This is a genomic window from Mucilaginibacter sp. P5_A4, from assembly GCF_056400605.1.
Window position 1 is genome coordinate 346,028 of sequence record NZ_JBFUKX010000001.1, and the last position, 57,671, is coordinate 403,698.

49 protein-coding genes (2 of these 49 running past the window's edge) are annotated in these 57,671 nt (G+C 42.6%); 32 read left to right on the plus strand and 17 right to left on the minus strand.

Features of this window, described 5'->3' with window-relative positions:
- Nucleotides 1–1,961, plus strand: partial view of a zinc-dependent metalloprotease gene (locus tag AC1DQW_RS01470; RefSeq protein WP_477452499.1) — the 3' portion only. It extends 685 nt beyond the left edge of the window; only the last 1,961 of its 2,646 coding nucleotides appear in the window; its start codon lies beyond the left edge, outside the window; its stop codon occupies nucleotides 1,959–1,961.
- 137 nt (nucleotides 1,962–2,098) lie between these two features.
- On the opposite strand, the gene AC1DQW_RS01475 is transcribed toward AC1DQW_RS01470, so the two are convergent.
- On the minus strand, nucleotides 2,099–2,371 hold the full coding sequence (locus AC1DQW_RS01475) for a hypothetical protein (protein ID WP_477417555.1): 273 nt from the start codon (nucleotides 2,369–2,371) through the stop codon (nucleotides 2,099–2,101).
- A gap of 205 nt (nucleotides 2,372–2,576) precedes the next feature.
- Here AC1DQW_RS01475 and AC1DQW_RS01480 point away from each other — a divergent pair, with 205 nt between their 5' ends.
- Complete coding sequence (locus AC1DQW_RS01480) at nucleotides 2,577–3,410, plus strand: hypothetical protein (RefSeq protein ID WP_477452500.1); 834 nt, start codon at nucleotides 2,577–2,579, stop codon at nucleotides 3,408–3,410.
- 215 nt (nucleotides 3,411–3,625) lie between these two features.
- Complete coding sequence (locus AC1DQW_RS01485; protein ID WP_477452501.1) at nucleotides 3,626–6,559, plus strand: outer membrane beta-barrel protein; 2,934 nt, start codon at nucleotides 3,626–3,628, stop codon at nucleotides 6,557–6,559.
- Nucleotides 6,560–6,621: 62 nt separating this feature from the next.
- On the opposite strand, the gene AC1DQW_RS01490 is transcribed toward AC1DQW_RS01485, so the two are convergent.
- Complete coding sequence (locus AC1DQW_RS01490; RefSeq protein ID WP_477402200.1) at nucleotides 6,622–6,996, minus strand: response regulator; 375 nt, start codon at nucleotides 6,994–6,996, stop codon at nucleotides 6,622–6,624.
- A gap of 238 nt (nucleotides 6,997–7,234) precedes the next feature.
- Here AC1DQW_RS01490 and AC1DQW_RS01495 point away from each other — a divergent pair, with 238 nt between their 5' ends.
- Together AC1DQW_RS01495 and AC1DQW_RS01500 are read left to right on the plus strand one after the other, a co-directional pair.
- Complete coding sequence (locus AC1DQW_RS01495) at nucleotides 7,235–8,644, plus strand: glycoside hydrolase family 30 protein (protein ID WP_477452502.1); 1,410 nt, start codon at nucleotides 7,235–7,237, stop codon at nucleotides 8,642–8,644.
- Nucleotides 8,645–8,676: 32 nt separating this feature from the next.
- Entirely contained in the window at nucleotides 8,677–10,452 is a 1,776-nt protein-coding gene (locus AC1DQW_RS01500; protein WP_477452503.1) for a cellulase family glycosylhydrolase, read from the plus strand.
- 622 nt (nucleotides 10,453–11,074) lie between these two features.
- Here AC1DQW_RS01500 and AC1DQW_RS01505 read toward each other — a convergent pair.
- The 8 genes from AC1DQW_RS01505 to AC1DQW_RS01540 form a co-directional block, all read right to left on the minus strand.
- Entirely contained in the window at nucleotides 11,075–12,613 is a 1,539-nt protein-coding gene (locus AC1DQW_RS01505) for a YifB family Mg chelatase-like AAA ATPase (RefSeq protein ID WP_477452504.1), read from the minus strand.
- 272 nt (nucleotides 12,614–12,885) lie between these two features.
- Nucleotides 12,886–13,278 (minus strand): hypothetical protein, encoded by a 393-nt coding sequence (locus AC1DQW_RS01510; protein WP_477452505.1) that lies wholly within the window; start codon nucleotides 13,276–13,278, stop codon nucleotides 12,886–12,888.
- Nucleotides 13,279–13,515: 237 nt separating this feature from the next.
- Nucleotides 13,516–15,141: a carboxylesterase/lipase family protein gene (locus AC1DQW_RS01515; protein WP_477452506.1), complete on the minus strand. Its 1,626-nt coding sequence runs from the start codon at nucleotides 15,139–15,141 to the stop codon at nucleotides 13,516–13,518.
- Nucleotides 15,142–15,330: 189 nt separating this feature from the next.
- Complete coding sequence (locus tag AC1DQW_RS01520; RefSeq protein WP_477452507.1) at nucleotides 15,331–16,914, minus strand: M1 family metallopeptidase; 1,584 nt, start codon at nucleotides 16,912–16,914, stop codon at nucleotides 15,331–15,333.
- A gap of 131 nt (nucleotides 16,915–17,045) precedes the next feature.
- Entirely contained in the window at nucleotides 17,046–17,960 is a 915-nt protein-coding gene (locus AC1DQW_RS01525) for a hypothetical protein (protein WP_477452508.1), read from the minus strand.
- Between the two features lie 96 nt (nucleotides 17,961–18,056).
- Nucleotides 18,057–18,830, minus strand: coding sequence for a hypothetical protein (locus tag AC1DQW_RS01530; RefSeq protein WP_477452509.1), 774 nt, complete (start codon nucleotides 18,828–18,830; stop codon nucleotides 18,057–18,059).
- 308 nt (nucleotides 18,831–19,138) lie between these two features.
- Nucleotides 19,139–20,467, minus strand: a complete 1,329-nt coding sequence (gene ffh / locus AC1DQW_RS01535) for a signal recognition particle protein (protein WP_477404720.1) — start codon at nucleotides 20,465–20,467, stop codon at nucleotides 19,139–19,141.
- Nucleotides 20,468–20,744: 277 nt separating this feature from the next.
- On the minus strand, nucleotides 20,745–21,767 hold the full coding sequence (locus tag AC1DQW_RS01540) for a DUF3078 domain-containing protein (protein ID WP_477452510.1): 1,023 nt from the start codon (nucleotides 21,765–21,767) through the stop codon (nucleotides 20,745–20,747).
- 454 nt (nucleotides 21,768–22,221) lie between these two features.
- Here AC1DQW_RS01540 and AC1DQW_RS01545 point away from each other — a divergent pair, with 454 nt between their 5' ends.
- The 4 genes from AC1DQW_RS01545 to AC1DQW_RS01560 all read left to right on the plus strand — a co-directional run bounded on the left by AC1DQW_RS01545 (nucleotide 22,222) and on the right by AC1DQW_RS01560 (nucleotide 25,895).
- Nucleotides 22,222–22,851 (plus strand): NADAR family protein, encoded by a 630-nt coding sequence (locus AC1DQW_RS01545; RefSeq protein ID WP_477452511.1) that lies wholly within the window; start codon nucleotides 22,222–22,224, stop codon nucleotides 22,849–22,851.
- A 178-nt stretch (nucleotides 22,852–23,029) separates the two neighbouring features.
- The gene (locus AC1DQW_RS01550; protein WP_477452512.1) at nucleotides 23,030–23,266 is read left to right on the plus strand and encodes a hypothetical protein; all 237 of its coding nucleotides are present in this window, start codon (nucleotides 23,030–23,032) and stop codon (nucleotides 23,264–23,266) included.
- A gap of 113 nt (nucleotides 23,267–23,379) precedes the next feature.
- Nucleotides 23,380–24,270 carry a helix-turn-helix domain-containing protein gene (locus AC1DQW_RS01555; protein ID WP_477452513.1) on the plus strand — a complete coding sequence of 297 codons (891 nt, stop codon included), beginning with the start codon at nucleotides 23,380–23,382 and terminating at the stop codon, nucleotides 24,268–24,270.
- A gap of 299 nt (nucleotides 24,271–24,569) precedes the next feature.
- Entirely contained in the window at nucleotides 24,570–25,895 is a 1,326-nt protein-coding gene (locus AC1DQW_RS01560; protein WP_477452514.1) for a sensor histidine kinase, read from the plus strand.
- 15 nt (nucleotides 25,896–25,910) lie between these two features.
- Here AC1DQW_RS01560 and AC1DQW_RS01565 read toward each other — a convergent pair whose 3' ends face one another.
- Genes AC1DQW_RS01565 through AC1DQW_RS01580 form a run of 4 tightly spaced genes read right to left on the minus strand, consistent with a single transcriptional unit; the run spans nucleotide 25,911 to nucleotide 34,156 of the window.
- Nucleotides 25,911–27,587, minus strand: coding sequence for a C45 family autoproteolytic acyltransferase/hydolase (locus tag AC1DQW_RS01565; RefSeq protein WP_477452515.1), 1,677 nt, complete (start codon nucleotides 27,585–27,587; stop codon nucleotides 25,911–25,913).
- Entirely contained in the window at nucleotides 27,580–29,088 is a 1,509-nt protein-coding gene (locus AC1DQW_RS01570; RefSeq protein ID WP_477452516.1) for a phytoene desaturase family protein, read from the minus strand. The genes AC1DQW_RS01565 and AC1DQW_RS01570 overlap by 8 nt, the downstream gene beginning before the upstream one ends.
- Nucleotides 29,075–32,953, minus strand: coding sequence for a 1-acyl-sn-glycerol-3-phosphate acyltransferase (locus tag AC1DQW_RS01575; RefSeq protein ID WP_477452517.1), 3,879 nt, complete (start codon nucleotides 32,951–32,953; stop codon nucleotides 29,075–29,077). The genes AC1DQW_RS01570 and AC1DQW_RS01575 overlap by 14 nt, the downstream gene beginning before the upstream one ends.
- 12 nt (nucleotides 32,954–32,965) lie before the next feature.
- Nucleotides 32,966–34,156: a DUF2062 domain-containing protein gene (locus AC1DQW_RS01580; RefSeq protein ID WP_477452518.1), complete on the minus strand. Its 1,191-nt coding sequence runs from the start codon at nucleotides 34,154–34,156 to the stop codon at nucleotides 32,966–32,968.
- 344 nt (nucleotides 34,157–34,500) lie between these two features.
- Here AC1DQW_RS01580 and flxA point away from each other — a divergent pair, with 344 nt between their 5' ends.
- From flxA to AC1DQW_RS01645, 13 genes are all read left to right on the plus strand, one after another.
- Nucleotides 34,501–36,069, plus strand: a complete 1,569-nt coding sequence (gene flxA, locus AC1DQW_RS01585; protein ID WP_477452519.1) for a flexirubin biosynthesis tyrosine ammonia-lyase FlxA — start codon at nucleotides 34,501–34,503, stop codon at nucleotides 36,067–36,069.
- A gap of 45 nt (nucleotides 36,070–36,114) precedes the next feature.
- Complete coding sequence (gene flxB, locus AC1DQW_RS01590) at nucleotides 36,115–36,843, plus strand: flexirubin biosynthesis SDR family reductase FlxB (RefSeq protein ID WP_477452520.1); 729 nt, start codon at nucleotides 36,115–36,117, stop codon at nucleotides 36,841–36,843.
- 102 nt (nucleotides 36,844–36,945) lie between these two features.
- Complete coding sequence (locus tag AC1DQW_RS01595) at nucleotides 36,946–38,163, plus strand: beta-ketoacyl-[acyl-carrier-protein] synthase family protein (protein ID WP_477452521.1); 1,218 nt, start codon at nucleotides 36,946–36,948, stop codon at nucleotides 38,161–38,163.
- Nucleotides 38,164–38,176: 13 nt separating this feature from the next.
- Nucleotides 38,177–38,434 carry a phosphopantetheine-binding protein gene (locus AC1DQW_RS01600; RefSeq protein ID WP_477401730.1) on the plus strand — a complete coding sequence of 86 codons (258 nt, stop codon included), beginning with the start codon at nucleotides 38,177–38,179 and terminating at the stop codon, nucleotides 38,432–38,434.
- A gap of 68 nt (nucleotides 38,435–38,502) precedes the next feature.
- Nucleotides 38,503–38,925, plus strand: coding sequence for a hotdog family protein (locus AC1DQW_RS01605; RefSeq protein WP_477452522.1), 423 nt, complete (start codon nucleotides 38,503–38,505; stop codon nucleotides 38,923–38,925).
- Nucleotides 38,926–38,943: 18 nt separating this feature from the next.
- Nucleotides 38,944–39,615: a hypothetical protein gene (locus AC1DQW_RS01610; RefSeq protein WP_477452523.1), complete on the plus strand. Its 672-nt coding sequence runs from the start codon at nucleotides 38,944–38,946 to the stop codon at nucleotides 39,613–39,615.
- 113 nt (nucleotides 39,616–39,728) lie between these two features.
- Entirely contained in the window at nucleotides 39,729–40,154 is a 426-nt protein-coding gene (locus tag AC1DQW_RS01615) for an acyl-CoA thioesterase (protein ID WP_477452524.1), read from the plus strand.
- Nucleotides 40,155–40,293: 139 nt separating this feature from the next.
- Complete coding sequence (locus tag AC1DQW_RS01620) at nucleotides 40,294–41,544, plus strand: NAD(P)/FAD-dependent oxidoreductase (RefSeq protein WP_477452525.1); 1,251 nt, start codon at nucleotides 40,294–40,296, stop codon at nucleotides 41,542–41,544.
- Nucleotides 41,545–41,549: 5 nt separating this feature from the next.
- On the plus strand, nucleotides 41,550–41,807 hold the full coding sequence (locus tag AC1DQW_RS01625; protein WP_477452526.1) for a phosphopantetheine-binding protein: 258 nt from the start codon (nucleotides 41,550–41,552) through the stop codon (nucleotides 41,805–41,807).
- A gap of 173 nt (nucleotides 41,808–41,980) precedes the next feature.
- Nucleotides 41,981–42,622, plus strand: a complete 642-nt coding sequence (lolA2, locus tag AC1DQW_RS01630) for a flexirubin biosynthesis/transport protein LolA2 (RefSeq protein WP_477452527.1) — start codon at nucleotides 41,981–41,983, stop codon at nucleotides 42,620–42,622.
- Nucleotides 42,585–43,217, plus strand: coding sequence for a flexirubin biosynthesis protein LolB2 (gene lolB2, locus AC1DQW_RS01635; protein WP_477452528.1), 633 nt, complete (start codon nucleotides 42,585–42,587; stop codon nucleotides 43,215–43,217). Before lolA2 ends, lolB2 begins: the two co-directional genes overlap by 38 nt.
- On the plus strand, nucleotides 43,218–43,583 hold the full coding sequence (locus AC1DQW_RS01640) for an ApeI family dehydratase (protein ID WP_477452529.1): 366 nt from the start codon (nucleotides 43,218–43,220) through the stop codon (nucleotides 43,581–43,583).
- Complete coding sequence (locus AC1DQW_RS01645) at nucleotides 43,580–45,025, plus strand: cation:proton antiporter domain-containing protein (RefSeq protein ID WP_477452530.1); 1,446 nt, start codon at nucleotides 43,580–43,582, stop codon at nucleotides 45,023–45,025. The genes AC1DQW_RS01640 and AC1DQW_RS01645 overlap by 4 nt, the downstream gene beginning before the upstream one ends.
- Here AC1DQW_RS01645 and flxY read toward each other — a convergent pair.
- Both flxY and acpS read right to left on the minus strand, forming a co-directional pair.
- Nucleotides 45,006–46,307, minus strand: a complete 1,302-nt coding sequence (flxY, locus tag AC1DQW_RS01650) for a flexirubin biosynthesis putative acyl-CoA ligase FlxY (RefSeq protein ID WP_477452531.1) — start codon at nucleotides 46,305–46,307, stop codon at nucleotides 45,006–45,008. The genes AC1DQW_RS01645 and flxY overlap by 20 nt on opposite strands.
- Entirely contained in the window at nucleotides 46,304–46,678 is a 375-nt protein-coding gene (gene acpS / locus AC1DQW_RS01655) for a holo-ACP synthase (RefSeq protein WP_477452532.1), read from the minus strand. The genes flxY and acpS overlap by 4 nt, the downstream gene beginning before the upstream one ends.
- A gap of 307 nt (nucleotides 46,679–46,985) precedes the next feature.
- Between acpS and AC1DQW_RS01660 the strand changes: the two genes are divergently transcribed.
- Nucleotides 46,986–47,141 carry a lmo0937 family membrane protein gene (locus tag AC1DQW_RS01660; RefSeq protein WP_477452533.1) on the plus strand — a complete coding sequence of 52 codons (156 nt, stop codon included), beginning with the start codon at nucleotides 46,986–46,988 and terminating at the stop codon, nucleotides 47,139–47,141.
- Nucleotides 47,142–47,349: 208 nt separating this feature from the next.
- Here AC1DQW_RS01660 and AC1DQW_RS01665 read toward each other — a convergent pair whose 3' ends face one another.
- A complete protein-coding gene (locus AC1DQW_RS01665) occupies nucleotides 47,350–48,396 on the minus strand; it encodes a hypothetical protein (RefSeq protein ID WP_477452534.1) in 1,047 nt (348 codons plus the stop codon).
- 365 nt (nucleotides 48,397–48,761) lie between these two features.
- Between AC1DQW_RS01665 and AC1DQW_RS01670 the strand changes: the two genes are divergently transcribed.
- The 9 genes from AC1DQW_RS01670 to AC1DQW_RS01710 form a co-directional block, all read left to right on the plus strand.
- The gene (locus AC1DQW_RS01670) at nucleotides 48,762–49,817 is read left to right on the plus strand and encodes an AAA family ATPase (RefSeq protein WP_477401711.1); all 1,056 of its coding nucleotides are present in this window, start codon (nucleotides 48,762–48,764) and stop codon (nucleotides 49,815–49,817) included.
- Between the two features lie 191 nt (nucleotides 49,818–50,008).
- Nucleotides 50,009–50,890 carry a DUF58 domain-containing protein gene (locus AC1DQW_RS01675; RefSeq protein WP_477417473.1) on the plus strand — a complete coding sequence of 294 codons (882 nt, stop codon included), beginning with the start codon at nucleotides 50,009–50,011 and terminating at the stop codon, nucleotides 50,888–50,890.
- A complete protein-coding gene (locus AC1DQW_RS01680) occupies nucleotides 50,887–51,849 on the plus strand; it encodes a hypothetical protein (protein ID WP_477452535.1) in 963 nt (320 codons plus the stop codon). The genes AC1DQW_RS01675 and AC1DQW_RS01680 overlap by 4 nt, the downstream gene beginning before the upstream one ends.
- The gene (locus tag AC1DQW_RS01685) at nucleotides 51,846–52,850 is read left to right on the plus strand and encodes a vWA domain-containing protein (protein ID WP_477417469.1); all 1,005 of its coding nucleotides are present in this window, start codon (nucleotides 51,846–51,848) and stop codon (nucleotides 52,848–52,850) included. The genes AC1DQW_RS01680 and AC1DQW_RS01685 overlap by 4 nt, the downstream gene beginning before the upstream one ends.
- 3 nt (nucleotides 52,851–52,853) lie before the next feature.
- Nucleotides 52,854–53,894, plus strand: coding sequence for a vWA domain-containing protein (locus AC1DQW_RS01690; RefSeq protein WP_477452536.1), 1,041 nt, complete (start codon nucleotides 52,854–52,856; stop codon nucleotides 53,892–53,894).
- Entirely contained in the window at nucleotides 53,891–54,652 is a 762-nt protein-coding gene (locus tag AC1DQW_RS01695; protein ID WP_477452537.1) for a tetratricopeptide repeat protein, read from the plus strand. Before AC1DQW_RS01690 ends, AC1DQW_RS01695 begins: the two co-directional genes overlap by 4 nt.
- Before the next feature lie 18 nt (nucleotides 54,653–54,670).
- Nucleotides 54,671–56,506, plus strand: coding sequence for a BatD family protein (locus AC1DQW_RS01700; protein WP_477452538.1), 1,836 nt, complete (start codon nucleotides 54,671–54,673; stop codon nucleotides 56,504–56,506).
- 1 nt (nucleotide 56,507) lies between these two features.
- Nucleotides 56,508–57,269, plus strand: a complete 762-nt coding sequence (locus AC1DQW_RS01705; protein ID WP_477452539.1) for a tetratricopeptide repeat protein — start codon at nucleotides 56,508–56,510, stop codon at nucleotides 57,267–57,269.
- A gap of 256 nt (nucleotides 57,270–57,525) precedes the next feature.
- On the plus strand, nucleotides 57,526–57,671 hold the beginning of the coding sequence (locus AC1DQW_RS01710) for an SIMPL domain-containing protein (RefSeq protein WP_477452540.1). It continues 541 nt past the right edge of the window; the window shows 146 of its 687 coding nt (coding positions 1–146); its start codon is at nucleotides 57,526–57,528; the stop codon falls past the right edge of the window.

Sequence of the window (57,671 nt, forward strand, 5' to 3'; positions counted from 1 at the left end):
TCCCGATAAATTTAGAAGCCCGCACTTTAAAAACGTATCGTTCTGGCGAGTCGCCTACCGATAACAGTAACGGAGCTGTAACTTTTGAGTTAAATACATCTATGTTATTATTGCCCAAAACACCTATGAAAGCCCGTATCAGCGATATAAGGGTTGGTTTTTTTGGCCAGCGCCAAACCGATTATGGTACCGATAAGCAAAAATCAGAAGTAACTTCCTATATCCACCGCTGGAAGCTGGAACCTAAAGATCCCGCGGCTTATGAACGTGGCGAACTTGTTGAACCTAAAAAACAAATTGTATATTATATTGATCCGGCTACGCCAAAAAAATGGGTGCCATACCTTATAGCAGGTATAAACGATTGGAACAAAGCTTTTGAAGCCGCCGGCTTTAAAAATGCCATTACAGGCAAAGAGGCCCCAACAAAAAAACAGGATCCCGAGTTTAGCACAGAAGATGCGCGCTACAGCGTTATCCGTTATTTTGCTTCTGACGTTGAAAATGCCTACGGCCCCCATGTATCCGATCCGCGCAGCGGCGAGATATTGGAAAGCCACGTAGGCTGGTATCATAACGTAATGAGTTTACTGCGCGATTGGTACCTGGTACAAACCGCGGCTGTTAACCCGGCCGCGCGCAAACCCCAGTTTACCGATGCACAAATGGGGGAGCTCATCCGCTTTGTATCATCGCATGAAATTGGTCACACGCTTGGTTTGCCACATAATTTTGGCTCAAGCTACGCTTACCCGGTTGATTCATTGCGTTCAAAGTCATTTACCGATAAGCACGGCACAGCCCCGTCTATTATGGACTATGCACGTTTTAATTATATAGCGCAACCTGGCGATGGTGTAACACATCTTTATCCTCAAATTGGCGAATATGATCTGTGGTCGATAAAATGGGGCTATAGCTGGTTCCCCGGCAGCAAAACTGCAAACCAGGAAAAAGAGATCTTAGCCGGCTGGACCACAAAAAAAGCAGGCGACCCCATTTATTATTTTGGCAGACAAGGAACCTCTATCGATCCGCGTTTACAAAACGAAGACCTGGGCGATAATGCGATGAAGGCAGGCAGCTATGGCATTGCCAACTTAAAACGCATTTTGCCCAACCTTGAAAAATGGACCTACCAAAAAGGCGAAGGATTTGATGATGTGAGCGAATTGTATAATGAGGTTTTAGGTCAGTATTACCGGTATATGGGCCATGTGACTACCAACATTGGCGGTATGAATGAAAATTTTAAAACTTATGATCAAAAAGGCCCTGTTTATGATTTTGTGCGCAAAAGCCTGCAACATGATGCGGTTGATTTTTTAAATAAGCAACTATTTACCACTCCATACTGGCTTATTAATAAAACCGAATTAAGCAAGTTTGATAATGGTATTATGTACAACCGCATTAAAGGTTTACAGATTGGCATGCTGGCAAACGTTCTTAACCCATCAAGACTTGCCCGGATGTATGATAACGAAGCAAAAAATGGTACTGCAGCTTACACTGTAGCCCAGTTACTGAGTGATCTCCGCCCGGGGATTTTTACGGCAGGCAGGCCCGATGCCTTTAAACGTAACCTGCAACGGGGTTATGTTGAAAACCTTAGAAGCTTGTTAACCGATGATTTCAGGGGCTTCCCTGGCTTTTCGCCGCAAGTACTGGCTTCTTTTGGGTTTACACCTATTAATATGGCGTTATCAGATATCAGACCTATGGTACGTGCCGAGTTAAAGAAAATTGATGCCGGTTTGCCAAAAGGAGGGGATGCTTTAACAGCTGCCCATTACGCCGATCTTAAACTCAGGATAAAAGAAGCATTAAATCCTACCAGGCCAATTGTTAACTTACCTGGCGTTGGCACTATCCGAACTATAAATGCTGATGAAATTACGAAGGAAATTACAGGTAACAGCTACATGAACTGCTGGCCAAAAACAAATGTGGATAACTAATTTGTTCTGATTAGTTAAAATCCTTCGCAAAAAAAGACCTGCTTAAAAGCTAAGCAGGCCTTTTTTAAATGGCGCATGATAACGCCGCATATAGAAATGTTTTACTTCTCTGAATAACATCCGCAATTAGGCCAATACTATTTAAGCTGGCTAATGTTCTCAAAAAAAGCAACCTGCAGATCAAGCAGCGACTTTACATTCATTTTTTCGCCATAAGCATCAAAACAAAGAAATTTTGTGCTCTCAGGATGGTTTCTTTTGGCCTTTTCAAAAAAATTGAAGGTTTCAAAAAAGTAATGGTTAGTTGTAATATTATTTTTACCATTTGTTTGTGAGGCATTTAGCCTAAACCCTATTGCATCCATCCAATGGTGCACCTTAGCGTGTAAATTGTTGCTGATATTATTCATGAGGTAAATGATTTTTAAAGTATAACGAAAGTTTTTGGTTTTTTGTTGTTGCAATATTCAAAAATTTTGTTTATTAAAATATTAGGTAACCCGGATATGAAAATACGGGCTAATAACAAAAAAACTATTTGTGTCAATATTTTGTGAAACTAATTATCCACATATCCGTAAAACGTATTTATATACTACTTAAAATCATATTTTTATGAGAAGACTTCGACTTTTATTTACTGTTTTATTGGTTTGCACTATAAGTATGAATTCGTGCAAGAAAGATAAAACACCCGGACCAATCGGGGCTACCGGTGCTGATGGGGCACAGGGGCCGCAAGGAGAAAAAGGGGATACAGGAGCGCAGGGACCGCAGGGTGCAACAACAGGCATACCCGGCCCTACAGGTGCAACCGGAGCAACCGGTGCCACAGGCGCTACCGGAGCCGCAGGGCCGCAAGGGGCTACAGGTGCAATCGGAGCAACTGGTGCCACAGGCCCGCAAGGAGCAACCGGCGCTACCGGACTACAAGGAGCCATCGGCGCAACAGGTCCTGCAGGGGCAACTGGTGCCACGGGCGCAGCAGGACCGGCTGGTCCGCAAGGCCCAAGGGGAGCAACCGGCGCTACAGGTGCAACTGGCGCTACGGGAGCTACCGGGCCACAGGGTCCCGCCGGAGCTGATGGGTCGACAAATATTAAAAGTTACATAATAACTAATCAAAGCGTTAGTTCGGCAAGTGCCACCCGGCTTAACGTTCCGGCTATAACCCAGGCAATTGTTAACAGCGGGCTTGTTTTGGTATATTTAAGAGTAACAGGCACTACCAGTTTTTATTCTTTGCCTTTCGTCAGAATTACCAACAGCATATACCAATCTGATATAGGCGTAGGATTTGTTAATATTATAGCTAATTTCAATTCACCGGGCTACGACTTTAAAGTAGTAGTGATACCTGGCGGATCGGTAACTACTTTACAGGTTACACATCCTGGCCTTAACTTTAAAAACTATAATGACGTAGCATCAATACTGCATTTAAATTAACCTTATACACTGATCTTATAATTTACCAAGCTGGGCATTGCCCGGCTTTTTTTATTTAATATATGTAACAATAATATGATTGATAGGTATTTAGCTGCTCAATATGTAACAATTATATGTTTATTAAACAATTAACACTTTATAAGTTGAACATTTGCATCTTAATTGTGTCTTTTTAATTACAAATAAAAACACTTGCAAGCTAAATATACACCATGAAACCCCTATTACTTTTTTTTAGCGTTATCCTTTTAAACATCACTGGCGCATATGCACAAACTACCCGCGATGTAAGCGGCGCCATTGCCGATACAACAAAGCAAACATTACCCGGTAGCAGTGTTAAACTGGTAAGCAATACCGGCGATAGCACCCTCACCATTGCCGATGCAAATGGCAAATTTAACTTCCCGGGTGTTAAAGGCAGTAAAATAACACTCACCATATCATCAATAGGTTTTACTGCTATTAAAAAACATTTTGCCCTTGATGATAATGTTAAACCCATTGATCTGGGAACGATTATTTTAAAGGCCGAAACCAATGTGCTTAACCAGGTAAACATAGTTGGTGCAGCTAATCCTATTACGCTTAAAGAAGACACCGTTGTATACAACGCGGCAGCCTATAAAGTGCGCGAAAATGCACCGACAGAGGATTTGATAAAAAAACTGCCCGGCGTGGATGTTGATGTAAATGGAAATATTACTACCCAGGGCAAGCAGGTTACCAAAGTGCGCATAAACGGCAAAGATTATATGGGGGGCGATGTGCAGAGCGCTACCAAAAACCTGCCCGCGGATATTATTGAAAATATCCAGATGATTGATGATTACGGCGATCAGGCAAATTTAACCGGCATTAAAACCGGCGACCCCACCAAAGTAATGAACATTACCATACGGAAGGATAAAAATTATGGGTATACCGCCCAGGCTACTGCAGGAGATGGCCAGGACGCTTTACCTCAGGACCAGGGCGTGCCCAATAAAAACCGGTATATAGGCTCATTAAACGTTTTTAATTTTCACGGCGATCAGCAAATTGCTGTTCAGGGAAGCATCAATAATACCAATGTTAACACCTTTTCTTTCGGCACAACCGGCAGCGGTGGCGGCGGTGGTTTTGGCGGCGGCGGCGGCCGGGGTAATGCCGGGCGGGGCGGGGGCAACTCCGGTAGCCTGATTACAGCACAGAATGGTATCACCGATGCCAAATCAATCGGCGTAAACTTTCGCGATCAATGGGGCAAAAACCTTGGCGTGTATGGAAGCTATAGCTTTGCCGATAATACCACAACAACCAATAATAATATCTTGCAGCAAAATGCTTCGTCAAGTCAGCAGCAACAAAAAAGCCTCGAAAAGGATGAAAACATAAATCATCGTTTTAACTGGAATATGGAGTACAAGCCCGATACCGTGAACTACTTAAAGGTTACACCAACATTCTCCTACGGCGGCACAAACACCAATGAATCTGATGTTGTAAGCCTTACCAAGCAATCGGCAGTAACCGCGGCATACACTTCCACCACGAATGGCGATTCGCAGGCCCCTAATTATGGCATTACAGCGTTGTTTAACCATAGGTTTAAGCATCGCCGCAACTTAAGCATTTTTGCATCAGCAAGTTCGGCGCCAAGCTGGTCGTACCAAAATCCCATTTATAATTATACGGTTTACACCGCTAAGGAACCACGGGTTCCGGATAACCAAACAAATAACACCTATAGCCGTACCAATAGCTATGGTATAAACTTATCTTACCTTGAGCCCTTAGGCAAGCGTTCTTACCTCGAGCTTAATTATGCACTTAATCATTCTGTTACTATAAATAATAAAGAAAGCGATACGTTAAGTAGTTCCGGTACATGGAATCATTATGATTTATTGAGCAATAAGTTTAACTATACATTTACTACAAACAAGGTTGGTTTAAATTATCGCTTTATTGAAAAGAAATACAATTATACCTTAGGGCTGGGTGTGCAGCCTTCAACATTAGATGGAAATTCATTAACAGCGGGCATTCCACCAACACATCAAAATACTTTTAACATAATTCCTACAGCCCGTTTTATATACAACTACTCGCGAAGCAAAGCATTCAGCATTAATTATAATGGTTCAAATGCGGCGCCCACATTTAGTCAGTTGCAGCCGGTAGTAGATTTTACAAACGCAACCTACCCGGTTGAAGGTAACCCCGAACTTAAACCCGCTTTTACAAACAACATATCCATCAGGTATAATAATTTTAGTTTTGCCACCGGTAATGTATTCTTTGCAAACTTCACATTCCAGAAAATCCAAAACCAGGTAGTAACCAATACAATTGCCTCAAACACGTCAAACAAGATTTTTACACAATACTTAAACGCCGATGGCTTTTATAACTTAACAGGCCGTGTAACCTATGCCAAACCATGGGCCGAGCGTAAGTACTCGCTTATTTTTAATGGTACTGCACAGTATAATAACAACGTGGGTTATGTAACCACGGTTAATACAGATCCGCTTTTGGCAACGCCTGCAGAAATTACCGCGGCACAGGAAAAAAACATCGCCAAAAACCTTGTCTTTACTCCCGAAGTACGTTTTAGAGTTGATTTGACCAATATAATTGACGCCCAAATTTTAACCAATTACACGGTTAACAAAACCACCAATTCTGTAAAATATAACTTGACGGATGGCGCTGCAAATGTAAGAACCTGGAACATAGGACTTAACGGGAAAAATTATTTTGGCGATTGGGTATTTAGTTACGATTTTACAAAAGCAACCAATTATGGTTATGCATCAACTATCCAGGTAACCAACCCCAATATTTTAAATTTATATGTTGAGCGCCGTTTCCTGAAAAACAAGGTGGCTACAATTCGTCTTTCAGGATTTGATCTCTTCAATCAAAACACGGGCTTTACGTCAACATCTACGCCCAGTTCTATTACACAATCAAGCGTTAACAGGCTTGCCCGTTATTACCTGCTAACCTTTACCCTGCGCCTGCAAAAATTTGCAGGCAAAGCGCCTACACAAGATATACGTGGCGAGCGGCAGCGTGGCGAACGCGGTGGTCCAGGTGGTGGAGGTCCCGGCGGCAGCGGTCCCGGGGGCCCTGGCGGATCAGGTATACCTCAATAGGCTTTAAACTAAAAGGCCCTATCTTTAACGGATAGGGCCTTTTAGCTTTGTTAAGTTGAATATTAATGCGTTACCAGCACCTTGTTTATTACATGCTCCAGCTCTTCCAGGTCGAAAGGTTTGGCAAGATATGTTTGAGCCCCTGCATGGTTAGCCAGGATCTGGATATCGCTATTGGCCGAAAAATAAATCACGGGAATGTTTTTTAAAGCATCGGACTTTTTCAGGGTTTGCGTTGCGATAATGCCGCCGGCATCGGGGATCCAGTTATCCATCAGGATCACATCTGGCAAAATGCCCAATACTTTTTCGGTTATATTATTGCAATCGGTATAGGTATATACCTCCCAACCCTGTTCTTGTAAAATGTAACTACAGATAGAAAGGATGTCTTCGTCATCATCAAAAATGATGATTTTCTTAGTGGGTTTTTTCATTGGATAGCACAAGTGAAACTAAAAATTATTTTTAATAAAAACAAATAATTTAGCTTCTTGTTGAAACGGCCAAACTATAGCTTCTATACCATTACTTTGTGTACCAAGCACACGTAATTTATTGGTTACTTAATAATTTACCGGTTTTTAATACAAAAACTATAATAAATTTACCAAACCAATTATTCGCCAGTCATTTAATCCTTTTTGTATAATGCATACGGCTTAATCTAAATCTATGAATAAATATATTAGTTCGGGTTTAATAATAATTGCGTTTTTTAGCGCAACAACCATCACATCAGCCCAAAAAACTGCAACCGCCAGTCTTTGGCTTACTAAAGCCGACAGATCTGTTTTGTTCGAAAAGCAGAAAGAAACCTTAAATTTTGAGGCGGCGGCGAGTAATAATTTTACCATTACCGTTGACGATAAACAAACCTACCAGTCTATTGATGGTTTCGGTTTTGCCCTTACAGGTGGGAGCGCCATGCACATCATCCGTATGAGTGCCGATAGCCGCACCGCATTATTAAAAAACCTTTTTGCTACCACCGAAAACAACATCGGGGTAAGTTATATCAGGTTGAGCATTGGTGCTTCTGACCTGAATGAAAAAGTGTTTTCATACGATGATATGCCCGATGGCCAAACCGATCCGTTGTTAGAGCATTTTAACCTTGGCCCCGATAAGCAGGATGTGATCCCGGTAATGAAACAGATACTGGCTATCAATCCTAAAATTAAGATATTGGGCTCTCCATGGTCGCCTCCGGCATGGATGAAAACCAATAATGATACACGCGGTGGTCGCCTAAAACCGGAATATTGGAGTACTTACGCCAAATACCTGGTTAAGTATATACAAAGCATGAAGGCCCAAGGCATTAACATTGATGCCATAACTGTGCAGAACGAGCCATTGCACCCCGGCAATAATCCCAGTTTATTAATGGTTGCCCCGGATGAAGGTGCGTTTATTAAAAACAATTTAGGTCCGGCATTTAAAGCAGCCGGCATCAAAACAAAGATAATTTTGTATGATCATAATGCCGACAGGCCCGATTACCCCATCTCTATTTTAAATGACCCGGCTGCCCGCAAATATATTGATGGCTCTGGCTTTCATTTATATGGAGGCGATATTGAAGCCTTAACTACTGTGCACAATGCCCATCCCGATAAGAACATTTACTTTACCGAGCAGATGGTAGTTGAGCCCGAAAACCAATCAATTATTGATATTGTATGGCCGGTTAAGCACCTAATTATTGGCGCTACCCGCAACTGGAGCCGCAATGTGCTGGAGTGGAACTTAGCTGCCGACCAGGATTACAAACCCTATACAGATAGGGGTGGCTGCCCATCGTGCCAGGGCGCGGTAACTATCAATAAAAACGAGGTAAAGAAAAACATTGCTTATTACGTTATCGCGCACGCTTCAAAATTTGTGCGGCCGGGATCGGTCCGTATTGCATCCAACAATTCAGATAAATTATCAAACGTAGCCTTTAAAACGCCCGATGGCAAAAGGGTTTTAATTGTAGTTAATGCTGGCAGCGCATCCCAGGATTTTAATATTCAATACAAGGGAAAAAATCTGGCTGCTCATTTAGATAAAGGGGCAGTAGGTACCTACATCTGGTAATTTTTAAATATAAACCTTTTATAATTTATACCATGCAACTCAAATCCGTTAAAAATATATTTTCTGCAAAGGGGCTATTGATGTTTGCCGCTGCTTCTTTTATTTCAATCCACATCCAGGCGCAACAAGGTTTTTTAAAAGCCGACGGTAAAAAAATAGTAGACGAAAAAGGCAAAAACGTATTACTGCGCGGCATGGGCCTGGGTGGCTGGATGCTGCAGGAAGGGTACATGCTGCATGTGAACAAGGATAGCCGCCAATACCGCATTCGCGAACGGTTAGAGGAGCTGATGGGCCCCGCTGAGACCAAAGAGTTTTATGATGCCTGGCTTGCCAACAATACCCGCAAAATAGATGTGGATTCGATGCATCGCTGGGGTTTTAATTCGGTGCGCCTGCCCATGCATTATAATTTGTACACACTGCCAATTGAAAAAGAGCCCGTTGCCGGGCAAAATACATGGATAGATAAAGGTTTTAAGATGACAGATGCCCTGCTTTCCTGGTGCAAGGCCAACCACATGTACGTCATACTGGATCTGCATGCTGCACCCGGCGGACAGGGTAATGACCTGAATATTGCTGACCGGAATACGGATAACCCATCCCTGTGGGACAGTGAGGCTAACAAACAAAAAATGATTGCCCTTTGGCATAAACTGGCCGACCGATATAAAAACGAACCTAATATTGCTGGCTACGACATCATTAATGAACCCAACTGGGGTTTCGACGATCCGGCAAATGATAAGAACGGGTTGAACGAAAAAAACAATGCACCTTTAAGAAAACTGATGGTTGATATTACAACTGCCATCCGCGAGGTTGATAAAAAGCACATTATTATTATAGAGGGCAACGGGTGGGGTAATAACTACAACGGCATATTACCTGCCTGGGATAAGAATATGGTGCTGAGCTTCCATAAATACTGGAATTATAACGATCAGAAATCGATTGAACGCATCATTAAAACCCGCGACCAATATAACATCCCCGTATGGCTTGGCGAAACCGGCGAGAACTCAAACGTATGGCTAACCGAAGCGATTGGCCTGTTGGAAAAAAACAACATTGGCTGGGCATTGTGGCCGCTTAAAAAGATGGGCAATAACAACCCTATCGAAATACCATCAAACTTAAATTACGATGATGTAACCCGCTACCTCAACACCGGTAAATTTAAGCCCAAAGAGAGCAATGTATACAGCGGAACATTAGAAATGGCAACCTATGCTAAAGTGGAAAATGCCATTATTCACCATGATGTGATCGATGCCATTTTCAGGCAGCCTTTTACTACCGCTACAAAACCCTTTAAGGCAAATAAGGTAAGCAACGGTACTGTTATCAATGCGGTTGATTATGACCTGGGGCGTAATGGATACGCGTATTTTGATACTGATACTGCCGATTACCACGTATCAACGGGTAAGTATGGCAAAGGAAATAACGGTCATATTTACCGAAACGATGGCGTGGATATCAGTAAGGATTCGACTGAATATAACAGCTACTATGTGGATGATATTGAAAAAGGCGAATGGTTACAATATACGCTGAAAGTTATAACACCAGGTATATATTCAGTTAAGCTCAAGGTTGCATCTGCGGCCGATGATGGTAAATTATCGCTGAAAGTTAATGGAATAACTCAAACAATTGCAGTACCCCGCAGCGGCGGATTTAAAAAATGGCAGGTTATTACCTTAAAAAATATCCGCTTAAAAGCAGGGAGCAATAAGTTAAGGGTTTATGCGGATATGGGAGGCTTTAATTTCCATAACATGAAGTTTATAAACAGATAAAAAAGCTTTCGGCACAAGCATCATTCACTATTTGGTAAAAAGAATAAAATAACCCCGATCAATAAATTAAAAAGAAAAAATTTAATTAAAAATATTCCTGTAGGCTGTGCAAATACTTTAGTTACTTTATAGTAGCTTTGTTCTTAATCAATAGTTACAGGATACAAAATAGATCTATTTTGTATCCTATAATTATTGGCGACCTAAATCTTATACAGCATTCCTATGATAGCGAGTATTTTACGCCTTATCTCTGAATATTTAAGTGTTGGAAATGTTTGGCAAAATATAGCCTTTTATTCAACCTGTGCATCTTTATTAAAAATTTTAATGGTGGTACAGGTAGGGTTAAAAAAAAGATACAAGCGGAGTTAACTGTGTCATTCTTAGAAGCTGTTTAAAAATAGATAAAAAGGTCGTCATTGGTATGAAGCAATCCCAAACTGTGCAGATTGGATTTGTAAAGCTACTCTGTAAGGCGGGGATTGCTTCGTGCCTCGCAATGACGGGTGGTTATGTGCTTCATTAGAGCATAAAAACATTAGTAAATCAAATTTAGACAGCCTCTAAGATTTATGTGAACTATAATTAATAGATGCTATATAAACAGGAAATTGCGTTGTTACCCAGCCCAACCCTCTCTATCCAAACTCCTAAAGTGGATAGCCTCGGCTAAGTGCTCCAGCTTTATTTCTTCGCTGCCGGCAAGGTCGGCTATGGTGCGGGCTACTTTCAGGATGCGGTCGTAGGCCCTGGCAGACAGGCCAAGCTTTTCCATGGCTTTTTTAAGCAGGGTTTGGCCGGCGGTATCTATTTTGCAAAGGTCGCGCACCATCTGGGGGCTCATCTGGGCGTTGGCATGCAGGTCGGGGCGGTTACCAAAGCGTTCTATCTGGATCTCGCGAGCTTTTATTACCCGTTCACGGATCTCCTCACTTTTTTCGGCCAGCCTGTCTGATGATAGTTCGGTAAAATTAACCGGTGTAACCTCCACATGCAGATCAATCCTATCCAACAACGGACCTGAAATCTTGCTCAAATACTTTTGCACCATTCCCGGCGGGCAAATACACTCCTTCTCCGGATGGTTATAGTACCCACAAGGGCAAGGATTCATACTTGCCACCAACATAAAACTCGAAGGATAATCAACCGTAAACTTAGCTCTTGATATAGTTACCTTGCGTTCTTCCAGAGGCTGGCGCATTACTTCCAGTGCGCTGCGCTTAAACTCCGGTAATTCGTCTAAAAATAAAACGCCATTGTGGGCCAATGAAATCTCGCCGGGTGCCGGGTTGCTTCCTCCGCCTACCAAAGCCACATCCGAAATGGTATGGTGCGGACTCCTAAAGGGCCGTATGGTAACCAAAGCATCGGCGGCGGCAAGTTTTCCTGCTACAGAATGAATCTTGGTTGTTTCCAATGCCTCATACAAACTCAGCGGAGGCAAAATGGAAGGCAGTCTGCGGGCAAGCATGGTTTTGCCTGCCCCCGGCGGACCGATCAATATTACATTATGGCCCCCCGCAGCGGCAATTTCCAATGCGCGTTTAATGTTTTCCTGTCCCCGCACCTCGCTAAAATCGCTGTCGTAATTACAAAGGCTATCATAAAACTCCTCCCGGGTATTCACTACCACTTGTTCCAGTTTAACGTCGCCATTAAAAAAACCGGCAACCTCTTTGATGCTTTCCACACCATAAACTTCCAGGTCGTTTACTATGGCAGCTTCGCGCGCATTTTGTTTGGGGAGGATGAACCCTTTAAAGCCATCCTTGCGGGCCTGTATGGCAATAGGCAATGCGCCTTTAATGGGCTGCAGGCTACCATCAAGAGACAGTTCGCCCATGATGATATACTTATCCAGGTTCTCGGCATCTAACTGGCTGGAAGCGGCTAAAACGGCGGTGGCAATGGTAAGATCGTAAGACGAACCTTCTTTTTTAATATCTGCGGGGGCCATGTTCACTACCACTTGCTGCCGAGGCATTCGGAAACCGCAGTTTTTTAAAGCCGAGTCGATACGGAAATAGCTTTCTTTTATGGCCACATCGGGCAGGCCAACTATAAAATATTTAGTACCCGCTGCAATATTTACTTCAACTGTTATGGTGATAGCCTGAATACCATAAACCGCACTGCCAAAAGTTTTAACCAACACTATGATAAAGTTTAATCAAAGCGAAAGATAAATATTTTTAATTATTGTATAGGCACAATATATATAAATGACTTTAAAGGAAAATATTCCCCCTATAATGCGCCGTTCTTAAATATATTATCTTTTTCTTGGAGGTATCAAAATCATCTCCTGCAAAATTAGGACCCAACTCTTTAAAATAATAAGCCCTTAAAGTAACCGGAGGATTAACTTTAAGGGCATAAGGCAACAATGTTTTATAAAGGGTTAACTTTAAATTCGGATTTTGATCATTAGATACTATTTACAAAAACGAAAAAAATGCAGGAAATTACAGCATAAGCCATCAGCATAACCGACCATACTTTTTGGTGATTTTTGCTCAGTTTTTCAAACGCAATGTTCCATCTTTTGAACCGGCCATTGTTAAGCAGGATAAAATAATTTAGGAGTAAAACCCCGGTGGTTGCCAAAAGCATAACGGTAGTAGTTACATCGGTTATATTAAACCACTGCTGGCTTAAGCAAAGCTGGGTGAGCACCAACAAATTGGTTAATAAAAGGATCATCAGGAAACTTACACCAAAAAGTGAATTAAACTTAGGTAAGCCACCTTGTCCGAAATTTTTTGCACTCCACCTGTAAGCTGTTACATAAATGGATTTTGAGATTCCTGATGCGTTCATAATGTTAGGGTTTTAGGGTTAAATATTCAAAATAATCAACCTGTTCTTGGTTGTTATTTGGTTATTAACGTAATCTGCAAAATTTTGTTGCGTAAAATGTCATTATTAACAAAATTTAACTGTTGTCAAGTAACGGCATAAAGCAACTATAAAACACACACCAACTAAGCTTGTAATGCAAGAAAAAACGGCCGCTTTTCCGGCCGTTTTTATATTATGTGAAAGCTTAATGTTCATTTATTTTGCTGATGCCATTTGAAGTAAAGTGGCATCATGGTGAAACTTTACCTCCGGTTTATTATCAAACAACATAGCTGCCCCATTTTGAGCTGCGTATGCAGGCCAGTTGGGCAGGCCTTTTGCATTAGGGTTGCCTGTACGTGCAAAATTGATCCATGCCTGGCTCATTTTAGCGGCTAAGGCATATGCTTCCTTGCCACCACCGGTCATTTCCTCACATCGTTTGATGTTATCAAACTCAAAACAGATATCAATGCAGTGGATAGATTTAAACATACCATCGGCCACGGGAGATTGCCAGGTAAACATATACATATAAACAGGTGCTGCCCCGGCAATAGCCTTTGCATTTGCCTGGCGAATAACACCCGGCCTGAAAGTAGCAAGGTCGATATCCAGGTAATCGGATGGTTTTACTGTGCCCGGATAGGCTTTTAAAACTTCGGCCATGTAAGTGTCTGTTTTATCGCCATATTTCTTTTCAAGGTTGGTTTTAACTTCACCAAGTGTGTAATTTCTTATTGCCGGGTTGATAAGCGAAGCCATAAACTCGGTTTTGGTTGATCCTACCAATAGCGGAATATTCTTTGAGATTTCAATAGCTGCCGGGTCACTTATATTATACGGTAAAAAAGCCCCATCAACAGAGGGTTCCCACATCAGGCCAAAAGGGCCTATCGGCTTTCCTTCCGCTTTTAACTGCGCCTGTACTTTTGCCATTGCCTTTTTAGTGGCAGCGCTCAGGCGCTCATATGACATAGTCTGAAGAGAGTCAACCTGCGATGGTAGCAGGCTTAATGCCTCAAGTACAGCCGCACCAATTCGTTTAGAAAGATCAGCTGTCATAAAATCACTGCGATAACTACCGCTTTGAACAATTGCTTTTTGAAACAGCCCTTTGGCAGATGGTGCATTCAGAAGCGTTGATACCTTTGCGCCACCGCCCGATTGACCAAAAATGGTCACATTGTCCGGATCGCCGCCAAAGCTGGCTATGTTTTGCTTAACCCATTGCAGTGCGGCAACTATATCCATCATCCCGGCATTTGCCGATGATTTGTATTTATCGCCATAGGCCGATAGATTTAAGAACCCAAGCAGGTTTAACCGGTGATTGATGGATACCACTACCACATCACCTTTTTTGCTCAGGTTTTCGCCATCATAGGAGGGCAATTCAATAGCCGAACCGGCAGAAAAGCCACCACCATGCAGCCACACCATAACCGGTCGCTTCTTTTGGTCGTTAATGCCTGGTGTCCAAACGTTAAGTTTCAGGCAATCCTCGTTCATATACCCCCAGTTATGCTGAAAGCCAAATTCAATAGGGTCATTAGCTGTGGTGGTAGGATCAATAGGGCATACCGCGCCATAAACTAATGATGCACGTACACCTTGCCAGTGTGCTGGCTTTTCGGGAGCCATAAAACGTTTGGCCTGTGCGTAGGGAATGCCTTTGTAGTTATACGTGCCGTTGTGAATATACCCGCGCACCTGCCCGTTATCGGTACTGGTTACGGCTACGTTTTCGCCTGCAACAACGGCATCGCTGCTTTGGCAATAACCAAATACAGGCATCAGGCATAACGCCAGCAAAGTCCAAAATGTGGATTTTTTTTTCATGGTTTATTATAATTGGTTTATAGATTATCCGGGGGCTGAATAATTTATACCACGACCATGAAATTGCGTAAATGAAAAAGATCATCAAACCACAATTATCATTGTGTAGGTATTACACAATGATAATTATAAATTTCTATTTTACAACAGTTTGAAATAACTTTATTACAAATATTTATTGCCAATCAGCTATTTAGCCATTACATCAAACGAGGCTAATAAATTAATATCAGGGTCGATGTTTATAGTTTGCGGCTTGGCTTTCGAAGGGATCTGTACAGTTGTTGTTATATTTTTTACAACCATACTGTGAACACGACCATCAACAGCAATTTCAAGAGGGAACTCATATAAATAGCTTTGTTTTTGCCTGATGTTGATATTGATCATTTGTTTAGCTGTATCATATTGCCAGGTTATCCCCAAATCAGGATGTCCTGCGGTTCTTAACCATTGTTTAAAAAACGGTTTCAGGTTTTGGCCGCTTGCTTGCTCTATCACCTGGCATAAGTCTGCAGTATTGGCATTGCGTCCGTTATATTTTGTGTAATAATTGCTTACTCCTTTCCAAAAAACGGCATCACCCAGCTTTCGCCTTAGCATGTGCAAAATCCAGCCGCCTTTTTGGTAGCTGTTGGCGTTCAGTAACTGCATGTATTGGTTTTTAACTGCGGTATCAACCACGGGTGTGATGCGCTTTTTTTCAAAATCAAAAACGGTTTTTCTATCCTGGGTTAAGCGTTTTTTTAAGGTATCAATGCCGTATTTTTTTTCAAGGTACAGGTTGGTCATGTAGGTAGCAAATCCCTCGCTTAGCCATAAATGGGCAAAGCTTTTTTCGCTTGCGCCATCGCCAAACCATTGGTGCGCTATCTCATGCGCCATCAACTCCTCTATGCCTTTACTGTTAACCGATTCCTCGAAATAAAATATTGCACTTGCATTTTCCATGCCGCCAAATATGGTTTTTGATTGCACATTGGCCAGTTTTTCATAACTGTAAGGACCAACATTTTTTATAAAAAACGGAAGGATCTCTTTGGCTGCCGCGTAGCTTTTAAATCCAACCTCTTTATTCTCGGGGAATACATAAGTATAAATAGGGATGCCACTTACATCGCCGGTATGGTCAATGGCAAAGTCGGCAACGCCTATTACCATTACTTTGGTGGGCAATACTATATTTTCCTGCCAGTGGGTAAGTTTTAACTGGTTGGGTAATGGTTTCTCCTCCAATTTCAGCCCGTTTGATACCACCTGGTAATGATCGGGAGCGGTTACTATAAAATCAACGGTGGCTTTGTCTGCAGGGGCATCAACGCAGGGCAGCCAGTTATGTGCCCTGTTTGGCCAGTTATCGCCAAAAAAAGTACGGTGGCCAAAATTATTGGTTGATATGATGAGCCCATCAGCCGGTATACCTTCGTAACTAATCACAAAGCTATGCCTGCTGGGGGCTTTTACCAGGGTGTATATTTTAACCGCATCACTATCCTGCTCAAATTTAAGGGTTTTGCCATTTTCGGTTATGGATGATACAGTCATCCCTTTACCGGCGCTGTTTTTCTTAACCAGGTCAAGGCTGAAGGAGCTTACATCTTTTATAAACTTAATTGCAACCGTTGCCTCGCCCTTGATGTTATTATCGGCATCATTTAGCTGTAAGGCAAATGTGTAGTGCTGTACATCAATTGGTAAGCCGGGTACCTGGGCTTTTGCGGAAAACGAAAACAAAAATGAGGTGGCTAAAAGCGCTATTGTGTATTTATGCATGTTAAAAGCAGCGTTAAACATCGGTATTGCACAAAGCTAATAAAAAAGAGTGCTGTAATCTCTTTGCCCGCTTATTAACATATCTGTGAACGGTAAAAAACCGGGAACAGGTTTAAGTCATTATCCATCTCTTAAAACGTAATACTCGCCCCTGCTGTAAACAAAAAGTAAAGCCCGTTTTTTGATGTATTATTCACATAATCAACCTGGTTAAATGGTTTGATAAGGTAAGGAGTAAAAATTATCTGCCATTTGTTAATTGCATACGTAATGGGTACCGATCCGCTGAAGGCAAGCAATTTGTATTGCTTTACCTCCCTTTGGTTTTCCTGCGTTACGGTTTGGGTAATGATGGTTTGTTTTGGCTGATTAGGAAACAATATGTTGATAGGTGTTTGTTTCTGCGGCGTTTCTACAGAGCGGGTTACCTGCGATTCGGTATAATAGGTTTGGTAAAACGACTGTGTACCGGCATACAGTGTGGCTGTAGGGGTAAACTTTAAACCATTTAATTTGGTTGCCCCACTCTTTACAGCGAAGATCTCTTTAGATAGCTCAGCATTATTGATAATATCATGCCTGTTGTTTTTACCAAAGCGATAGCTTCCACCAACTGTCAGTTTCACAATATTATCCGGGTTAGCATACAATTGCCCGTCAATAGTGGCATCAAAAGACGAAAGGATAATGGGGCTGCTCTTGGTGATAAAAAACTTGGTTGCCGAAATTGTACCGCCATAATATTTTTTACTATCAAACCCAAAAACGTACCCAGGTGTAACGCTTAAACCTTCAGCACCTGATTTTGAGCCGTTAAGATCAAAATAGCCAATAGCGCTAAGGAAAAGGCCATGTTTGCTCACCAGCGTAAGTGTGGGCAATAGCAAAGGCACGCTACTTTCGTCGCGGCGGCCTGCATAGGTTAGGTTTGAGATATATTGAAGGCCGGCGTTTACAAAAAGCTCTTTTACCTGTGTTTTTTTTGCTATGGTATCTTTTTTCTGGGCAAATGAAGATATGCTGCTACCCATAATTATGAGTAACATAATAAGTTTATATTTTTTCATAGGGGATGCTCAGGTTTCAAATTAACAAAAGGGCCATTAGCGGCCCTTTTGTTAATGATATTACTATAATTTATGTTATTGTTTAACAGCGCTAACTTTAGCTGAACCACTTCCTGAAGCGCCTACAGCTGTGCTCTTTTTACCGGCTTTTACAGTTGTTGCAGATGAACCACTGTTTGATAAACCTACTTTAGCACTTTTTGAGGTTGTTGCGGCACTTCCAGAACCGTTTAAGGTTTCTTTGTTACTTACGCTAACGCTTTTTCTTGCGGCTATTGCTTTTCTGCTTGTAGCTGCAACGGTTTTAACAGTAGCGGCTTTTCTTGCTGCTGCCGTTGCGGCTACTTCATTTGCTTTAGCATTAACGTTAGCTGATGCGTCGGCGGCAGCATTTTTTGATAAAGCTGCGGCAGTACCTGCTGCATTGGCCGCCTTATCTGCCGATGCAGAGCCATTTAAACTTCCTGAACCAGAAGCGTCGGCTGCTACGTTTGCTTTGTTAACTGCAGCAGCGGCATTTGTACTTACTGCGGTATTAACATTGCCGCTAACGCTTGCTGCCTGGTTAGCGGCTACTTCCTGTGCCTCACCTGCAGCTGCATTAGTAGCAGCTTGTGTTTGGGCGGCTGTACGTACAGCCGCGCTTTGAGCCTGGGCCGCAGCCTGGTTGCTGACATTGGTTGCCTGGGTTGCTGCTTTTTGAGCTACTGCTGCTGCGTTAACTGATGGTAAAGCTGCCTGTGTAACAATTTTTGTTGCTGTTGCTGCACCTACGTTTACCTGCGCAATGCCGGCTTTTGCCGCAAATAAGGCAGCCGTAAACAATACTGATTTAAATAAATTTTTCATTGTGTTTTTTTATTTAGTTTATGGTATGGTATGCCAAATCAATAAACCGGCACCATGGCAACAGGTAAACAAAGGTTATGCCGTTGGGTTAAATTACACAGAATAGCATAAGTACATACCTTCATTTGTATATAATAGTATACAAAAAGAAGACAATAAGCCAATAATATTATAAAAAAAAGAACAATCTAGGTATTTGTTTTTGCGGGGAAGAGATGTGCTTAAGCAACAAAACCCATAGCATATTGCCATAGGTTTTGTTTTCAAATATTATGTCCTGATACCTCATCAAGGTATTGGGGTACTGTTTACATTTTTGGCATCCGGCGCATCATGCTGGCCATGGCGGCGGGGTTGCTCATTTGCTTCATCACCTTTTTCATGTCATCAAACTGTTTCATGAGGCGGTTTACTTCGGTAAGATCGGTACCCGAGCCTTTGGCAATACGATTGCGGCGGCTTTGGTTAATGGTCTCGGGGTTTGATTTTTCGAAAGGTGTCATGGATTGGATGATGGCTTCAATGGCTTTAAAGGCGTTGTCATCAATCTCCACATCCTTCATCATTTTGCCCACGCCCGGTATCATACCCATCAGATCCTTCATGTTACCCATTTTCTTGATCTGCTGTATCTGGCTGTAAAAGTCGTTAAAGTCGAACTTGTTTTTGCGGATCTTCTTTTGCAGCTCAGCAGCTTCCTTTTCGTCAAACTGTTGCTGGGCGCGCTCAACAAGGGATACCACATCACCCATACCCAAAATCCTGGATGCCATACGATCGGGGTGGAAAACGTCAAGCGCTTCCATCTTCTCGCCTGTACCAATAAATTTGATAGGTTTGTTAACAACAGATTTTATTGATAACGCGGCACCACCACGGGTATCACCGTCAAGCTTGGTTAAAACCACACCGGTAAAGTCAAGGCGATCATTAAACACCTTGGCGGTGTTCACTGCATCCTGGCCTGTCATAGAATCTACCACAAACAGGATCTCATGCGGTTTTACGGCATCTTTTACCTGCTCAATCTCCACCATCATGGCCTCATCAATAGCTAAACGACCGGCGGTATCAATAATCACCACGTTATGACCGTTTTGCTTTGCCAGGGCAATCCCCTCACGGGCTATGGCCACCGGATCTTTCGACTCCAGGTTGGCATAAACCGGCACGCCTATCTGTTGACCCAGTACCTGCAGCTGGTCTATTGCCGCGGGGCGGTAAATATCATCGGCAACTAATAATGGCTTTTTGCCCTTTTGTGTTTTTAAGTAATTGGCCAGCTTGCCGGTAAAGGTGGTTTTACCTGCACCGTTTAAACCGGCAATTAATATAATGGTTGGCGATGCTTTAAGCTCCAGTTCGGCGGTTGAGCCACCCATTAGTTCGGTAAGCTCATCGCTCATGAGCTTAGTGAGCAGCTGGCCAGGCGATATGGCTGTTAATACATTGTTACCCAGTGCCTTTTGCCTTACGTCATCAGTAAATGCTTTGGCGGTTTTATAGTTTACGTCAGCATCCAGAAGGGCTTTGCGAATTTCCTTCATGGTCTCGGCCACGTTTATCTCAGTAATAGTTCCTTGTCCCTTCAGTACCTTAAAGGCCCTGTCGAGTTTATCCGAAAGATTTTCAAACATTATTATTATCCCAGTTTTGAGGTTACAAAGGTATGATTTTGAAAATTAATTTGAAGCAGGATGTGTACGATGATTTAAGACGCGCGAAGACGATGTGATTTTTGGGATAAAAGATAAAGGACTTTTGGACAAAAGACTAATAGAATATAAGGATAAAGGACCTTTGCAGATTCATTTGTATAGTTCGTGCCGCGGCGATGACATTGCGGAGGTCCGTCATGAGCTGGGGAGAAGCACCGATGAGCAATGACGCTAAACCAATGGCCGATGACTAGGCTTATGGGAATCTATATAAAATTCCTAAGGCCAGTCCTTCGGTTCCTTGTACGTCCCGTGCTGTTCGTTTATCATACAGCATGGTGCCGTTTATGGTAACGTTTATTAACCGGTTTACCCGGGCCGACAAAACCGCATCAATACGGTGGGTTATAAATTTCGGCGATTCGCCATAAGGAATAAACAGCGCGTAACGTGCATTTAAATGAACATTTTTGGCCAGGTCTTTATCAAAAAGAGCCACCATCTGGAAAGCCAGGTCGTTTTTTACGGTATGACCTATAGGTACGCCGTAATTTGACGGCTGGTTATGATATATAGTGGTATCGGTAACAAATGTTTGGCGGGCAGTACCGGTACCTAAGCGCAGATCGAAATAACCGGTAGGCTTGAACTCAAAACCTATTGATTCGGTTAAATAGCCCGGCGACATGAAATTCGAGATCAGTTGTGAATCGAATTTCCCGTTTCCCTGGTCAATATAGTTAAAGCCCTTATCAAATTGCGACTCAAACGTGAGCGCTCCGAAAAAATACCAGTGTTTGGATAATTGGGAAGCCAGTTTATTATCAAAATAGATCCTGTCGTTGGTTTTACGCTTGCCCTGCCCTTTGTTTTTGGCAACACCATAGGTTAGGTTAAGCTCGGATACATAGCTAAACGGTGCTTTATTATATTCGGTATGGTAAACAAAGTTTGATCCTAATGCTACCGAATTTACACCACCCGCGCTGTAGTTGTTACTAAAGGCCGACTGGCTGAAATTGAGCCCGAAAATGACAGCCTTTTTCCAGTAGATTACCTTATAATCCATCAGGGTAACCGGAATCTGTTCGCGCTGAATCTGGATTGGCCTTACCCTTGTAGGAATAGCGTTTTTACGCGGATCGATCCTGAGTTTGTTAATCTGCGCGGTATCAATTTTAACGGTGTCCTTTTTCAGCGTATCGGTTTGCTGAGCGCTTACCGAAATACCGCAGGCTATTAGTGCCGATGAAAGCAGGGCAAGTCTGGTTTTTAACATAGTCAACAAATTAAAGCAAAAATCTCCTTTTATAACATCATTAATCGAAAATGTTGCATAAAGGTTTTAATTTTTTAAAGTTGATGTATAAACAGATTCTCTTCAAAAGTTTCTTTTGTTCCTTCAGCAACCGAATTAGTGCAAGTCTTGTAAGGCCACTGGTGAATATAGCCTTTTAGTGAAAAACAGCTTGCTAAGTATTGAATATGCAAATCCCGGATGCACGTTTCATACGGGATTTTGTATTTTTAAGCTTATGAATATGCAGCCACAAAGTACAGACAAACATAGTTACGCGGCGTACAATTGGAGCGAAAAACCATTCCGTAAAATTCACATTGGGTGGGAGGAACTGCCGGGAACCGTGGGAGGATATCATTTTTCAATATGGCAGCGGAAATACTCTATATTGGGGGACATCACATAGAATGCAATTTATTAACCGGAAGAAACGATGACAAACGAGATTAAGTTTTATAAAGTTGGGGATAAGTACGGCGAATTTTCTAATTTCTATCCTTCCCCGCTGGTACTGCTCAATGAAGTATGGCCGACAGTTGAGCACTTTTTTCAAGCAAGCAAATTCCATGACTTTGGAGTCTGGGATAGAATAAAAGTAATGAAATCGCCGATGGATGCTGTAAAAGAGGGGCGAAGTCGCGCTAACATCTTAAGAGACGACTGGGAGCTCGTAAAAGATACCGTAATGCACAACGGCGTGCGTGCGAAATTCCTTCAAAATCCTGCGTTGAAAAAAGTTCTTTTGGAGACGGGGGACAGTTTGATCATTGAACATACTGTGAATGACAACTATTGGGCTGACGGGGGAGATGGATCAGGAAAAAATTTACTCGGGGAAATTTTGATGAAAGTACGTGGTGAGTTAAAGGAAATCTGTCATCTGCCGGGTGTCATTTTTCCTCCCTGGGTTTCATTTCCTAATACAGATCAGGGCGACATGTTTTGGAGAATGGGACTTGGCGAGGAATACATTTCGAGGTGGTACAAATATATTGATACGTTTGGCGAAGAAAGATATAAGAATTTGTTTCCCGAACCTTTGAACTGGCAAGGAATGTATTAGGAATGGACTGTTTACTCAATTTTTATCCTCCAGTTGCCGCAAAGGTTTTTACTGGCTTGTGTACCCGCAGAATATGCAGCCACAGACAAACATAATTGAATCAACTTTTGAGAAATAATATTTTATCCCGTTTAAAACATAGCTTTCACGCCAGTTGTTATCATATAAACTTAAAATTATGAACGCAAAAGCTGCAGTTAGTATACTAACTATTTACCTGGCCTGTTACATAATTGTATTTGCAAGCGGATATTCCCTAACCTTGCTTGCCGCTATGTTCCTGGCATCCCCGCTTTTAATATGTTGGATGGTTTACAGGGTTTTAAAAGATGATAGCTTTAAATATCCGTCATTAGGCAGGGACCAAGAGTGGGGTTATCTTGATAGGTCAGAAAGCGACCTGGGTTTATTTTAATTAGTTATAAAAATGACTTTATACAGAAGTAGCATTATTGATTTTTGTATGCCTTAACTTATTAAAGTTCATACATTTACTCCGCATTGGGATTTTACAACAATGGGCAACTTATGGACGTAATTACCTTAGATGAATTTTATAAGCAAACCGCAACTCTTGTTCCGGAGGGGATTAATAAAGAAATAGGCCATTTTAATGTATTCAACATTGATGAGCTTGACAAAAAGGGCGCAATGCCTTATAACAGGCGGGCTTATTATAAGATCAGTTTAATAAACGGCCACAACAAGGCGGAGTATGCCGATAAAGTGATCGACATTGAAAAAAATGCCCTGCTGTTTGCTACCCCAAAGATTCCCTATAACTGGGAACCGCTGGACGACGACCAGCATGGCTACTTCTGCATCTTTACTGATGATTTCCTTGTTCAGGCTAAAAGCGGGGTTGTGCTGGATGATTTGCCCATCTTTAAACCCGGTGGCTATCCTATTTTCCAGCTTAGCGATGATGAAGCTGCGGGGATCACCGCCATCTTCCGCAAAATGCACCAGGAACTATCATCAAACTATGCTTACAAGTATGATCTGCTGCGCAACTACATTTTAGAACTTATCCACCAGGGCCAAAAGCTTCAGCCCGCCGTGGCACTTTATCCAGGCCATACAGCCGTGGCAAGGGTATCATCCCTGTTTCACGAGCTGCTTGAGCGACAGTTTCCTATCGAATCGCCAGATCAAAAATTAAAGCTGCGCACAGCCAAAGATTATGCCGATAGGCTGGCGGTGCACGTAAACCACCTTAACAAAGTACTTAAAGAAAATACGGGCAAAACCACCACCCATATCATTAGCGGCCGTATCCTCCAGGAGGCCAAGATCCTGCTTAAACAAACCCACTGGAATATATCCGAGATCTCGTACTCGCTGGGCTTTGAGCAGGTGGCCCATTTCTCCAATTTTTTTAAAAAACAAACCTCGCTGGCGCCAATGGCGTTCAGGTAGTATGTTTGTGTTTTCTAAGCATACTTATCATCCCCAGGGGGCCTTGTTGTGGCTCTTTTTCTTTAGCACATAAAAACCGTATGGGGGGTGTAATGGCTTAGGCTATTTGCTAAAACGCGCAACAAATACAAGGTTATATAATGCTAAGAGTCTATTTATTAGCAGATAACTAAAATCAGCGAGCTACGTAAAAAGGGAGACAGTTATTTTGACAGACGGGTTCGCAACCAATTTTATTGGAATTGTGATACAAATGATCTGTCCAATCGTAAACCGGTTTTAATATAGATATTGGCATTTTGAAGAATTATGCAGCTATTGAGTTTTGGAATAAATTAGTTGGCCACAAATCCAGGGTAACGCTCGAAGGTCGTATCTTTCATTCAGTTTGTATAGTTGTATTACTATTCATTGGCATCAACATCCCTTTTAATTATTTAATTGGCCTTCCGGAGCTGGCTATATTGATGGCGATAATTTTCCTGGACGTTTCTTTAATTTACTATTTTTCCAGGTTCAAAAACAAGCTCAACATCGGTATTACGGTTTTCCTGATATCCAATAACCTGTTATTAATTGCCAATTACTATTATAATTCGGGCATTAATGGCCCCGGGTATGTAGTTTTTATTCTATCGTTTTTTGTTACAGTAGCAATCATCCCACAAAAACAATACTGGATATGGCTTCCCCTTAATGTAGGCATTATCTTAGGCTTATTGTTTTTAGAAAACATGAATCCAGGCTGGATCCAAAATACCTATAACAGCAGGACAAGTCGGTTTATTGACTTTAGTTACAGTTATATTGCAACTGTAATACTTATGCTGCTGGTTATTGTTTATATCCGAAATGCCTATAACCAGGAGCGGAGGATTGTAGAGCAGAAGGCAAGAGCACTTGAAGTAAGCAACAATACTAAAAACAAATTGCTCTCCATTTTGGCGCACGACCTTAAAGAGCCACTATCATCACTGCAGGGTTTCCTGGAGCTACTTACCGAATACAAACTTGATGAATCTGAAAGAATTGGTATCGAAAAAGAACTATTAAGACGCACACAAGATACCTCTTATCTGTTAACTAACGTACTTTCATGGACTAAAAGCCAAATGGAATCAGTGCAGGTAAAGCTGATGCCTTTAAACTTGTTTCTGGCATTAGATAATACACTCCAGATTTTAACAAACATCGCCAAAGAAAAATCAATAGAGCTTCGTCATGATTTAACTAATTATATTTGCGTAATAGGCGATAGGGATATGCTGCAGCTGGTTATAAGGAATTTGGTTATAAACGCTATTAAATTTACCTATCCCGGAGGGAAAATAACAGTAAGCGCCGAAGTTATAGACGGTAATTGCATCATTAAAGTAGCAGATACAGGCGCCGGCATTCCACTGCCTCAACAAGCCGGTTTATTTTCGCTTTCCGCTAAGTCAACATTCGGAACCGGCAAGGAAAAAGGTGCAGGTTTGGGCCTGGTGCTTTGCCAGGAGTTTGCTGCATTACAGGGTGGGAAAATATGGTTCACGAGTGAACAAAATGTGGGCAGCACGTTTTTTGTGAGTTTAGAGTTTTGTTCATTAGCCAAACAACAGGAACTTTTAAATGTGTTATCCTAAACATTTCTACTAAAGTTACTTCAACTTTTTTTCACATTTGCTGATCTGTACCCTGATATGGTCCTCTTCTTTCCTGGTAGCGATAACGCTGGTTAAAGCTCTTTGGTAATATTGTAACGCTTTTTTATATTCTTCGTGCTTAAACGAATAATCGCCGGCTATAACGTAGGCGTGGTAATATAGCGGGTTGGTTGCTACCAGGCTATCGGTGTTTATGGTTTCGCCGTCAAGTACCTGCTGCCTCATTTTGCGGAAGTTCACAAAATCCCGGTATTGGGTGGTTGAAAGAAAAGCATCCGCCGGTACAGTGAGGTTCTGCTCGTTAATTTCCTGGTCTTTTTTCATACCCCGCAAGCCGAACACTTTTTTCAGATCATAGGCCACGTATTCGCCCAATTGCCATGGCGAAGTGCTCACCCAAACCAACAGTTTTTTAGGTTCAAATACAATGCTATGATGCGCAATTAGCTGGTTGATGGCCTTCTCGTTGCCCATGCCAATATCTGCACCATGCATGCCTTTCTGGTCGCGCAGGATGGCGATGGTTTTTTGTACGGTGTTTTTGCCGTTGGCATTCAGCAGTTCCATAAGGCGGTTATAGCGGTAAGGCGAGGCACTTTCCGCCATCTGCACCTTATTCTCAATTGATTTGCCCAGGCTCTTGCTCTGGAAATGGTTGGCGCAAACAATGTAATCCTGGTGCGGGTCGTACATATCCAGCGTATCGGGAGTTTTCTCAATCACTACGGCCTTGTTATCAGCAGCTGATGCCACCAAAAATGCCTCTGATACAAACATCTTGCGCTTTGCTGCTATGGCGTAGGCTTCCCGCGTGTTTTTGGCATATTGTAAAATCTCGCGGGCCACTAATGATACGGGTGTTGCTGCGGCGGTAGGGATATTGGTTTTATCGGCATTGATGGTTACGCTTACACCCTTTTCGTTCATCCCGGATACGGCGCCAATGAAGCCCCCCCAGGTAACGGTCATAAATTTATAACCTTCTGTTGGGTTAAAAAATGCCACTATTTTGTCCTGCGCGAATTTATCGCCCACATAAAAATCGAAATTACGGCCGATGATCATCGTGCTGTCTTCACTTTTTATACCCCAGGTACCAAACGATGTACAGCCCACCAAAGCCATGCTTTGCAGCGCGTGACCAATATCATGCGCGGCATGGTAGTTCAGGATACGCTGGTAGTTGGAGCCGATATACTGGTACTTGCCTGATGCCGATTTAGATATACCATAGATCTCCTCTTTGTATTCCTCTGTAACGTTCTTATCCAGATTACGGTTAAACCAGGCTATAAAGTATTTTAAAAAATGCTGATAAAATTTAGATGGAACTATCTTGCCAATCTGCTCTACAAAATGATCTTCCTGGGCTACTACCAGTTCCTGGCTTAGCTTGCCATTGATGACGCCACGTTCAAAGGGTTTACCTTCCACATACATTTCAAATAAACCGTTCTTGCTTTTGCGGAACCAGTCGTTTTTAATKGTATAGAAACCTTTGGAGGGCTCTGCGCGCTTTAGTTGCAGGCTGCTCAAATCCTTGGGTTCTGGCGGATAATCGATAGCTACTGCGTACAGGTAAGCCATGCCGATAATGAGCAGCAGCACAAAAACCAGGAAAGCATAAAGCAATCTTTTCCCAAATTTTCGCCAGCTAAATTTTTTATGCATTTCGTATTTTCCCTATGATGGCATCGTTGCCAAGTACAGTTGTGCAGGTAACTATTGCACTCATGGCGGTGCCTAAAACACCGTGCAGGTTAAGGTTTTGGCCGGTAAAGTACAGGTTTGGTATTTTTGTTCGCGGTGATATAAATGTTTTTAACGTGTGCTTGTAATCTTTTACAATGCCGTATAATGAACCATCACCATTACCTATATAATCGCGGTACGAGAGTGGCGTGGCCGAGTAGTAGGATTTGATATGGCTGCGGATGTCCGGAAACTTTTTCTCCACCATATCCAGCAGTTTTTCACTTTTGCGAATTTTGAACTCCTCGTAAGTTTCGCCCCGTTCATTAACGTTTGATACTGTGTTAAAAGTGCCCTCCCAGGGTTTCATCTCCTCAAATCGCATATAAGTAAGTATCGACATTCCCTCGGCGTACCCGTTTGATTTTGAGGTAGCTGCTACAAAAAGAGCATAGCCAAGCGGCCAGTTTTCCTCGTTGTAATCCGCTATATCCCAAACGTGACCGTCCTTTCCGATATAGTAATTGTGTTTAAAATATTTAAAGCTATTTTTTTTGAACACCACATTCAGGGTAAAGGATGATACCGAGTTTTCCAACCCTTTTAAGCGGTTGCGGTAAGCCGGTTTAATTAAATCCGAATCTGTGATCTCCAGCGTTTGCACGGGGTGCACATTGCTGATGAATTGCCTGCCGTGGATATTTACCCCATTGGCAGTTTCCACATGCGATACCTTTCCATCTTCAACAACAATCCGCTTCACCTCGCAATGGCGTTTGATAACCCCTCCCCGTGAACGGATATTTTTGGCAATGTACTTTGCTATCTGCGATCCGCCGTCTACGCACTTATATGAACTTTCGATATAGCTGTTCAGGATCAACGCGTGCACGTAAAACGGAGTTTTATCCGCCTGGCCGGCATACAGGGCATTATTACCTGCCAATACAGCCTGCAGGCGCGGATTATCAGTTATTGATTCAATAAAGCCTTTGGTATCAATTTCCAGCACACCCGATTTCTCATTAAAATCGTCGCTGCTTCTTAAGTTATATAAGGAAAATTTACTGCAAACTTCTTTAATCTTATCGCAATAGGCATTAAGCGCCGCTTCTTCACCTGGAAAATGTTTTAATATATGACTGATGAAGTTATCATAACCCTGGGCATATTCGTATTCTGTTTCTTCGCCATAGATGCCTATCTTATCAAAAACAACATCCTGTTTTTGCAGTTTCAGCTTATCCATCAGGTCGAGGTATTTGAATATCTGGTATAGATTCTGGCCTTTGTCAAGGCCGCCAAGGTAGTGCACGCCCGAGTCGAAGATCACTTTATCACGTACATAGGTCTGCAGTGAACCGCCGATCTGCGTGTTTTTTTCGATCACGCAAACCTTAAATCCTTCCCTGCTCAGTAAATCGGCACTCACCAATCCCCCCATACCACTGCCGATAATTACAGCATCATAAATCTCCATTTAGTAAATTCCCAGTTTTATGTTTGATTACAAAAATAACATTTGATGTGTATTTTGTTTCATCAATTACCCGGCACTCCATATTATTCGCTGCCGCTATATCCTCAACCAGTTGTGCTGATAAAAACGACAGCCCTCTGCTTGTTTTATTGAATTTTGCAACCTTAGTCGAAAAAAACTCGCTAAGTTCAGTACCTCTGTGCTTTTCCTTCAGGTCCTTATTCGCGTCACGGATAATGACGCTTCCGCCCGGATTCAGGCTATTGATGCAGCGTTCCATGATCAGCTTTTGTTCGTGGGGCTGCAAGTAATGAAGTACATCGGCAATAATGACGGCATCGTATTTTTCAAATTCAAAACTTAGTGCATCCGCATGTTCAAAATTGATAAGTGCGGTTTTGTTAAAGGTATTATTGGCTACTTCTATCTTATCCTCATCATAATCTATCCCGGTAAATGCGCGCTGTAGTGCTGCAAAATGCAGCATATAAGGCATAAAGCCGTAACCGCAGCCAATATCAAGCATTTTGCCTTTCAAGGGCAGCAGCTCATGAAATTGCTGATAGTTTTTCTCCAGGCTAACTTTAATCCTCATGTACCACTCCAGTATAGGGCCTTTATAAAGGTAGTTATAGATCAGCTGCTCGCGGTAATAGCGGGGTTGCTGTATCTCTGCGCTCAGTTGTTTGTGCTCTTGCTTAAAATATTTGCTGATGGCTTTGGTCTGTTCAGAATAGCCAGTTCCAAAACCGGTATCTCCGGGCTTTATCCGGGGCAGGTATTTTAGGGTGATCTTACCGTTCTTGAGCAGGAAATCGCCTTTGGTCATGCAATAGCCGGTGCCGTGGATCAGGATAGGTTGAATGTCCATATGCAGCCGTTCGGCCAAATAAAACGCTCCTTTATGAAAACGCTTCATATCCCCATCAACAGAGCGTGTGCCTTCGGGGAAGATTACGATAGAATAGCCTTGCTTCACCCTGCCGGCCAGCAGATCGATATTAGCTTCGGTGCCCTGTGCCACAGGGAAATAATCGGCCATGCGCACTACTGCGCCAAATACAGGCGAGTTCCACACCCAGTTATTGGTGAACAGGATGAGCCTCGGACTTAGCATTACCAATATCAAAATATCCAAAAACGACTGATGGTTGGCAATGATCACAGACGGTTTATCAAAATCGGCCAATTGTTTATTGATGATCTCCTTTTTTACATTGCCCATGATATAGATCATCGACCAGGAGAACCTTGCGAGGATGGCATGATAAACCAGCTTACCCTTCTCCTTATTGAATGGATTCAGCCTGAATAAAAATCCTAATGCTGATAGGATGAGACAGCCCGTTACAAAATAAGTGAATGCGAAAATGCTGATCACCAAGCCACTGATGGTCCACGGAAATTGCTTTTTCCGCGTGCGGTTTTTAATGAGGATATTGAACAGGAAGGGGATCAGGATTTGCGACATGATCACTACGCAGATGATCCCGATGATGGAAATAAAAGCTATCGACCTTAAGGCAGGATGTTTGGCAAATATTAATACGCCCAAACCGGTAATGGTAGTTATGGCCGATAAAAAGATGGATGATTTATAGGACGACAAAACCTTTTTGCCGGTTTTATATTCCTGCAGCAGGCCATCCATAATGTACAGGCTATAATCATCGCCCAAGCCAAATATCAGTGCAGATATAATAATATTCACAATATTAAAGCTGATACCAAAAACAGCCATCAATCCCAGGATCCAGACCCAGGATATTGCCATCGGTATAAAAGAAACTAACGCCAATTCCAGGCGGCCATAAGTTAATAGCAGTACAACAAAAACTAACAGCGACGACATTACCGCGATTTTGGTAAAATCGGCATTGATGATCTCTACCAGTTTATTGGTGAGGTATTGTTTATCAATAACGGTAACATTTGGGTCGCTCTCAAAGGCTTTGTAAACAGCCCCTTTTTTATCCGGCGATGTTTGTACCGGCGTTACCACGGTAGAGTGACCTGGATATTCATTAATAAAATTATCTAAAAAGCTTTTCCTGATCTCCGCCGCATCGCTGTTATTACCAGCATGCGAAAAATCTTTATTCAGCAGCGTTTTAAATTTATCAAATGCCGATGCACTGAAACCTTGCACCTTCCCCTCTTTTTCAAGGGAGGTAAATAGCTGCTGTTTTTTTTCGGATGTCCAGTAGGTATTCCAGCGGGCTATCCTTGCTTTTTGCAGGGAATCTGAGATGATGAATGAGGATACATCCGAGGATCTTTTGACAATCCCCTGCTCCTTCAGCTTTTCAATTTTGGCGGCCAGCTTCTCATTGTTCGCCAGTGCCCTGTCTAAAGTTTTTCCTTCGGATACCAGGTACACCGATTGCAGGGCGTATTGGTTAATATTGTTGAGCTTATTTTGCGATTGCTGCAATTGCGGGGGCATGTAGTTCATTTTGGCTACATCAAACTCAAAGGTTACCTCATTGGCCTTGTAAAAAAATACACCGGTAAGCAGGATGATGCCTATAACAACAAACTTGTTATACTCCGGGTTAAAGGACGCCAGTTTATCGATCCATGAAAGCTGGATCATTTTATGGTTTTCCTGCTCTTTTTTTGTCGATATAAACTGCGGCAAAAATACCAGCGAACAAATGGACGCGCCTATTAAACTAAAGGCAGCAAAAAGGCCCAGGTCTTTCAGCATTTCCGATTCTACAAACTCCAGGCACAGGAAACCGCCTATGGTGGTAAAACTGCCAACGGTAAGGGGCATCATCAAATCCTTCAATACCTGCTCCACGCTTTTGGTGTGCCGGTAATGGTTAAATACGTGCAGCGAGTAATTGATGGCGATACCCAACACAACCGAACCTGTACCCAGGGCGATGACCGAAATGCTACCCTTTAAAATGTAGATGGCGGTAAGCGAAAACAGGGAACCAAACAGTACGGGGATTAAAATAATAACAGGCGCCCGCTTTTTGCGGAAGTACAAGCCTAAAAACACAATGAGTGCCAGCACCGTGATGCCTTGCGTAAGCGCGGTATCTTTCCTTAATTGTAAAGCGTTGCCGTAGTATACCGCCGCCGAACCAAAATAAGTGGCGGTAACAATGCTTTTAGGTTTATTGCTTAGGCTATCTATCAGCTGATCTAACCCTTTTATTAAAACACCATTCTTCCCAGTGTTATTTGGCGGGTAGGCCGGGGTGATGAACATGAGCAGGTTTTGATGGTTTTTGGTAACTACGTAATTATCGTAAAGCTCAAAATTCTTATCATACTGCAGCTCTTGTAATTTTTTCAAGCCAATGAAAGAGATGCCCACCGGGTCGTTACTAATGATGCTTTTTAGGGCAATGCCTGCCGGAGATGTAAGTGTGCGGTAATCGTAAGCCAGCGTTTGTTTAACTTTTTCGGGTGTAATGAGGGCGTCGATGGTTTGATAATCCTTTTCTGCCAGGTAAATCGGCAACTTTTGGCTGATGGTGCCAAACAAGTTCATTACCACATCATCATCAATTTTAAAACTGGCTTTGCCAATGTAAGGTTTAAATTTTGGCTCAACAGCAGCAGCAAATTCATCAGCAAAAGCTACCAGGCTGTCGGGCTTTGCAATAGCTGTGCTGTCCTTTAGCGATACCATGATCACCAGCTTATCTAAAAACTTAGAGTTCTGGAAAACTTCGTTTAGCTTGGCTATTTTTTTATCCTTGGGGATAACTTTGCTGATATCCTCCTCAAACTTTACCTGAGACGCAAAATAGCCCATCAACAAAAAGCAAGCAGCAAATACCGTATAAAAAACACCCCTGTTCCTGGCAAAATAATGGTATATGAGGATAAGACCTTTTTCCATTTAATGGCTTACTTATATGGCAGCGGGTGCTTTTTTTAACAATTTTAGTAAAGCGTAAGTTATAAGGCCAACCGTAAGTGATGCAACAACAGCCAGGGTAAGGCTGCCATAAATATATTGCTCCATATGTTCGCCAACAGTTTTGAAAGATATTTTTGAGCTGAAAGCCATATTGGTAACCCTGTCGCCCATCCAGTACTCGCCGGCTTTATAACTTAAAAATATAATAACAGGGATCATGGGCGGGAAACTGATATGTGCCGTAAATACTACAAGGGCCTTATTGAGCTTAAATATGATAGACAAAAATATGGCTACAGCTAACTGGAAACCCCAGATGGGCACTATTCCCATAAAAATACCAAAGCCTATGGATAAGGCTTTTACCTCGTCGGAATCATTGGGATTATATAGGGTGGCTATTATTTTTTTACGCCCTTTTTTTTTTGATAAATTCAGGAAAAGGTCGCGCGGTTTAATCCAGACAAAGGCAATTACTACCAAAAAGGCGTTTAATATGCCAACCCGCGAAAAATCGGTAACGGGACGGAAGTGCGAAACCCGGGTTTCCTTTGGTGCATAATACACGCTCACCGGCACCGAATCCATGTATACACCGCGCCAGGAGGCCCGAACGATCACCTCGATCTCAAACTCGTATTTGCGGGTATAAAACTTCATCCCCTCTAACAGGTATAATGGATATAACCTGAAGCCTGATTGAGTGTCGGGTGAATGGATCCCTGTTTCTACCCAAAACCAAAAATTGGAAAATTTATGCCCGAAACTGCTTTTACCTGGTACCGCGGCCTGGCTCATATTACGGGAGCCGATAATGATGGCGTCCTGAACCTGTTCAAGTTTATCTAAAAATACGGGAATATCTTTGGCAAAATGCTGCCCGTCGGAATCAATGGTGATGGCGTATTTATAGCCTTTTTGCATGGCATAGGCAAATGCCTGGCGTAACGCCCAGCCTTTCCCCACATTATCGGGGTAGCTGATGAGCTGTACATATGGAAATGTTTTTACGATAGCTTCGGTATCATCTGTTGAACCATCATTAACAACAATGATATGGTTGCTATAGGCAGCTACATCTGTAATTACACCGGCCAAAGTAAGATGATTATTATAGGTGGGGATGATAACACATACGTGCAGCTCATCAAACCGCTTACTTACTAAACCCTCAAATTCCATTAATTGCCCTTGATACGTAATAAATTGAAAACAACATTTTTATACATAACAAAATTAGTGTTAATGATGACAAAGCGGTTAAATAGTTTTAAATTAATAAATGCGTATTGGTTTGCAGGCTTTTTTTGGATGCTGTAACGTTTTCAATACTTATCCCGTCTGCATAATTACATTTATAATATATGTCAAATCACTTAACATTTAAGCCGCTAATGAGCGCCAACCCTTTATCAAACAAAGCAGCCAAATAGTATCATATCTGAAATATTTATCCTATTTTCGGACGTTTTTTATGTGAATTTTTAACACATTTTACCTTTTATTTTAATAAATATATTTAGTTCATGATACATATCGGAGGGCGGTACCTTACTGCCGATGATTTTTCCAAGATCCTGTTTGATGATGAGACGATTGGATTAGATGCATCGGTTGTAAAGAATGTAGAGGTTAATTACCAGTTTTTGCAGGGCTTTTCATCAAATAAACTGATATACGGTATTAATACCGGCTTTGGGCCAATGGCGCAATACAAGGTTAGCGAAGAAAACCTGCTGCAATTGCAGTATAACCTTATCCGCAGCCATGCTTCGGGCGGTGGCAACCTCATGCCGCCAATATTAGTGAAAGCATTGATGATTGCCCGGTTAAACAGCTTTGTGCAGGCCCGCTCCGGTGTACATATCGACCTCCCTCAGCTACTTGTTGAATTAATAAATAAAGGCGTAGCTCCCAATGTTTACGAGCACGGAGGTGTAGGCGCATCCGGCGATCTTGTACAATTAGCACATTTAGCCCTGGTACTGATTGGTGAAGGCGAAGCAGACTACAAGGGCGAACAGCATTCTACAGAAGAGCTGTTTAAAGAAATCGGAATTACTCCCCTTTCTATTAAGATCAGGGAGGGCTTAGCCATCATCAATGGCACATCGGCCATGACAGGCATTGGCATGGTGAACATTATCCAGGCAAAAAAACTGCTGGAATGGTCAATCGTATTATCGTCCATGATCAACGAAGTGGTGCAGGCTTTTGACGACCATTATTCGTACGAACTAAACGTGGTGAAACACCACAAAGGGCAAAACGAAGTTGCAGCCATTATGCGCGATGTGTTAACGGGCAGTAAAATGATCCGCGACCGCTCCGAGCACTTGTACAACCCCGATAACCTTAACCAGGAAGTATTTTTAGATAAGGTACAGGAGTATTACTCCCTGCGTTGCGTAACGCAGGTATTGGGGCCTGTTTATGATACAATTTTTGAGGTTGAGCGCGTGGTAACTGACGAGCTGAACTCGGTGAACGACAACCCGGTTATTGATCATGATAACAAGAACATTTTCCRCGGGGGCAATTTCCATGGCGATTATGTTTCCCTGGCGATGGATAAGCTGAAGATAGCCATTACCAAGCTTTGCATGCTATCAGAAAGGCAACTGAACTACCTGCTGAATGAAAAACTGAACCAAAAGTTTCCGCCGTTTGTTAACCTGGGCGTATTGGGCTTTAATTTTGGAATGCAGGGCATGCAGTTTACCGCTACATCAACCACAGCCGAAAACCAAACATTATCATACCCCATGTACCTGCATAGCATCCCTAACAATAACGATAACCAGGATATTGTAAGCATGGGCTGTAATGCTGCATTAATGACCAAACGGGTTATCGATAACACATTTGAGGTACTGGCTATACAAATGATGGCTATTTTACAGGCGATTGATCACCTGGATTGCAGCGAAAAACTATCGCCAACAACTCATACTGTTTATACCGACCTGCGGGCTATATTCCCTAAGTTTGTGGAAGACAAGCCTAAATACAAAGATATGGTGAAGGTGAAGCAATACTTTGAAAAGGCTGAGCATGTACATCTTATAAAAAAGAGAAAGTCGCACATTTTATAGCAACAGGGCAAATTATTTCAGTAAAACCATTAAACAGATCAGTAAATGAAATGTGCATTAGTAACCGGCGGATCAAGAGGAATAGGCAGGGCCGTTTGTTATAAACTGGCTTTAATGGGCTATTACGTGCTGGTTAATTATAAAAGTAACGAAACCGAGGCGCTTCATACGCTATCAACCATAAAAGAAAATGGCGGTGATGGTGAGATCATCAAATTTGATGTGGCCCGCAAAGAAGATATCAGGACCGTTTTAGGTAGCTGGATAGAAACCAATACCGAAAAATATATTGAAGTGCTGGTAAACAACGCCGGTATTAAGGATGATACCCTGATGATGTGGATGAAGGATGAGCAGTGGGACAGCGTTTTAAAAACCAGTCTCGATGGCTTCTTTTATGTTACCCAAATGGTTTTAAACGGCATGCTGGTGAAAAAGTACGGCCGTATCATTAACGTGGTATCATTGTCTGGTCTTAAAGGTTTGCCGGGGCAGGTTAATTACTCAGCTGCCAAGGCCGGTGTAATTGGTGCTACCAAGGCCCTGGCACAGGAAATAGCCCGTCGCGGGGTTACTGTTAATGCCGTGGCGCCCGGATTTATTAAAACGGATATGACCGAAGGGCTGGATGAAAAAGAATTAAAATCCATAATCCCAATAAAGCGTTTTGGTACTCCCGAGGAAGTTGCCCACGCAGTAGGCTTTTTGGCCTCGCCCGAGGCATCTTATATCACGGCCGAAGTGCTCTCGGTTAACGGAGGCCTTTATTCATAATTAATCATTTGTTTACAAAAGCATCATTTTAATATTTCAGGGGTTAAATATTTTTATTTAGTTTTAAAGTATTTGCAAATTGAATAAGCCGGCAATAGTGTTATGAACAGAGTTGTGATCACAGGGATGGGTATTTACTCGTGCATAGGGAAAACCCTTAATGAAGTAAGGGATTCGCTATTTGAGGGTAAATCAGGAATAATGCTTGATCCCGTGCGTAAGGAATTTGGTTACCGCTCGGGCTTAACCGGCTTTGTAGATAGGCCAAATCTAAAAGAAAAGCTCGACCGGAGATCACGTATTATGCTGCCCGAACAGGGCGAATATGCCTACATGGCTACCATTGAGGCATTGGCACAGGCAGGTATTGATATGGATTATCTTGACCAAAATGAAATAGGTATTCTATACGGGAACGATAGCTCGGCAAAGCCGGTGATTGATTGTACCGATATTATCCGTTTAAAAAAAGATACCATGCTGGTTGGGTCGGGTTCGGTTTTCCAAACCATGAATTCTACCGTGAGCATGAACCTGGCTACCATTTTTAAGCTTAAAGGTATTAACCTTACGGTAAGTGCCGCCTGCGCAAGCGGATCGCACGCAATTGGCCTGGGTTACCACCTCATCAAAAGTGGTTTACAGGAAGGTATTATATGCGGTGGCGCGCAGGAGCTTAACCATTTTTCGATGGGTAGTTTTGATGCGCTTTCGGCATTTTCAACTTTAGAAGCAACGCCAACAAAAGCCTCCCGCCCTTTTGACCGCAGCAGAGATGGCCTTGTTCCGAGCGGAGGTGCGGCAACTGTAATATTGGAGAGCCTTGAGTCGGCACAACGCCGGGGCGCCAATATATTGGGCGAAGTTATTGGTTACGGCTTTTCATCAAATGGCGGTCATATCTCGAACCCTACGGTTGATGGTCCTGTACGCTCTTTGGCCATGGCTTTAAGGGATGCGGGTATGGGTGCCGCAGATGTTGATTATATCAACGCGCATGCTACCTCAACCCCCGCAGGTGATGCCAGCGAGGCAAAAGCCATTCACGAAGTTTTTGGATTGAGCAAGCCTTTGGTAAGTTCCACCAAATCGATGACTGGGCATGAGTGCTGGATGGCCGGTGCAAGCGAAATAGTATATTCTATGCTGATGATGCAAAATTCGTTCATCGCGCCAAACATTAACTTCGAGAATCCGGATGAAGATTCGGCCAGGTTAAATATCGCAACAACTACAATCGAGAAAAATTTTAATGTATTTTTGTCTAATTCTTTTGGTTTTGGGGGCACAAATTCGTCCCTTATCATTAAACAATATTGAATAACCTAACCTTATGCAGTTTTTAGAGATCATAGAAAAAACAAATGCTTTTTTGGCCGAAGAGTTCGAGATCGACGTAGAAAAGATCACTCCGGAAGCAAACCTTAAAGATACCCTTGAGCTTGACAGCCTGGATTACATTGACCTTGTGGTTGTAATTGAAAGCAATTTTAGCTTTAAGGTACAGCCCGAAGATTTTGTTGGCATCGTTAACTTCCAGGATTTTTATGAATACGTAGATACCAGGGTAAACGCTAAGGAACTGGCATAATAACCAATTGGTACCGAATATTAAATGCCCGGTATTAATTAAAAAACTATTAAATCTACCTTAACCATATGTTTATTCCTCCTGCCAATACATCTGATCTTATCCCGCAAAAATTTCCATTTGTGATGATAGATAGTTTGACCTGGACGGATGAGAAAAGCAGCCGCACAACATTTTGCGTAAAGGCGGATAACGTGCTGATAGAGGATGGCGAATTTAGCGCAGGCGGACTGATAGAAAACATAGCGCAAACAGCCGCCGCAAGGGCCGGTTATCTTGCCCAAAATCAGAAAAAACCCGATTCGATAGGTTATATAGGGGCCATCAAAAACCTTGAAGTATTTTCCTTGCCTAAAATAAACGATACCTTAGAAACAGAAATTATTATTGATAATCAGATATTTGATGTTACGCTGATATCGGGAAAAGTAAAATGTGGGGAAAAAACACTGGCCCAGTGCCAGATGAAAGTATTTATAATTAAACAATAAATAAATTAAAGTCTACAAATGAAACCTACAAAAAAAACATGGCTGATAGCCTTTTTATTAACAGCAGTAAGCAGCTTACCTGCTGTAGCCCAAAGTACAAAAGCAGACATTTTTTCGGGCAGCGGCAGAATTACCTGGTTAGGCATTGATTTTACACAAACCAAATTTATAGGTACAGCTAACGCCAAAGTATTTGGCATTGGTAAAAGAGAAAATAATGGCGATGTAAGCCCGGAGGAATTCAGGGATGACTATACCTTAGGGTGGAATCGCCTGTTTGTAAACGAACAAAAAAAATATGATGTGGCCGAGTCTATTCATCACAGTTCGGTTGATTATGCCATTGACGTAGCCAAGGCTTCAAATGCTAAAGCAAAATTTGATAAACTTTATTCTGATAACCCAAGTGATTTTAAACTAATAGACGAGGCAAAGATCGCATCGGTTGTAAAAGATTATGATTTTCAGAATCATGAAGGTATTGGTTATATATTTTTTGTGAGCGGTATGAATAAGGGAATGGACAAGGCAGGTGTTTGGATAACCTTTGTTGATATGAAAGCAAAAACAGTATTACTTACCAAATACTATGAAGGCAAACCTGGGGGCTTTGGGCTTAAAAATTACTGGGCAAAAGCCTTTTTAAACGTAATGAAAGACGTAAAATACGATTACAAAAGCTGGAAATAACAAACCCGGTTTGTGGGAGTAAAATGAATTGGCGCTCTATTTAAAAGTGCCAATTCATTTTTTTAAAACAAGTACCGGGATAAATACTTATCACCGTAACTAAAAAAGATAAATTGCAAAAAACACTGATACATGCCACCGAGATAAGCGTGAAATTTAGCGAGGTAGACTCGCTGGGCATTGTGTGGCACGGGCACTATGTGCGTTATTTTGAAGATGGCCGGGAGGCTTTTGGAAAAGCATACGGTATAGACTACCTTACAGTTTACAACAACCAATACGTAACACCAATTGTAAAAATTGATTGTAATTATAAACAGGTTTTGCGGTACGGAGACAGCGTAATTATTGAAACAGAATATATACCCAGCGAAGCCGCCCGCCTCAATTTTAACTATCGCCTGTTAAACGCGGTTACCGGTGAGGTAGTGGTAACAGGCTCAACCGTGCAGGTATTTTTAAACCGCGATAATTTTGTGCTTCAATTAACCAATCCCCCGTTTTTTGAGGAGTGGAAAAAGAAACATTCGCTTGCTTAATTGGTATTATTATATTTAAAGGATTTAACAACCGCCATACTAACCTTAAATATATCATAAATAACATAAATGCTTAGGGTTTTAATTGACAAGCCAACGGCAATACTAACGATAAACAAACGCTAAAGAATTTAAATAAATGAATACGGAGAAAGTTGATGTGTTGGTAATTGGCGCTGGTCCGGCTGGTACTGTGGCGGCCTCTATTGTGAATAAGGCCGGTTTCAAAGTTAAAATTGTTGAAAAGCAAAAATTCCCCCGCTTTGTGATTGGCGAAAGCCTGCTACCCCGTTGTATGGAAGCATTAACCGAAGCGGGTTTTGTTGAGGCTGTGGAAGCAAAAGGCTTCCAGAAAAAATTTGGGGCAAAGTTTGTGAAAAATGGCGTGATCTGCGATTATTACTTTTCTGACCAGTTTACCGATGGCTGGAACTGGACCTGGCAGGCACCACGCGCCGAATTTGATAAAACCCTGGCTGATACCGTTGAAGCAATGGGCGTGCCCGTGCATTATGAAACTACCGTTACCGGTATTAAATTTAACGGATCGGATTCGGTTACCACGGTTGAGGATATTAATGGCAACCAAACACAAATAGAAGCCCGTTTTATTATAGATGGCAGCGGTTATGGCAGGGTGATACCTAAGTTGTTCAACCTGGAAAGGCCATCCAACATGTCGGAGCGGAAAGCGTTGTTTGCACATACCAATGATATCAAACGCCATTTGGGCGATGAACCAAACCGGATAACTATAGTAGTACATAAACCCGGCGTTTGGGTATGGGTTATTCCGTTTTCAAACGGCGTCACTTCATTAGGCTTTGTAGGCAACCCGGAGTTTTTTGACCAATACCAGGGCAATAACGACGAAGAAAAGCTGCGAAGCATTATAGCGTCTGAACCTTACTTGAGTGACAGGTTTGAGGACGTTGAATTTGTTTTCGATCCTAAAATATTGCAGGCATGGAGCAGTACTACCGATACCTTTTATGGTGATGGCTTTGTGCTTACCGGTAATGTAACGGAGTTTTTAGATCCCATCTTTTCATCGGGTGTAACGTTGGCCACTGTATCCAGTCAAAATGCGGCGCATTTAGTTATCCGCACCTTAAACGGCGAAACTGTTAACTGGGAAAAAGAGTATACCGAAAAGGTAATGCAGGGAGTAGATGTTTTTCGCTCCTATGTTAATGCCTGGTATGAGGGCACGCTGGATACTATTTTTTTTGCAGGGTCATTCGTGCCCGAAATAAAAAACATGATCTGTTCTGTTCTGGCGGGATATGTTTGGGATTTGGATAACCCATATGTTAAAAACCATAATAAAGCGTTAAAGAACTTAGCAAGAATTATTCAGCTAAGGGATCGGATTGATCAAAAAGTATAATAAAAATGGACAAATTAATAAATGATCTGAAAGTACAGATCATAGACCAGTTAAACTTACAGGATCTTAAACCAGAGGATATTGGCGATGACGAGTCACTGTTTGCCGATGGCCTGGGTTTAGATTCTATTGATGTTTTGGAGCTAATAGTGCTGATGCAATCAAACTATAAAATTAAACTTTCGAAGGCCGAGGATGGACCCAAGGTTTTTAAATCGGTGCGCACCATGGCAGCGTATATTACAGCTAACCAGGCAGCCTAAATAGACGCGAATATTTGCTGTACATTTATAATTAAAACGAATTTTCCCAATTTTTTAAAGAACAATGAATAGTAAAATTCGTTTTCACTTTTGTAATTAGTGCTTGTTCAAAAAATTAGCGTCAATTCGTTCCTATTTGTGAAATTCGTGTCTATTTAACTTCGATTTTAATCGTGAAAATCCATAAAGTACTTATAACGCTTGCTATATCATTGGCTGCATTAACCGCAAATGCCCAGCATCCAGGTTATACCCAGCTTACCGATCTATCCAGGTTTAAAGAACAGTTTACAGCCACGGCTCAAAAAACCACCAGCATCAAAAGTGATTTTGTGCAGGAAAAAAACCTTGGTATGCTGGCCGAAAAGATCACATCGAAGGGGAAATTCTGGTTTAAAAAAGACAACATGGTGCGGATGGAATATACCCAGCCATCCAAATACCTGATGATCATCAATAAGGACAATATCCTGGTAAAGGATGAGCAGAAAGAGAATAAAATCAATGCCGGATCAAACAAGCTCTTTAGGCAGATAAACAGAATAATTGTTGATTGCGTGCAAGGTTCTATCCTGGGCAATCCCGATTTTAAGGTTAAGGTATTCGAGAATAAAAGTAATTACCTGATTGAACTTTCGCCGTTATCAAAAGGGATCAAAGACTTTTTTAAAAGCATCAATATCTCTGTTGATAAAAAGGATAACTCGGTAAGCACCATCGATATGCAGGAACCATCGGGCGATAATACCACCATTCGTTTTATAAATAGAGAGATAAATGTCAACCTCCCGGATGCGCTTTTTGCTGCTAAGTAGTTGCCTGCTATTGCTGGTTAGCTGCTCTTCGGTTTATAAAAACCTGGAGCCCACAACCGGCAATTTTAACCACGTCTACAAATTCAGGCCCCGGTTTTCGGTTGTACTGTACAAAGCCCAAATTGATGTTACCAGCCATCATTTGAGCGGTCTGCTGCTAATGAAGGTTATGCCCGATAGCAGTACCCGCATTGTGTTTTCTAACGAGATGGGCGTAAAGTTTTTTGATTTTGCATTTTTGAAGAACGGGAGCTTTAAGGTATATTCCATTATTCAGCAAATGGATAAGGGGCCGGTGATAAAAACCCTGATGAAAGACTTTGATTTAATACTGATGCGCCAGCAGGGCAGTCATGAACGTTATATGCTGAAAGATAATGCCCACGTGTATTATGTACTGCCTCAGCAAAAAGGAGCCAACTACTATATCACCAACATGGCCGGAGACTCCTTGCTGCGGATGGAAAAATCATCAAAAAGGAAACCCGTGGCGGTTGCCACTATGATGAACTATAAAAATGGCGTACCCGACAGCATCAGTATTGAACACAAAAACTTTAAATTTACCATCGGTTTAAAAAAAACAGAACGATAAATGCTCCGGGAATCCTTTTTTCAGTTTACAAACCCGCAAACAGACGGTAATACTTCAAAAACTACCATCACGCTGAATGCCGCACACCAGATTTTTGAAGGGCACTTTCCCGGGCAGCCTGTGGTGCCGGGTGTTTGTATGATGCAAATGGTTAAAGAAGTTTTGGAACACATCCTGGGCACAAAAACCAAATTGGTAAAGGCCGGAGATATGAAGTTTTTAGCCATACTAAACCCACAGGTAAACAATTGGGCCGAGATGCAGATAACCCAAACAGCAGTTGACGATAGCACCCTTAAAGTAGATGCGCTGATTCAATACGAAGCCGCCACATTTTTTAAATTTAAAGGCGTTTTTACAAAATGAAGAAATTCAGAAGCGCGCTATTCTATATTGCCCTTATCGGCATATTCTCCTTTATAATTTATTGGCTTTTAATACATGGTAAGGATCTTGAACAAGGTCGTCATGTGGTCTTGCTTAAAACCAGCACCAAAAGCTCTGCGAGCCAGCTTGTGGATAGTTTGATGCACAACTTAACCGGTCCGCTGGCTATATTACTGGCGCAGATAGCGGTTATCATAGTTGCAGGCAATATAGCAGGTTGGATATGCAGTAAACTTGGGCAGCCTCGTGTAATAGGCGAAATTTTTGCAGGTATCGCTTTAGGTCCATCATTAATTGGTAGGTTTTTTCCGGGGTTTTCACACGCTTTATTCCCCGCCCAATCCTTAGGAACATTGCAATTTTTGAGCCAGGTTGGCCTTATCATATTCATGTTTGTGATAGGTATGGAGCTTGACTTTGGCGCCATCAAAAACAAAGCGAAAGACGCCTTGGTGATTAGCCATGCCAGTATCATTATCCCTTTTACCTTAGGCGTTGGTTTAGCCTATTTTATTTACCGGTCATTGGCGCCTGCAGGTGTTCCGTTTTTTTCATTCGGCTTGTTTTTAGGGATTTCCATGAGTATTACAGCCTTCCCGGTGCTGGCCCGCATTTGCCAGGAAAGCGGTATCAACAAAACGCGCCTTGGCGCTTTGGTTATCACCTGCGCTGCTGCCGATGATATTACCGCATGGTGTATACTTACCATAGTTATAGCTGTTGTTAAAGCCGGTTCGGCTATGAGTTTTGTATACACCGTATTAATGGCTATTGCCTACGTGCTTTTTATGCTGAAAGCCGTAAAGCCACTGTTGAAGGTGATTTACAGCCGCAATATTAAACCTGGTTATTTGGGAATCCCGGTATCAGTGTTTTTTTTAACGCTCATCGTATCAGCTTATACAACCGAGGCCATCGGCATCCATGCCCTTTTCGGGGCGTTCATGGCCGGTATTGTAATGCCCGGTAATATCAACTTCAGGGAAGTATTTATTGAGCGGATAAAAGATGTTTCCTTGTTTTTGCTGCTCCCGTTATTTTTTGTATTTACCGGTTTGCGTACACAAGTAGGCTTGTTAAATGATGCTTATTTATGGAAGATATGCGCAATGGTGACTTTAGTTGCAATTGCCGGGAAATTTGCAGGCAGCGCACTTGCCGCTAAATTTGTGGGCCAAACCTGGAAAAACAGCCTCAGTATAGGCGCATTGATGAATACCCGGGGATTGATGGAACTGATTGTGTTGAACATCGGCTTTGACCTTGGTGTACTCAACAAAGAAGTATTTGCCATGATGGTGATTATGGCGCTGGTAACCACCTTCATGACCGTGCCTATTTTGGATGTGATTAATAAGGTGTTTGGTAAAGCCACGGAGGACGAAGTACCTCAACCCACCACTATTTCCGGCGATCAATAAATTTAAATGGTTTCCGACCCGATTCTTTGTACTGCATTTGCTGGATCTCATCATACTGCACATAGGTAACATGCGGACTAACCCGCAACCTTGCCTGTAGATTGGCCCGGATCTTCCGGTCGCACTCATCGGTATAATTAACGGGGAGGATATGCAGCAGCACCTCATCCATTCCTATCTCGTTTGAATAAACTTCGGCCACAAAATCCAGGATCTCTTCCATTCCGTTCAACAGATCAAAAAGGGAAGGCGGATAAAGCGTGGTCCCTTTAAATTTGATCATTTGTTTTTTACGGCCGATTATAGGCGATAACCGTAAAGTTGTACGCCCGCATTTGCAGGGTTCATCAAAATATTGACAAATATCGCCGGTTTTATAACGCAAAAGGGGCATCCCTTCAACACCTAAGGTTGTAATAGTTACCTCGCCCGGTTCGCCTGGTGCAACTTGCTGATTTTGCTCGTCGAGCAGTTCTACAATCAGTAATTCGGGCTGGTGGTGGCCTCCTTTGCCTTGTCCACATTCCGTAAACGCTGTTTGCATTTCGGTAGAGGCATAAGTAGAATAGAGCTTGACGTCCCAGGCATCTGTAATTTTTTTACCGAGAATATTTAAAGAAAAATCAGTATTCCGAATATTCTCGCCGATACAAATTGCCTTTTTTACGGTGCTCGCATTGATATCGATGTTGTGCTCACCGGCATATTGGATCAGCTTATAAATAAACGATGGAACTGCAACAATAGCAGTTGGCTTTAATCTTAAAATAGTATCCCACTGTAAAGAAGGTACACCTGGCCCCAGCCGGATAATGCCCGCACCTATCATACGGATGCCTGAGTAATAAGCCAGCCCGGCCATAAACTGCCTGTCGAGCGTAAGCATCAGCTGGTACACGTCATCGGGCCTGCCATCGGCACAAATAAACGAGCCGTATTCGTTATAGGTAAGTCGCTGCAGATCGTTCTCGGTAAGTGCAACAGTGACAGGGCTGCCCAAGGTGCCCGAAGTAGAACTGTATTCGATGATCTTATCACGGCTTACGCACATAAAATCATCATTCCGCATCTGCAGATCCTCCTTAACCGTAGTAGGGATCCGTTTCAGGTCATCGAGCGATTTTATATCGTCAATAAGGATATCGTTAGCGGCAAACAGCTTTTTATAAAAAGGCGAATTCTGGTTAAGGTAAACCAATAGTTGCTGCAGCTTTTGCTCCTGCATAGCAACTATCTCTTCATTTGACTGATGTATTGGTGTATGTGCTGATTGCGCTGTCACTTTTCTATAATTACGATGGCTGATGCTATTGTTTTAAGGTGGGTTAATGATACGGAAATTTTTAATGGTCCCTGCTGTTTTAATGTTTCGGCAGTTTGCCCAATTAATGTAAGTTCGGGTTTTCCATCGGCATTATTGCTTATCTCAATCTCGTTAAAAGCGGTTCCGTTTAACCAGCCGGTACCCAGTGCCTTAAAAAAAGCCTCTTTAGCCGCAAACCTGCCTGCATAATGCTGGTATTTATCGGCCTTAAGCTCGCAGTAGCTAATCTCCTTTGCAGAGAATACCAGTTCACGAAAGCCGCTTTCTTTGGCAATTTTAATGGCCACGCGGTCAACTTCTATCATATCTATCCCAACACCGGCAACCATCAGTTTTTATCAGGTTAAGTTTATTTATAATGCAGCGTAATCTTATTCATGATTACAACACCATCTGCAAAAATAATATTTGCTTTGTATTTTGAGGGATATATTTAGCTGCAGGATCATTTTCTCCGACTGAGACAGTATGCCTGTATGCCTGTGTTTTCTTGTCCCGCTCAATGTCTCCATAATGGATACCTTGTTGTGTATCACGCCGGGCCACTAACGAGTCCCGGTTAACTTTTTAAAACATTTTCCCGTCAACGGGTATTATATATCTATCTATGAAATCATTAACTAAAAACAAATTACCATGAACTCACTATTGTATATAATTGCCGTTATCCTGATAATTGGCTGGGCAATCGGCGTGTTTTTTACTTCTGTAGGCAGCCTCATCCATATATTACTGGTGATTGCTATAATTGCCGTATTGTTAGGTATCATCAGAAGACCAACGGCTATTTAAGCCGAAGAAAAATATAGTTCCAACATTGGGGCTTGCTTAGCCCACTGGCAACCGTACCGGTCACAAAAGCCGCCCTGTTGCAAGCCGCTGCCGAAGTAAAAAAAGCGCTGGCTAAAAAAAGCCCCTCACTATATAAACAAACATTAAGCCGCTACGCAAACACGCAGCGGCTTAATGTTTTGCCCCGATTACAATGTTGTATTAATGATTAAAACTCCACGTAAGCCAAAACTGTGTTTTGTTTCTTACTTCCATTGGCATCGGTAATAATCAAAACGCCTTTACGATACAGTGTTAACCCTTCCCAATTATTCTTATATCCGGGGAAGGTGGCCACCTGCTCCCATTTGCTGTCCTTTCGGTTTTTAAGCCTCACAATCCGGGCATAAGTGGTTTTAGATGATTGTAAATACCCGGTATCTTTAATCAAACTATCACGAAGATTGGGGATCGTGTTTTTTATATTCTCTTCCTGGTGTTTAAGCTTATCGTTATCCAGGTAATATTTATAATCGCCGTTCCAGAAGTAGTTGATACCATAAATTGCATCTTTAGCACCAGGGGTAATATCCGTTACCCTGAAATATAGCTGAGCGGCCTTAATAGCTTCCGGCTTTTTGGCAAACGAGGTATCAATTAAATAGCCCTGCCCGCCGGCTGGCATCCCGTTATATTCGTAATAAGCAAGCAACTTTTTTTCCTGGGGCAGCCAGGTAACAGCCTCAAAGCCTGCGTTGTAAATAAGTTCCGGTCGTTTTAGGTTGACGATGTGCAGCGGATCAACAATTACCTGGTTGTTAACGGTATCGAGCCTGGCTTTCAGCAGGTAGCAATTTTCATATTTATCATCAGTCTCGATAGATAAAAATACGGTATTGTTTACAATGCTTATCGCCTCAAAGCCCTCGTATTTACCGACCACATTCTCCGGCAGTTTATCAAGGTTTATCACCTTCAGGGTTTTATAGGCTGATAATGCACTATCCTTGCCATCAACCACGCGACTAATGCTATCGGTAAGCAGACTATAGATCAAAAATTCGCCTTTTAAATTATCCTTTTTTACCAGGGTTTTATGGTCGCCATATTGTGGCAGCAGGTATACACGGTTGCCGTAGTTACACATGCCCGAATACTCTTCGCCAACTCCGCTGATTGCATTTGGCAAGGGAATGATTTTGTATTTATTTTGACCATAAGCAAAGGCAGAGAAACACAAGGTTGCGGCTAATAGCAACGGGAGTTTTTTACACATATGGATTATACTGATACAAAACTAAATATACATTTTATTTTGGTTGTAATGTAAGAGTTACCTGCAGGTAAAAAAAGGGGTTCGGGTTGCGGGTTGCGAGGTTCGGGGATTTGTTATTGCGGGCGATGCTTATTGCAAACGACAATATATGGCGAAGGAGATATGCCCCGCACCTCGTTCCACGCATCCCGCAACCCGCAACTCGAACCTCCCAACCCGCGCCAAATTCCTCCCCGCCGCCAATAAAACCCTATATTTACAGCTAACACTAAAAGATTTAACAAAATTTAACATTTAAAGGTGGAATTTTTTTAGAAGAAAAAAGTTTGTGTGTTTAAGTTTGCTCTCGAAATAAAAAAGGGTTCATGGAAGAATTAAATATTAATACCGAAAATGTTTCATCGGGCGCTGTTACCGGTAGCACATCGTATTCAACCGATATCAGGGCGCTGAACGAAATGATACAAAAGGAAAGTGCCTTTATCGATCTGCTTAAAATGGAGATGGATAAAGTGATCATTGGGCAAAAATATATGGTTGAACGTTTGCTGATCGGTTTATTAGCCGATGGGCATATCCTGCTGGAAGGTGTACCGGGACTGGCAAAAACCTTAGCCATCAATACGCTGGCCAAAGCTATCCAGGCTGATTATAGCCGGATCCAGTTTACTCCCGATTTGTTACCTGCCGATTTGGTTGGTACCATGATCTATAACCAGAAAAAGGAAGAGTTCATTGTTCGTAAAGGTCCGTTGTTCTCCAACTTCATTCTTGCCGATGAGATCAACCGTGCACCTGCCAAAGTGCAGAGCGCATTGTTAGAGGCCATGCAAGAACGCCAGGTAACCATTGGGGATAACACCTTCCCGCTGCCAAATCCATTTTTGGTGCTGGCAACCCAAAACCCTATTGAACAGGAAGGTACCTACCCGCTGCCGGAGGCGCAGGTTGACCGTTTTATGTTGAAAGTGGTGATTACTTACCCGGATAAGGAAGAAGAAAAGAAAATTATCCGCGCCAACATATTACCCGGCGGTATGCTGAAACCTTCACCGATCATTAAGCCCGAAGAAATCGTTCGAGCACGTAAGATCGTTCGCGAGGTTTATATGGACGAGAAGATTGAGCAATACATCATCGATATTGTTTTCGCTACCCGTTTCCCCGAGCAGTTTAAACTGGCGCATTATAAAAACCTCATCACTTTTGGCGCATCGCCAAGAGCGAGTATCAACCTGGCTTTGGCTGCCAAGGCTTATGCCTTCATCAAGCGCCGCGGTTATGTGATCCCGGAGGATGTGCGTGCTATTTGCCATGACGTGTTACGCCACCGTATAGGTTTAAGTTACGAGGCAGAGGCGGAGAATATCACCAGCGAAAATATTATTACGGGGATATTGAACGCTGTAGAGGTACCGTAAGGCATTTTGCCCTCGTTAAACGCCGTTGCCATTTTGATGAGCCAGCGGAGGGCATGAGGGCAAGGTCCGATCTGCACAGCCTGACGCGGGGTGTATAAGATTTCTCACTATCATTCGAAATGACACTTTTTTGATTTTAAAAAATTACAAATAAAAGTCTTCTCCTTTAGGAGAGGATTTAGGAGGGGTTAATGGCTAAGGATACCAAAGAACTGCTAAAAAAGGTAAGGAAGATTGAGATAAAAACCCGTGGGTTAAGTAACCACTTATTTTCGGGCGAATATCATTCGGCTTTCAAGGGGCGGGGTATGGCCTTTAGCGAAGTGCGCGAGTACCAGCTTGGCGATGAGATCCGTACCATCGACTGGAACGTTACCGCCCGTTTTAACCATCCCTATGTAAAGGTGTTCGACGAGGAGCGCGAGCTTACCGTTATGCTGCTGATGGATGTGAGCGGATCGGAAAACTTTGGGACCCAAAACCAGCAAAAGCAGGACCTGGCTACAGAACTTTGCGCGGTGCTTGCCTTTTCGGCCATCCAAAATAATGATAAAGTAGGGGTGATATTTTTTAGCGATAAGATAGAAAAGTTCATCCCACCCAAAAAGGGACGTACCCATATCCTGATGATCATCAGGGAGCTGATAGATTTTAAGCCGGAGAATAAAGGTACTAACGTTGCTGTGGCTTTGAAATATTTTACCAGCGTTATCAAAAAGAAATGTACAGCATTTATTCTTTCAGACTTTATCAGCCCCGGTTTTGAGGATGAGCTGAAGATAGCCAACAAAAAGCACGATATTATTGCGTTAAGGCTGTATGATAAACATGAGGAAGAGTTTCCGAACCTCGGCCTTATCCCGATGAAGGATGAGGAAACAGGCGAACTGCTTTGGGTAAATACAGCCGATGCGCATGTGCGCAATGCCTTTAAGGCCGATGGACTAAGAAGGAATGGCATGTTGAAGGATACATTTAAAAAATCTGGTGTTGATTTTACCAGCATCGGCACTCATGAATCATACGTAAAACCATTAATGACACTATTTAAAAAGCGGGAAGGCCGGAGATGATCAAGTTTTTTAAATATTCCCTGGTACTATTGCTTACAGGTACTTTTTACAACGCTTTTGCCCAGGCCCCACAGGCGGGAGCAAAGCTGGACAGGGCCACCATACTAATTGGCGAGCAAACTCAACTACACCTGAGTATCAAATTCCATGTGAAGGATAAGGTGGAATTCCCAGTGCTGGCAGATTCTATTGCCGGGAAGGTGCAGATTGTGAGCAGCAAAACAGACACCCTGTTTGATAAAAACGATGTAAGCTTAGAAACTATCCATAAAAGTTATACCATTACCGGTTTTGATAGTGGTGCGTATGTAATACCATCATATGCATTTAAAACTACCGCAGGGCCGGCTTTTACTCAGCCGCTTACCTTAATGGTGCAGCCGGTAGCCGTAGATACCACCAAAGCTTTTTATGATATTAAACAGCCGCTTGCTATAAAATATTCATTTATGGATTGGCTGCGCGATAACTGGCCATGGGTTGTTGGCGGACTACTTGTTATTTTAATTATAGCCGGCATTATTTATTACCTTAAAACAAGGCCCCAAAAGGTGGTAGTTATTGAGCCGCCGAAACCTAAGGTACCGGCCCATATTATAGCCTTGCAAAAACTTAATGCGCTGCGCGATAAAAAGCAATGGCAACAGGAACAACAGGTAAAGCAGTTTTATATTGAACTGAGCGAGGTGATTCGCGAATACCTGGAGAACAGGTATGCCATAACAGCGCACGAACAAACATCCGAGGAGATTTTTGCAAGTTTGAGGTTTATGGATATTGCCGATGAGAACCGGAATACGCTGCGCCAGACGCTTATCCTTGCCGATTTGGTGAAATTCGCCAAAGAAAAACCACTGCCTTTTGAAAATGAGCAAAGCCTAGAAAATGCAATCGGTTTTGTAAACAAAACACAGCAGGTATATCAGCCACAAACAGCTAAAGAAGAGGGGAACAAATGAGCTGGTTTAACGGAATAGAATTTGCCCATCCCGGATTTTTCTGGTTACTTATCAGCATACCGCTTATGGTTGGCTGGTACATCTGGAAACAAAAGCAACTGCAGGGTAGCCTGGGTGTGCCTGCCATAAAGGGATTTACAATAATTAAAAAAAGCATGCTGCCAAAGTTCAGGCATTATGCAATTGTGCTGCGCTCATTAGCTATGGCTGCGTTGGTTGTAGCACTGGCAAGGCCTCAGTCCTCATTAAGCTGGCAAAACAGCACCACTGAGGGGATTGATATCATCATCGCCTCAGATATCTCGGGTAGTATGCTGGCGGAGGATTTTAAGCCTAACCGCCTGGAGGCCGGCAAAGAGATAGCCATTGATTTTATAAAAGGCCGCCCTGATGACCGCATTGGTTTGGTGGTTTTTAGTGGTGAAAGCTTTACACAATGCCCGCTCACTATTGACCATAGTGTGCTTATTAATATGTACAGCGATATCAAAAACGGGATGATCACCGATGGCACTGCCATCGGTATGGGGCTGGCAACTGCCGTGAACCGCCTGCGTGGCAGCGAAGCCAAAAGTAAGGTAGTGATATTGCTCACCGATGGTTCCAACAACTCCGGTTCGATACCGCCCATAACCGCTGCAGAAATTGCCAGGCAATTTAAGGTACGAGTGTATACAGTAGGTTTGGGGACCAATGGCTTTGCGCCATACCCGGTACAAACGCCTATGGGGGTACAGTACCAGCGCATGCCGGTAGTTATTGATGAAGGTACACTATCAAAAATTGCCAGTATTACCGGCGGCAAATATTTCAGGGCCACTAATAACGAAACACTTAAGAATATTTACACACAGATAGATAAGCTTGAGAAAGCTAAGATTGATGTTACCCAGTACCGCAAAAAAACAGAAATGTTTTTGCCATGGGCCATTATTGCGCTGGTTTTATTATCGCTTGAATTTGTATTAAAAAACACCCTGTTTAAAGGGGCTTTAACTTAATAGATGCTACGTTTTGCACATATAGAATTTTTATGGGGATTGGTTATTATACCGGTGTTCATCATCCTGTTTTTAACGGTGAGCATCTGGAAAAAGAAAGCCATCTCATCGCTTGGGGATAAAAATGTGGTGAAGTTAATGATGCCACAGGTTTCTATGTCGAGACCGTGGTGGAAGTTTATATTCTTTTTGGTTGCTTACGCGATATTGATAGTAGGCACTGCCGACCCACAGATAGGTTCAAAAACCGAGGAGGTAAAACGCAAAGGTGCCGACCTGATGATCCTGCTTGATGTATCCAACAGTATGCTTGCACAGGACCTTGCGCCTAATCGCCTGGAGAATGCCAAGCGGGCTATTGCCCAGTTGGTTGACCGTTTACATAACGATCGTATTGGTATCATCGTGTTTGCAGGGCAGGCCTATGTGCAGCTGCCCATCACAACAGATTACTCGGCAGCAAAGCTATTCCTCAATACCATCAACACCGATATGGTGCCCACACAAGGCACGGCAATAGGTGCGGCAATAGATTTGGGCATGCAATCGTTTGATTTTAAGAACGGAACAGGCAAGGCCATGATCATTATTACCGATGGTGAAAACCATGAAGATAACGCGGTAGAAGCAGCCTCAAACGCCAAAAACCGGGATGTATCTGTACATGTGGTTGGCGTTGGCTCGCAGGAAGGCGCTCCTATCCCCATTTATGAAAATGGTCGCCCGGCAGGTTTCCATACCGATAGTGTTGGCCAGCAGGTGATAAGTAAGTTAAACGAGGATATGGGTAAGGAGATATCTGCAGCAGGCGGCGGTGTTTACGTGAGGGCTAATAATACCAACAGCGGGCTGGGCATTGTGATGGACCAGATCAACAAAATGCAGCGTAAAACTTTGGATACCAAGTCATTTAAGGATTTTGAAGACAGGTTTCAGTTTTTCCTGGCCATCGCATTTGTATTGCTGCTGATAGAGTTTTTTATATCAAACCGTAAAAACATGCGGCTGAGCGGGATAAAATTATTTGAAGTAAAAAAGTCATGAAGCAATTGATCATCGTTGTATTATTGGTACTGCAGGCTTCATTCCTTTTTGCCCAGCAGGAGAAAAAGTACATTAAAAAAGGTAACGAGCTTTACCTGGAAAAGAATTATAAAGAAGCCGAAGAGAACTACCGTAAATCTGTCGGAAAAACCGATAAAACGGTTGAGGGTAACTTTAACCTGGGCGATGCCCTGTACAAACAAAAGAAATTTGATGAGGCCCAGCAGCAATTTAATAAGATTGCAACTACATCAAACAATAAACAGGTTTTGGCCAATGCCTACCATAATTTAGGAAATTCCCTGCTGGAGAAGAAAAAGCTTGAAGAAAGTATTGCCGCCTATAAAAAATCGTTGCTGAATAACCCGACCGATAACCAAACCCGGTATAACCTGGCGTACGCCCAAAAAATGCTGAAAAAACAGCAGGACGATAAAAAGAAGCAGGACAAGAATAACAAAAACGATAAGAACAAAGACAAGGACAAAAAGAATAACGACGATAAGAACAAGGACGATAAAAACAAAGATAAGGACAAAAAAGATCAGGATAAAGACAAGAAAAATCAAGATAAGGATAAGAAAGATCAAGATAAAAAGGACCAGGATCAGCAAAACCAGCCGCAGCCCAATAACGTATCAAAAGATGATGCCGAGCGGATGCTGGAAGCCCTGAACAATGATGAAAAGCAAACGCAGGATAAGCTGAAAAATAAAAAGCTGAAAGGGGCAAGGGTAAAAATCTCCAAAGACTGGTAAGCCCTATATTTATAACACATGAAGTTAAAGTATTACATATCGTTCCTCCTGCTGTTTTGTACCGGTGTGCTTTTTGCTGCCGATGTAAAATTCACCGCATCGGTTAGTAAAACCGAAGTGGGCACAACAGAGCAGTTTGAGGTTACCTTTAGCTTAAATGGAAACGGTGATAAGTTTACCGCACCAGGCTTTAGCGGCTTTTTGGTGGTATCGGGACCCAATGTGTCCCAAAGCATGAGCATTATTAACGGTGCTTCATCCACAAGCATGGCTTACAGTTTTGACCTGGTTGCCGTTAAGCCGGGCACTTACACCATTGGGCCGGCAACAATAGTTGTTAACGGCAAAACATTGAGCACCCAACCCATAAAAATAAAGGTAGTTAAGGGCACAACTGCAGCTTCGGCACAGCAGGCGGCAGCGGCTCAGCAACAACAACGGGGAGGACAGGTTCAAAGTATTACATCGGGGCGGTCAAGGGATATTAACAAAGACCTGTTCATCAGGGCCGATGTAAGTAAAACCAACGCTTACATAGGCGAGCAGCTTACCCTAAGCTACCGCCTGTATACGCGCGTGGCGCTGGTAGGTAACGAACTGGAAAAAATGTCGGACCTGAATGGTTTTTACAGCCAGGAAATTAAAAATCAAGACCCCAACAATGTTCACTGGCGAATAGAAACCATAAAGGGGCTAAAATATAATGTTACCGAGATCAAGCAGAACATTCTTTTCCCCGAGCATGCGGGTAATATCACCATCGACCCGATGATCATGAATTTTATTGTGCGGGAGGCTGTGCAATCTGCCGATCCCTTTGATGCCTTTTTTGGCGGCGGCAGCTATAATGATGCTAAATACAAAATTAAAAGTATCCCGGCGGTTATCCATGTAAAACCACTTCCCGAAGCCGGTAAACCCGCTGGTTTCAGCGGTGCGGTAGGCAGGTTTTCTATCAATACATCGGTAGATAAAAAAGAGCTTAAGGCAAACGAACCGCTTAACTACAAGATCACGGTAAGCGGCAAGGGAAACCTGAAGCTTTTGAAGCCGATGGCCCCCGAGTTCCCGGCTGATTTTGAAAAATATGACCCCAAGGTAACCGATACCATTACCGATAATGAAAACGGCGAATCGGGTACCCGCGTTTATAATTACCTGCTGATACCCAGGCATGGCGGCAGCTTTAATATCGACCCGATCAAATTCTCGTACTTTGACCTGTCGGCAGGTAAATATGTAAGCGTACAAACCAAGGGCTTCCCGATAAAGGTTGCCAGGGGTGCTACCGAAAATAACGTAACTTCGTTAGGCGATTCTGATAAACAGGATGTTAAACTGCTGAATAAGGATATCCGCTATATAAAAACCGATGCCGGTGAGATTGCCCAAAATAAAGATGGTTTTTATGGTTCGCCATTATATTACTTCCTGTTGATGTTTGGTCCGCTATTGTTTGCGGGGGCTTTGGTTTACGGCAAATGGTACGAAGTAGCCAACAGCGATGTGGTTAAGGTAAAAAGCCGCAAGGCCGGTAAAATTGCCGCCAAGCATCTGGCCAGCGCCAAGGCGCAATTATCGGCAAATAATAAAACAGCCTTTTACGAAAATGTGTTCAGGGGCCTGTATGGTTATCTGGGCGATAAGCTGAACATTGCCGCTGCCAACCTTAACCGTGAAAAGATTGCCACCGAGTTAAAAGCCCGGTCGTTAGATGAACCGACTATCAACGAATTGCTGGAGACATTAGACCTGTGCGATATGGCCCGCTACGCGCCGGTTTCGGGCATATCAGAACAGCAGATGTTTGATAGGGCAAAAAACATGATCAATAACATTGAAGAAAAAATATAACATGCTGAAGCGTTGTATCTACCTGTTGCTGCTCATTATATCGCCATTACTGGCTTTTAGTAATGGTGATGCTACCGCTTTGTTCAAAAAAGGGAACGATCTGTATCAAAAGTCAAAATACAAGGATGCCGCGGCTGCCTACCAAAAAATGGTGGACGATGGCTACCATTCATCCGCCCTGTATTTTAACTTAGGGAACGCTTATTACAAAACCGGCGATATTGCCCCCGCTTTGCTTTACTATGAAAAAGCGCGCAAGCTCTCCCCCGGCGATGAGGATATTCGGGTTAATATTCAATTTGCCAATTCAAAAACCGCAGATAAAATTGAAGAGCCTGGCGAGTTTTTTATCAGTAAATGGTGGCATGGCTTTATCCTGGCTTTCCCCGCGGATACGCTGGCAGTGCTGAGTGTGTTGCTGTTCCTGGCGGCATCGGGTTTGTTGATCCTTTATCGTTTTACAGGTTCTGTGGGCATAAAAAAAGCATCTTTCTATTCGGCTATAGTATTGTTAATCCTGGGGATGGGTGCCGTTTTTATAGCCGGCAGGCAGGCCCGTTATTTTGAGGCCCATCACGAGGCCATTATTTTTACCCCATCTGTAACCGTAAAAAGCGCACCTGTAGATTCATCCAAAGTAGTTTTTGTACTGCACGAAGGCACAAAAGTTAATATTCTTGAAAGCAACAGCAAATGGGTAAAAATACGATTGGCTAATGGCAATGAAGGTTGGATTGGCAGCGGGGATGCGAAGGAAATATAAATCACCCACCGTCATTGCGAGGTACGAAGCAATCCCAAACTATACAGATCGGATTTGCAAAGCAACCCTATAAGTCGGGGATTGCTTCGTACCTCGCAATGACGATCTATTCTAAAAGATGAAATTTTTTCAAACAAACCTCCACCTTTTTCCTTCCATAGACACACAGCCCAATAAATAATTCACCTTACCTGTTACACATTAAACCATTGGCACGTTACCTAAGTCATAACACACAAAATATATAACATCACACATGAAGAAGCTATTTATCCTTGCAACCCTGCTAACATTTACTTATTCGGCCTTTGCGCAGACTGTTGATCTGCGCCGCAAAATAGAAGTTACCGGCACTGCCGAGCAGGAAGTTACCCCCGATATCATCAACGTTACCATTTCGCT

Coding starts and splice junctions, on each gene's coding strand:
- AC1DQW_RS01475 (WP_477417555.1), bottom strand. CDS start 2,371: ATGAATAATATCAGCAACAATTTACACGCTAAGGTGCACCATTGGATG.
- AC1DQW_RS01480 (WP_477452500.1), top strand. CDS start 2,577: ATGAGAAGACTTCGACTTTTATTTACTGTTTTATTGGTTTGCACTATA.
- AC1DQW_RS01485 (WP_477452501.1), top strand. CDS start 3,626: ATGAAACCCCTATTACTTTTTTTTAGCGTTATCCTTTTAAACATCACT.
- AC1DQW_RS01490 (WP_477402200.1), bottom strand. CDS start 6,996: ATGAAAAAACCCACTAAGAAAATCATCATTTTTGATGATGACGAAGAC.
- AC1DQW_RS01495 (WP_477452502.1), top strand. CDS start 7,235: ATGAATAAATATATTAGTTCGGGTTTAATAATAATTGCGTTTTTTAGC.
- AC1DQW_RS01500 (WP_477452503.1), top strand. CDS start 8,677: ATGCAACTCAAATCCGTTAAAAATATATTTTCTGCAAAGGGGCTATTG.
- AC1DQW_RS01510 (WP_477452505.1), bottom strand. CDS start 13,278: ATGAACGCATCAGGAATCTCAAAATCCATTTATGTAACAGCTTACAGG.
- AC1DQW_RS01515 (WP_477452506.1), bottom strand. CDS start 15,141: ATGAAAAAAAAATCCACATTTTGGACTTTGCTGGCGTTATGCCTGATG.
- AC1DQW_RS01520 (WP_477452507.1), bottom strand. CDS start 16,914: ATGCATAAATACACAATAGCGCTTTTAGCCACCTCATTTTTGTTTTCG.
- AC1DQW_RS01525 (WP_477452508.1), bottom strand. CDS start 17,960: ATGTTACTCATAATTATGGGTAGCAGCATATCTTCATTTGCCCAGAAA.
- AC1DQW_RS01530 (WP_477452509.1), bottom strand. CDS start 18,830: ATGAAAAATTTATTTAAATCAGTATTGTTTACGGCTGCCTTATTTGCG.
- ffh (WP_477404720.1), bottom strand. CDS start 20,467: ATGTTTGAAAATCTTTCGGATAAACTCGACAGGGCCTTTAAGGTACTG.
- AC1DQW_RS01540 (WP_477452510.1), bottom strand. CDS start 21,767: ATGTTAAAAACCAGACTTGCCCTGCTTTCATCGGCACTAATAGCCTGC.
- AC1DQW_RS01545 (WP_477452511.1), top strand. CDS start 22,222: ATGACAAACGAGATTAAGTTTTATAAAGTTGGGGATAAGTACGGCGAA.
- AC1DQW_RS01550 (WP_477452512.1), top strand. CDS start 23,030: ATGAACGCAAAAGCTGCAGTTAGTATACTAACTATTTACCTGGCCTGT.
- AC1DQW_RS01555 (WP_477452513.1), top strand. CDS start 23,380: ATGGACGTAATTACCTTAGATGAATTTTATAAGCAAACCGCAACTCTT.
- AC1DQW_RS01570 (WP_477452516.1), bottom strand. CDS start 29,088: ATGGAGATTTATGATGCTGTAATTATCGGCAGTGGTATGGGGGGATTG.
- AC1DQW_RS01575 (WP_477452517.1), bottom strand. CDS start 32,953: ATGGAAAAAGGTCTTATCCTCATATACCATTATTTTGCCAGGAACAGG.
- AC1DQW_RS01580 (WP_477452518.1), bottom strand. CDS start 34,156: ATGGAATTTGAGGGTTTAGTAAGTAAGCGGTTTGATGAGCTGCACGTA.
- flxB (WP_477452520.1), top strand. CDS start 36,115: ATGAAATGTGCATTAGTAACCGGCGGATCAAGAGGAATAGGCAGGGCC.
- AC1DQW_RS01595 (WP_477452521.1), top strand. CDS start 36,946: ATGAACAGAGTTGTGATCACAGGGATGGGTATTTACTCGTGCATAGGG.
- AC1DQW_RS01600 (WP_477401730.1), top strand. CDS start 38,177: ATGCAGTTTTTAGAGATCATAGAAAAAACAAATGCTTTTTTGGCCGAA.
- AC1DQW_RS01605 (WP_477452522.1), top strand. CDS start 38,503: ATGTTTATTCCTCCTGCCAATACATCTGATCTTATCCCGCAAAAATTT.
- AC1DQW_RS01610 (WP_477452523.1), top strand. CDS start 38,944: ATGAAACCTACAAAAAAAACATGGCTGATAGCCTTTTTATTAACAGCA.
- AC1DQW_RS01620 (WP_477452525.1), top strand. CDS start 40,294: ATGAATACGGAGAAAGTTGATGTGTTGGTAATTGGCGCTGGTCCGGCT.
- AC1DQW_RS01625 (WP_477452526.1), top strand. CDS start 41,550: ATGGACAAATTAATAAATGATCTGAAAGTACAGATCATAGACCAGTTA.
- lolB2 (WP_477452528.1), top strand. CDS start 42,585: ATGTCAACCTCCCGGATGCGCTTTTTGCTGCTAAGTAGTTGCCTGCTA.
- AC1DQW_RS01640 (WP_477452529.1), top strand. CDS start 43,218: ATGCTCCGGGAATCCTTTTTTCAGTTTACAAACCCGCAAACAGACGGT.
- AC1DQW_RS01645 (WP_477452530.1), top strand. CDS start 43,580: ATGAAGAAATTCAGAAGCGCGCTATTCTATATTGCCCTTATCGGCATA.
- acpS (WP_477452532.1), bottom strand. CDS start 46,678: ATGGTTGCCGGTGTTGGGATAGATATGATAGAAGTTGACCGCGTGGCC.
- AC1DQW_RS01660 (WP_477452533.1), top strand. CDS start 46,986: ATGAACTCACTATTGTATATAATTGCCGTTATCCTGATAATTGGCTGG.
- AC1DQW_RS01665 (WP_477452534.1), bottom strand. CDS start 48,396: ATGTGTAAAAAACTCCCGTTGCTATTAGCCGCAACCTTGTGTTTCTCT.
- AC1DQW_RS01670 (WP_477401711.1), top strand. CDS start 48,762: ATGGAAGAATTAAATATTAATACCGAAAATGTTTCATCGGGCGCTGTT.
- AC1DQW_RS01675 (WP_477417473.1), top strand. CDS start 50,009: ATGGCTAAGGATACCAAAGAACTGCTAAAAAAGGTAAGGAAGATTGAG.
- AC1DQW_RS01680 (WP_477452535.1), top strand. CDS start 50,887: ATGATCAAGTTTTTTAAATATTCCCTGGTACTATTGCTTACAGGTACT.
- AC1DQW_RS01685 (WP_477417469.1), top strand. CDS start 51,846: ATGAGCTGGTTTAACGGAATAGAATTTGCCCATCCCGGATTTTTCTGG.
- AC1DQW_RS01690 (WP_477452536.1), top strand. CDS start 52,854: ATGCTACGTTTTGCACATATAGAATTTTTATGGGGATTGGTTATTATA.
- AC1DQW_RS01695 (WP_477452537.1), top strand. CDS start 53,891: ATGAAGCAATTGATCATCGTTGTATTATTGGTACTGCAGGCTTCATTC.
- AC1DQW_RS01700 (WP_477452538.1), top strand. CDS start 54,671: ATGAAGTTAAAGTATTACATATCGTTCCTCCTGCTGTTTTGTACCGGT.
- AC1DQW_RS01705 (WP_477452539.1), top strand. CDS start 56,508: ATGCTGAAGCGTTGTATCTACCTGTTGCTGCTCATTATATCGCCATTA.